We start from the raw sequence: 57,671 nt of genomic DNA, 5'->3' as shown, positions 1-57,671 counted from the left end.
GTTTTTTTTAGAGGATTCTTTAATGCTCGGAAGATTATTAAAGAGATTAATCCTGACCTATTGCATTGTATTACACTCAAACCTTGCCTGATTGGTGGGTTTAGCGCCAGGAGACGTAATAGTCCAGTTGTTATCAGCTTTGTCGGCCTTGGTCGAATCTTTTTATATAATACATTGCTAATGAGAACATTGCGTGTATTAACCGTTTTGGTTTATAAATACATTGCTGGTAATAAGCGTGGTGTTTTTATTTTTGAACATGACAGGGATCGGCGAAAAATATCGCGTTTAGTAGGTATTGATTATCATAAAACTATCGTTATCGAAGGCGCTGGAATTAACCCTAATATTTATAAATTCTCTATAGAGAAAAAATATAAGATACCGATAGTCCTTTTTGCAAGTCGAATGTTATGGAGTAAAGGTCTTGGTGATCTCATTGAGGCAAAAAAGATCCTCAGACAAAAGAATATTCATTTTATCTTGAATGTTGCAGGTATTTTGGCCGAGGGAGATAAAGATGCTATCCCTCTGGAACTCATTCATCACTGGCATAATGAGGGGCTGATTAACTGGCTGGGACGTTCTTCGAATGTATATGAGCTTATCCAGAAATCGAATATCGTTGCATTACCATCTGTTTATCCTGAAGGGATTCCACGGCTTTTATTAGAGGCATCATCTGTAGGACGCGCATGTATTGCTTATGATACCGGCGGATGTGATAGCTTAATTATTCATAACTATAACGGATTGATTGTGAAAAGTAATTCAGCTCAGGAGTTAGCGGTAGAGTTAGAGTATTTGTTAAAAAATCCACAGATTCGCTTAGAGATGGGGATGAATGGAAGAAAACGTGTAAAGGAATTATTTTCCAGCATATTAGTTATAAATAAGACATTGCAAATTTATAAAGACACTATTGGTTGCTAACGCCATAAAGTGCTTATAAAGCAGGTCAATGTATAGATAAATAGTATGTAAGTATTATAGAAAATAAATGATTTATATTTTCATATCGTTAAAGAATAAGTTCTTCAGGTAAAGGTGACACGGAAACAATGAATGATTTGAAAGAAGCTCTGGTCAGGCACCAACTTTGGATTTCTCTAGGTTGGAATGATGTCCTGGGACGATACCGGCGATCGGTATTAGGGCCTTTTTGGATAACGATTTCGATGGGGGTCACCATATCAGCGATGGGACCTCTTTACGGTTCGCTGTTCAGTTCTGGTTCCGAAAATTTTATCATGCATCTTACTTTAGGTATGATCTTTTGGGCCTTTCTATCAGCAACGATTAATGAGTCATGCGGAATATTTAATGAGTCCGCATCAATTATTAAGCAATCTGACCTTCCGTTATATTTATATATATTACGTGTTTTCTATCGGCAGTTTATGATTATGTTGCATAACTTTATCATAATACCTTTCGTGATTTTTTTTACCAATACATCGGTAAATCTTGATATTCTCCTTTTTATACCTGCAATTATAATAACATCCATCTCATTAATTTCTACAGGTATGATTCTCGCCATTTTTTGCACAAGATATCGTGATATGGGGCCGGTCGTTCAAAGTATAGTAACGTTGTGTTTTTTTATAACACCCATCATTTGGACATCGGAACAATTACCAGATGGAAGAAGGGAGTTTGTTGATTATAATATTTTTTATTACTTTATGGAGATGCTCAGGAAACCATTAATGGGAACTGTACCCGATGTAACCATATGGTTTTACACAATAATAACCTCTATTATTATGTTGATGGTCTCAGCCTTAGTGTTGACTAAATATCGTTCAAGAATCGTATACTGGTTATAATTAATGAAAATCTCTTGCAAAAATGTTGGCGTAATACTCCCCATATTTAACTCCAGCCACCGTTCATTTAAAAAAACTTTTCTACAGGCTGCTTCAGGTGGACGAATTGGCTCATCGAATACCGGGATTATTGAAGTAGAGGCATTAAAAAAAATTGATTTTACGCTTACTGAAGGTAATCGTCTTGCGCTTATCGGACACAATGGTTCGGGCAAAACAACTCTTCTGAGAGTACTTGCAGGGGCCTATAAACCAACTTCAGGGAAGTATGAATGTATCGGCCGGGTCACCAGCCTCATTGATCCCATGATGGGAATGGATGGTGAGCTTACCGGCCTGGAAAATATAAAGCTGAGGGGACTATTTCTCGGTCTGTCAAAAAATGAAATAAAAAATATTACAGAAGATGTTATCGAGTTCAGCGAGTTAGGTGATTTTATTAAAATCCCCGTTAGAACATATTCTAGTGGTATGATTCTGAGGCTTGGTTTTTCTATTTCCACTGCAATTAATCCTGAAATTTTACTGATGGATGAATGGATGAGCGTGGGTGATAGCGATTTTAAAAGAAAAGCAGAAATGAGATTAAATAGCTTTATTTCTAAAGCGGGCATTATGGTAATGGCCACTCACGATGATGAACTGGCTAAATCTGTATGTAATAAATTCATCAGGCTTGAGCACGGTGAGATAGTTAGCAAAGGTGGATTTTAATATTCTTATTATAGTATTTATATCGCTACGCGGTAAGTAATTTTACGATTTTATAATAGCGTTATCCCGGATAATTTAAATTTATAGGTTAGTTATGTATTTTTTACTTCAAAAAATAATTTTACCAAAAATTGATGTATGTGCGGAAGAAGAACTTTATTTTAGATGCTATGGTGGAAAATATAACTATACGTCATATGATTTGTTTGTTCCACGTCACAGGGTTGCGTGTTTTGATACATTTTATAATGCATTTTCGATTAAGAAATGGAAAAAATACACAACTTTAACCTCTCTTTTTTTGCGGGCCAGGATAACTGGATGCGGAACTATAACCGTAAAGCATAAAGAGAATGGTGTCATTAGAGTATTAAAGCAAGTTAATTTCAAATCATCATCTAATATCGGCGATGAAATTGAAATAGATATATCAAAAATAAATTTTGGGTATATCTATGTGGATTGGCAATCTGATGAAGACTCTATTTTAAATGGATTCGAATTTCTAACTAAAGACCGTGTTAGTAAATCATCTATGGCTTTAGTTATAACAACCTATAATAGAATAGAGGCTGTTACTAAAACAATCAATAGAATTGATAAAACACTCTTAACTCAGGATGAATTTAAAGACCGTTTTAAATTGATTGTGGTTAATAATGGAGAGGTGATTAATCACCCGTCAGGAAACGGTATTATGGTTATCAATAATGAAAATCTCGGTGGGTCAGGTGGGTTTATGAGAGGTTTGATAGAAGCAGAGAAAATAAAAGATGTCAAACATGTCATATTTATGGATGATGACGGCTCATGTGAAATTGAATCAATTTGTCGAACTCATGCTTTTTTACTGATGGCTAAAGATAAAAATACAGTTGTTACTGGCTGTATGCTTTTTGAGGATAACCCAGCAATCATACATGAATCTGGTGCTATATGGCATAAAGACTTTTTACATTATCCAGATAAACATTATTTGGATGCTCGCGAGATAAACGCTTTAGATTGTTTTGATAATGAAAATAAAATAGGGTACGGTGGATGGTGGTTTTTTGCCTTTAATATTAACGCCATTGAATATTATTCATTCCCTTTCTTTGTTCGTGGTGATGACTTGCTATTTGGATATATGCATAAAAAACATAATATTGTCACTCTTAATGGTGTGGCTTCGTGGCAAATGGATTTTGAAAGAAAAATATCGGTTCTAAATAGCTATTTGAACTTCAGGACTGTTGCTGTACCTGCATTAATTAGTAAAAGAAAGTTTGCTGCACTATTATTAAGTGTTTTCTTTATAAGGGAAGTCTTTCTTGCGAGTTTTTCATGTCGCTATGAAGTTGCCAGAGCAATGATTATGTCATATAAAGACTGTCTTTCTGGGCGGGATTTTTGGGAAGGTAATGCAGATCTTCTGGAAATAAGAAAAAGAATTAATGCGATAACTCATAATGAAAAGTTCAATTTAGAAAATATTGATATTGTTAATGGTAGTGTTGATTACCCATGTTCAGGCAAAGAAAAAATCATCCATAAAATTTTTAGATGCATAACTCTTAATGGACACTTAATTCCAGCTTTCTTTTTAATTAAAAAACCAATTGTGGTTGATTATCGTCATTATCACCCTACGAAGTATTCATTTCGAAGAACTACTATCTATCATCTAAATATTGAAAATGGCAAGTTGTTAAAACTTACTCACTCAAAAATTGAGTTTTTTAGTGTTGTTATAGATGGCTTGTTTACGGCAGTAAAAAACTTTTATCGGTTTAAATCTGCAAAAAAAGAGATGAAAAATAGTTTGCCCTATCTTACTTCAAAACTTTTCTGGTATAAAAAATTCAATAAAAAATATGAAGATAAATATTAATTGTGGTGTAAGTTATTCTGATGGGGATTATACCGATATTTTAAATTATATGATGATGAAAATAGTATTCTGAAGCATGGTTCCATTGTCAAGGTCTCATTTGTTATGAGTCCGCTAAAATATCATAATCCTTATCCAATTTCAGCATTCATTAATAAAGTGTTAATCTATATAAGCCGTGAGACGCGAAATTAGAATATGGAAAGCGTCTTTTGGTTATTGTCAGACATAAACTTGGTCATACTCGTCTATTAATTAGAGTTTTGAAATCCATTAATGACAAGGTGTTCAAAAAACAATCGTCATCTTCTGTATGAGGAAGGAGGTGTCTCGCCATATAGATGATTTTTTCTAAAAGAGTTAGCAAGTAAATACAATATTATTTACGACAAAAAGTGTATCTTTAATGCTATTAAGATGTCTAAATCTAATTATTTATGTTTTATAGATGATGACGACTCCTGGACCCCTGAATATGTGTCATGACTACTCAGTCTTTTGGTGAGTGTATTTCTTTTTTTGAGTATGTAAAACCGTTCATACAAAAAGGAAATTATGCAGCACTTAATAGCGTTGTATTGTCAGAGCCTTTTTTTGAATTGATAGCCAGACCCTCAAGCGCTCAACTGGACGCCTTATCTTCCCTCACGCATTCAGAGTCCGCAGGATCTAATGCAGAAAGAATTGTGCTAGCCAAAAAACTGCCTTTAAAGGATAAACTTTTTCCCGGAGAAAATTATATCAAAGAGTTGAATGCCAGTTATTGGAAAGAAGGCTTTAAAAGGATCAACAGGAAAAAATTTTGGGTAAAATATAACTAAGCGTCATTTAATTCCGGAAGATAGATAATGATTATTGGGCGCTCACCCGACAAGGGCAGAGTCGACTATCCCCCGGCGCGATCACGTTAACCCTGACGGGGAAGTGGTCTCGTGCCGTGATAATGTTATTATCACTGGATGCCGCCGCCTGTTTGTCCATCCGCTGTGGATGTTCATTATGGCGTTCGATGTGTATTCCAGACCGACAGAGGCAGCAATTGATTGTTATGTCTATGGTTGCGCAGAGGCGGTGTAGTCCATTAATTATCTGTTAACAAAGGATATTATCATGCCTGAAGGCCCGGAAATTCGTCGTGCGGCGGATAATCTGGAGGCGGCAATCAAAGGCAAAACCTTAACCGATGTCTGGTTTGCCTTTGCGCAGTTAAAACCGTATGAATCGCAGCTTACCGGTCAAATTGTTACCCGGATAGAAACGCGGGGAAAAGCGTTATTGACCCACTTTTCAAATGGCCTGACGCTCTACAGCCACAACCAACTCTATGGCGTATGGCGGGTGATCGACACCGGTGAAATACCGCAGACCACGCGTATATTACGCGTCAGGCTACAGACGGCGGATAAAACTATTCTGCTTTACAGCGCGTCTGATATCGAAATGCTGACAGCAGAGCAGCTCACGACGCCCCCTTTTTTACAGCGAGTCGGTCCGGATGTGCTGGACGCGCGTCTTACCCCGGAAGAGGTTAAAGCTCGATTGCTGTCGCCGCGTTTTCGCAACCGACAATTCTCCGGGCTGTTGCTGGATCAGGCCTTTCTGGCGGGACTGGGGAATTATCTGCGCGTTGAAATCCTCTGGCAGATAGGGTTAACCGGACAGCATAAAGCGAGAGATCTCAGCGAGGCGCAACTGAACGCGCTATCTCACGCGCTGTTGGATATTCCGCGTCTTTCCTACGCTACTCGCGGCCAGGCGGATGAAAACAAGCATCATGGCGCGCTGTTTCGCTTTAAGGTTTTCCACCGGGACGGCGAAGTGTGCGAGCGGTGCGGCGGCATTATCGAAAAGACAACGCTTTCCTCACGCCCGTTTTACTGGTGCCCACATTGCCAGAAATAGTCGGAACCGCCATCGGCGGGCGGCTATTGCCTGGTGGCGCTACGCTTATCGGGCCTACAAAGGTTGTTTTGGCGCATAGGTTGAAATAAAACGGGCCACTGCTGGTCCAGTTAACAGAATGCTGAACAGCCGTAGGATTTGCATTGCCATGATTAACGCCATATCGGCGCTGCTTCCGGCCGCGATCGCGGCAACTGTATCCAGACCACCGGGACTGGTGGCGAGATAAGCCGTCATAAAATCAATCTGCATGTAGTGAGCCATTCCCCACGCCATTGCGGCGCAAATCGCCATCAGCACGAAAATTGAAAATAAGATTTGCGGCAATGGCCGCAGCGCCATAAAAAATACCTGTCTGTCGAAGCCCAGCCCGATACGCCAGCCAATCGCCATATAGGCCACGGCCAGCAGCCATTCGGGTAATTCAATCTCAATGATGCCGTGCGAATGGAGAAGCGCGCCTGCCAGCATGGGGAGCAGCATCGTGCCGGAAGGGATACGCATCAGGCGACCGGCAATGCCCGCCACGATCGCTAACAGCAGCGTCGTCAATAAATTACCGCTAAGCGGCGGAAACCAGACCAACTGTTGGCTGACCGCTGCCGCGCTGTCGCCGAGTATCAGGCGTGTCACCAGCACCGCCGCGCCAGCGACAAACAGTACCCGCAGATACTGCATAAACGCCACCAGGCGGATATCCGCCCCGTAATCTTGCGCCATCGCTACCATTGCCGCCGCGCCGCCCGGCGAAGACCCCCATGCGCCGGTATTGCCGGGCAGCAAACTGTAACGTACCAGCAGCCAGCCGACTATCGCGCTGGAAAGCAGCGTCACCAGCAACACCAGAAGCACGACCGGCCAGTAGAGGGCGAGGGTGGTCAATATCGAACCGGTTAGATTTTGGGCGATCATACAGCCGAGAATCGCCTGCGCGGCAAGAAAAATACCGCGCGGAAGTTGTAGCGAACTACCTCGCAAACTCAACACGATACCCGCAATCATTGGACCGAGCAGCATCGCCGCTGGAAGGTGCAGCCAGAGAAAAATAAGGGAAATAAGCAGCGATAACAGGAACAACAAAAACCACTGCAAAATCGGCATTCCATGCTCCCTGAATGATATTTAGCGAAACCTTAATTAATCATAGAGAGTAACGGGATAAGAATAAAATAATGAGGATAAGAAAAAAGGAAAAATGTACCGGATGGCGATGGTTGTCGCCATCCGGTTGTCAATTAACGCTTCAGCACCGATTTAAAATCGCGTTTATCGTAGCCGGTGTAAAGCTGACGAGGACGAGCGATTTTCATGCCTTCGCTGTGCATTTCATTCCAGTGGGCTATCCAGCCGACGGTACGCGCCATCGCGAAGATCACGGTAAACATTGAAGATGGAATGCCCATCGCTTTGAGAATGATACCGGAGTAGAAGTCTACGTTCGGGTACAGTTTTTTCTCGATAAAGTATGGGTCATTCAGTGCAATGTGCTCAAGCTCCATGGCCACTTCCAGCAGATCGTCTTTCGTACCCAGTTCTTTCAGCACTTCGTGGCAGGTTTCACGCATCACGGTGGCGCGTGGATCGTAGTTTTTGTAAACACGATGACCGAAGCCCATCAGGCGGAAAGAATCATTTTTGTCTTTCGCACGACGAACAAATTCCGGAATGTGTTTAACAGAGCTGATTTCTTCCAGCATTTTCAGCGCAGCTTCGTTTGCGCCGCCGTGCGCGGGTCCCCACAGGGAGGCGATCCCGGCGGCAATACAGGCGAACGGGTTGGCGCCGCTTGAGCCTGCGGTACGTACTGTTGACGTAGAGGCATTCTGCTCATGGTCAGCGTGCAGGATCAGAATACGATCCATCGCGCGTTCCAGTACCGGATTCACTTCATAGGTTTCACACGGCGTGGAGAACATCATGTTCAGGAAGTTACCGGCGTAGGACAGGTCGTTGCGCGGATAAACAAACGGCTGACCGATTGAATATTTGTAACACATCGCCGCCATGGTCGGCATTTTGGACAGCAGGCGGAACGCCGCGATTTCACGGTGGCGCGGATTGTTCACATCCAGCGAGTCGTGGTAGAACGCCGCCAGCGCGCCAGTGATCCCACACATCACCGCCATCGGATGTGAGTCGCGACGGAAGGCGTGGAACAGGCGAGTGATTTGCTCATGGATCATCGTATGGCGTGTGACTGTCGTTCTGAACTCGTCATACTCCTCCTGCGTCGGTTTTTCGCCATACAGCAGGATGTAACAGACTTCCAGATAGTTGGAATCGGTAGCAAGCTGGTCAATCGGGAAACCGCGATGCAACAAAATGCCTTCGTCGCCGTCGATGAAGGTGATTTTAGATTCGCAGGATGCGGTAGAGGTGAAACCAGGGTCAAAAGTGAAAACTCCTTTTGAACCAAGACTACGAATATCAATAACATCTTGACCGAGTGTACCTTTTAGCACATCCAGTTCAATAGCAGTGTCACCCGTGAGGGTGATTTTTGCCTTTGTATCAGCCATTTACGGTCTCCTTAGCGCCTTATTGCTTAAGACTGCCGGAACTCAGACTTGCCTTCTCCACGTCATCTTCCTCGTCGTTAGTGCATGAAAGATTCTGTGTATGTATCAATCAACCGTTACCAGTTTGTTATTTGGCTCGCCGCTCTGTGAAAGAGGGGATGACCTGGGTACAGAGCAATGGGCGCTTGCAGGTAACGGCTTGATTAATATCGAATTAGCAGCAAATCAGGAACGTAGCAATCCGAGTAATGTAACCTGTCTATCACTAATAACTGTCCTGAAAGAATGGGTCAATATCATCACACTGTTGCATAACTTATTCGCAGGTGAAAGAGTGACCCCATAACTTTTACGCATTATATGCTTTTTCTGGTGTTGTTTGTAACAACTTTGTTTAATGTTTGTCAAATCAGATGATTGAAAATTAAAAAAATGTTGTTATCGTGACCTGCGTCACTGTTCAGGATAAAACCCGACAAACTATATGTAGGTTAATTGTAATGATTTTGTGAACGTCCTATACTGCCGCCAGGTCTCCGGAATACCCTGCAATCCCGAGCCACCCAGCGTTGTAACGTGTCGTTTTAGCTACTGGAAGCAGTGTTTTATATGACGCGCAGTTATAGAAAGGACGCTGTCTGACCCGCACGCAGACCGGAGGAAGGAAATCCCGTCGTCTTTCTGGCTACAGGTAGATTCACCTCTGTAACCGAAGTCTTAAGGGAATAATAAGAACAGCATGTGGGCGTTATTCATGATAAGAAATGTGAAAAAACAAAGACCTGTCAATCTGGATCTACAAACGATTCGGTTCCCCATCACAGCGATAGCGTCCATTCTCCATCGCGTATCCGGTGTGATTACTTTCATCGCCGTCGGCATATTACTGTGGCTACTGGGCACCAGCCTCTCTTCCCCGGAAGGATTCCAGCAGGCCGCCGACATCATGGACGGCTTCATCGTTAAATTTATCATGTGGGGCATCCTTACCGCGCTGGCGTATCACGTCATCGTTGGAATTCGTCACATGTTAATGGATTTTGGCTATCTGGAAGAAACATTCGAAGCGGGTCAACGCTCTGCCAAAATCTCTTTTGTTATCACTGTCGTGCTTTCACTTCTCGCAGGAGTCCTCGTATGGTAAGCAACGCCTCCGCATTAGGACGCAATGGCGTACATGACTTCATCCTGGTCCGTGCTACCGCTATCGTTCTGACGTTATACATCATCTACATGGTGGGTTTTTTCGCCACGAGCGGCGAGCTGACCTTTGAAGCCTGGACCGGTTTCTTCTCATCGGCCTTCACCAAAGTCTTCACCCTGCTGGCGCTTTTTTCCATCTTGATTCATGCCTGGATCGGCATGTGGCAGGTGTTGACCGACTACGTTAAACCACTGGCCGTGCGCCTGGTACTGCAACTCGTTATCGTTGTTGCTCTGGTGGTTTACGTCATCTATGGATTTGTTGTGGTGTGGGGTGTGTAATGAAACTGCCAGTCAGAGAATTTGATGCTGTTGTGATTGGTGCCGGTGGCGCAGGTATGCGCGCGGCGCTGCAAATTTCCCAAAGCGGCCAAACCTGTGCGCTGCTATCTAAAGTGTTCCCAACCCGATCGCATACCGTTTCCGCGCAGGGCGGCATCACCGTGGCGCTCGGTAATACCCATGAAGATAACTGGGAATGGCACATGTACGATACCGTAAAAGGGTCGGATTACATTGGTGACCAGGATGCCATCGAATATATGTGTAAGACCGGTCCGGAAGCGATTCTGGAACTGGAGCACATGGGGCTACCGTTCTCCCGTCTTGATGATGGACGTATCTATCAGCGCCCGTTCGGCGGCCAGTCGAAAAACTTTGGCGGCGAGCAGGCGGCACGTACCGCGGCGGCGGCTGACCGTACCGGTCACGCCTTGCTACATACGCTCTATCAGCAAAATTTGAAAAACCATACCACGATTTTCTCCGAATGGTATGCGCTGGATCTGGTGAAAAACCAGGATGGCGCGGTGGTAGGGTGTACCGCACTGTGCATCGAAACTGGTGAAGTGGTGTATTTCAAAGCCCGCGCGACGGTGCTGGCGACCGGCGGCGCAGGCCGTATCTACCAGTCCACCACGAACGCTCACATCAACACCGGTGACGGTGTCGGTATGGCGCTGCGTGCCGGTGTCCCGGTGCAGGACATGGAAATGTGGCAGTTCCACCCGACCGGTATCGCCGGGGCGGGCGTGTTGGTGACAGAAGGCTGCCGCGGCGAAGGCGGTTACCTGCTGAACAAACACGGCGAGCGCTTTATGGAACGTTATGCGCCGAACGCCAAAGACCTGGCGGGTCGTGACGTGGTGGCGCGTTCCATCATGATCGAAATCCGTGAAGGTCGCGGCTGCGACGGTCCGTGGGGGCCGCACGCTAAACTGAAACTGGATCACCTGGGTAAAGAGGTGCTGGAATCTCGCCTGCCGGGTATCCTGGAGCTGTCCCGTACTTTCGCCCACGTCGATCCGGTGAAAGAGCCGATTCCGGTTATCCCGACCTGCCACTACATGATGGGCGGTATTCCGACTAAAGTGACTGGTCAGGCGCTGACCGTGAACGAGCAGGGCGAAGACGTGGTTATTCCGGGGCTGTTCGCGGTGGGTGAAATCGCCTGTGTATCGGTTCACGGCGCCAACCGTCTGGGCGGTAATTCGCTGCTGGATCTGGTGGTCTTTGGCCGCGCGGCGGGGCTGCATTTACAGGAATCCATCGCCGAGCAGGGCGTGCTGCGCGATGCCAGCGAGTCTGACGTTGAAGGTTCTCTGGAGCGCCTGAATCGCTGGAACAACAACCGCAATGGCGAAGATCCGGTGGCTATCCGCAAAGCACTGCAGGAGTGTATGCAGCATAACTTCTCCGTATTCCGTGAAGGCGACGCGATGGCGAAAGGGCTTGAGCAGTTGAAAGTGATCCGCGAGCGTCTGAAAAACGCCCGTCTGGATGACACGTCCAGCGAGTTTAATACCCAGCGTGTTGAGTGCCTGGAGCTGGATAACCTGATGGAAACCGCCTACGCCACTGCCGTATCCGCCAACTTCCGGACGGAAAGCCGCGGCGCGCATAGCCGCTTCGATTTCCCGGAGCGTGATGATGCCAACTGGTTGTGTCATACCCTGTATCAACCGCAAACGGAATCCATGACGCGCCGAAGCGTCAATATGGAACCGAAACTGCGTCCGGCGTTCCCGCCGAAGATTCGTACTTATTAATTGCGGAGACAGGATGATGAAACTCGAATTTTCGATTTATCGTTATAACCCGGATGTCGATAACGCTCCGCGTATGCAGGATTACACCCTGGAAGGCGAAGAAGGGCGTGACATGATGCTGCTGGATGCGTTAATCCAGCTTAAAGAAAAAGATCCCAGCCTTTCTTTCCGCCGTTCCTGCCGCGAAGGTGTATGTGGTTCTGATGGTTTGAATATGAACGGTAAGAATGGGTTGGCCTGTATCACCCCCATTTCGGCGCTGAATCAGCCAGGTAAGAAGATTGTGATTCGCCCGCTACCCGGTTTGCCGGTGATCCGCGATTTGGTGGTAGACATGGGGCAATTCTACGCACAATATGAGAAGATTAAGCCTTACTTATTGAATAATGGGCAAAATCCACCGGCTCGTGAGCATTTACAGATGCCGGAGCAGCGTGAAAAACTCGATGGGCTGTATGAATGTATTCTTTGCGCCTGTTGCTCAACATCCTGCCCGTCATTCTGGTGGAATCCGGATAAGTTTATCGGTCCGGCGGGTCTGCTCGCGGCGTATCGATTCCTGATCGACAGCCGTGATACCGAGACCGACAGTCGTCTGGAAGGGATGAGCGATGCATTCAGCGTATTCCGCTGTCACAGCATTATGAACTGCGTCAGTGTATGTCCTAAGGGGCTGAACCCGACGCGCGCTATCGGTCATATTAAGTCGATGCTGTTGCAGCGTAGCGCATAAGTAGTTGTAGTTGCCGGGGAAGAGATTCCCCGGTCGTGCAGGAAATCTCTAAAAACTGCCATATTGATAACAATAATCGAGATGTTCAGCGCGAGACCAGGCGTGAACGGAACGAATCTTCGGGAGCATAGTTAACTATGTGACCGGCGTGAGTGAGGGGCGCAACGCAGTCGCAGCCTGAACGATGACGATTATTAGACAGTTTTTAAAGGTTCCTTAGCGGACGCAGATGACACGACAGTCCGCAACAAGTGAACCCCGGCACGCATACGGCGTATGCGTGGTTAGTATCCACGGCGAAGTAAGCATACGAATGCTTAAGGGATCACGATGCAGAACAGCGCTTTGAAAGCCTGGTTGGACTCTTCTTACCTCTCTGGTTCGAATCAGAGCTGGATAGAACAGCTCTATGAAGACTTCTTAACCGATCCTGACTCGGTAGACGCTAACTGGCGTTTGACGTTCCAGCAGTTACCTGGTACCGGAGTCAAACCGGATCAACTCCATTCAAAAACACGTGAATATTTCCGGCGGCAGGCGTTGGCTGGCTCACGTTACTCTTCTACGATTTCCGACCCTGACACCAATGTGAAGCAGGTTAAAGTCCTGCAGCTTATCAACGCTTATCGTTTCCGTGGCCATCAGCATGCAAACCTCGATCCGCTGGGACTGTGGAAACAAGAACGCGTGGCGGATCTGGACCCTTCTTTCCATGATTTGACCGAGGCCGATTTCCAGGAAACCTTCAATGTTGGCTCCTTTGCCAGCGGCAAAGAGACGATGAAGCTGGGCGAGCTGCTCGAAGCGCTCAAACAGACCTACTGCGGCCCGATTGGCGCTGAGTATATGCACATCACCAGCACCGAAGAGAAACGCTGGATCCAACAGCGCATTGAATCCGGTCGCGCGGCCTTTAGCGCTGACGAGAAAAAACGCTTCCTGAACGAACTGACCGCCGCTGAAGGACTGGAACGTTACCTGGGTGCCAAATTCCCCGGAGCGAAACGTTTCTCGCTGGAGGGGGGGGATGCTCTGGTACCCATGCTGAAAGAGATGGTTCGCCATGCGGGTAACAGCGGCACTCGCGAAGTGGTGCTGGGGATGGCGCACCGTGGTCGTCTGAACGTGCTAATCAACGTCTTGGGTAAAAAACCGCAGGATCTGTTCGACGAGTTTGCTGGTAAGCATAAAGAACATCTTGGTACCGGCGACGTGAAGTATCACATGGGCTTCTCGTCAGATATCGAAACCGAAGGCGGTCTGGTTCACCTGGCGCTGGCGTTTAACCCATCGCACCTGGAAATTGTTAGCCCGGTGGTGATGGGTTCCGTGCGTGCCCGTCTGGATAGACTGGACGAACCGAGCAGCAACAAAGTGTTGCCGATCACCATTCACGGCGACGCCGCGGTGACCGGCCAGGGTGTGGTTCAGGAAACTCTGAACATGTCGAAAGCGCGTGGTTACGAAGTGGGCGGTACGGTACGTATCGTTATCAACAACCAGGTTGGTTTTACCACCTCTAACCCGCTGGATGCGCGTTCAACGCCTTACTGCACCGATATCGGTAAAATGGTCCAGGCACCCATTTTCCACGTCAACGCGGACGATCCGGAAGCCGTCGCTTTTGTGACCCGTCTGGCGCTGGACTTCCGTAACACCTTTAAACGCGATGTCTTTATCGATCTGGTGTGCTACCGCCGTCACGGTCACAACGAAGCCGACGAGCCAAGCGCAACCCAGCCGCTGATGTACCAGAAAATCAAAAAGCATCCGACGCCGCGTAAAATCTACGCCGACAAACTGGAAGCTGATAAGGTCGCAACGCTCGAAGACGCCACCGAAATGGTCAACCTCTATCGCGATGCGCTGGATGCGGGCGAATGCGTGGTGAAAGAGTGGCGTCCGATGAATATGCACTCGTTCACCTGGTCGCCGTATCTAAACCACGAATGGGATGAAGTATACCCGAACAAGGTAGAAATGAAGCGCCTGCAGGAGCTGGCAAAACGTATCAGCACCGTGCCGGAAGCCATTGAAATGCAGTCCCGTGTGGCGAAAATTTATGGCGACCGTCAGGCAATGGCGGCAGGCGAGAAATTGTTTGACTGGGGCGGCGCGGAAAATCTGGCTTACGCCACTCTGGTAGATGAAGGCATTCCGGTACGCCTGTCCGGGGAAGATTCCGGTCGCGGCACCTTCTTCCATCGTCATGCGGTGATCCACAACCAGACGAATGGCTCAACGTATACGCCATTGCAGCATATTCACAGCGGTCAGGGACAGTTTAAAGTCTGGGACTCCGTGCTGTCTGAAGAAGCGGTGCTGGCCTTTGAATACGGTTATGCCACGGCGGAACCACGTACCCTGACTATCTGGGAAGCGCAGTTTGGCGATTTCGCCAACGGCGCGCAGGTGGTGATTGACCAGTTCATCTCCTCCGGCGAGCAGAAATGGGGCCGGATGTGCGGTCTGGTGATGCTGTTGCCGCACGGTTATGAAGGGCAGGGGCCGGAGCACTCCTCCGCGCGCCTGGAACGTTACCTGCAACTTTGCGCCGAGCAGAATATGCAGGTTTGCGTGCCATCCACCCCGGCGCAGGTCTACCATATGCTGCGTCGTCAGGCGCTGCGCGGGATGCGTCGTCCGCTGGTGGTGATGTCGCCGAAATCGCTGCTGCGCCACCCGCTGGCCGTCTCCACGCTTGATGAACTGGCGAACGGCTCCTTCCAGCCGGCCATTGGCGAAATTGACGAGCTGGACCCTAAAGCCGTAAAACGCGTGGTAATGTGTTCTGGTAAGGTTTATTACGACCTGCTGGAACAACGGCGTAAAAACGATCAAAAAGATGTCGCTATCGTGCGCATCGAACAGCTCTATCCGTTCCCGCATAAAGCGGTGCAGGAAGCGCTGCAACCATACGCTCACGTCCATGATTTTGTCTGGTGCCAGGAAGAGCCGCTCAACCAGGGCGCATGGTTCTGCAGTCAGCATCATTTCCGTGAAGTGATTCCGTTTGGGGCCGCTCTGCGTTATGCAGGCCGCCCGGCCTCCGCCTCTCCGGCGGTAGGGTATATGTCCGTTCACCAGAAACAGCAACAAGATCTGGTTAATGACGCGCTGAACGTCGATTAAATAAAGGATAAATAATGAGTAGCGTAGATATTCTTGTTCCCGACCTGCCTGAGTCCGTAGCGGACGCGACCGTCGCCACCTGGCATAAAAAACCGGGCGATGCGGTTGTTCGTGACGAAGTGCTGGTAGAAATCGAAACTGACAAAGTGGTACTGGAAGTACCGGCATCAGCGGACGGCATTCTGGATGCGGTTCTGGAAGAGGAGGGGACTACTGTCACCTCTCGCCAGATCCTCGGTCGCCTGCGTGAAGGCAACAGCGCGGGTAAAGAGACCAGCGCGAAATCTGAAGAGAAAGCGTCTACGCCGGCACAGCGTCAGCAGGCGTCGCTGGAAGAACAAAACAATGATGCGCTCAGCCCGGCGATCCGTCGCCTGCTGGCTGAACACAACCTGGAAGCCAGCGCTATCAAAGGGACCGGCGTCGGCGGCCGTATTACCCGTGAAGATGTGGAAAAACATCTGGCGAAAGACGAGTCTAAAGCGCCTGCTGTTGAACCTGCAGCACAACCCGCTCTGGGCGCGCGCGGCGAAAAACGCGTGCCGATGACCCGCCTGCGTAAGCGCGTGGCCGAGCGTCTGCTGGAAGCGAAAAACTCTACCGCCATGCTGACGACCTTCAATGAAGTCAACATGAAGCCGATTATGGATTTGCGTAAGCAGTACGGTGAAGTGTTTGAAAAACGTCACGGTATCCGCCTGGGCTTTATGTCCTTCTACGTGAAAGCGGTAGTTGAAGCGCTGAAGCGTTATCCGGAAGTGAACGCCTCTATCGACGGCGATGACGTGGTGTACCACAACTACTTTGATGTGAGCATGGCGGTGTCTACGCCGCGCGGCCTGGTCACGCCGGTACTGCGTGACGTGGATACGCTGGGCATGGCGGACATCGAGAAAAAAATTAAAGAACTGGCCGTCAAAGGCCGCGACGGCAAGTTGACCGTGGAAGATCTGACCGGCGGTAACTTTACCATTACCAACGGCGGCGTATTCGGTTCGCTGATGTCCACCCCGATCATCAACCCGCCGCAGAGCGCGATTCTGGGAATGCACGCCATTAAAGACAGGCCGATGGCGGTGGATGGCAAGGTGGAAATTCTGCCGATGATGTACCTGGCGCTCTCTTACGATCATCGCCTGATCGATGGTCGCGAATCCGTGGGTTTCCTGGTCACCATCAAAGAGTTGCTGGAAGATCCGACCCGTCTGCTGCTGGACGTGTAGTCAACAAGAGCATCACCTGCTACCTGTAGGCCGGATAAGGCGTTCACGCCGCCATCCGGCGACGGTTGCCTGATGGCGCGCAGCTTTCAGGCCTACAGGTCTAAAGATAACGATTACCTGAAGGATGGACAGAACACATGAACTTACATGAATATCAGGCAAAACAACTTTTTGCCCGCTATGGCTTACCGGCGCCGGTGGGTTATGCCTGTACTACTCCGCGTGAAGCCGAAGAAGCCGCGTCTAAAATCGGCGCCGGCCCGTGGGTAGTGAAATGTCAGGTTCACGCTGGCGGCCGCGGCAAAGCGGGCGGTGTGAAGGTGGTAAACAGCAAAGAGGACATTCGCGCCTTTGCGGAAAACTGGCTGGGCAAACGTCTGGTGACCTATCAAACAGACGCTAATGGCCAACCGGTAAACCAGATTCTGGTTGAAGCGGCGACCGATATCGGCAAAGAACTGTATCTCGGCGCGGTTGTTGACCGTAGTTCCCGTCGCGTGGTCTTTATGGCATCTACCGAAGGCGGCGTGGAGATCGAAAAAGTCGCGGAGGAAACCCCGCACCTGATCCACAAAGTTGCGCTCGATCCGCTAACCGGCCCGATGCCTTATCAGGGGCGTGAACTGGCGTTCAAACTGGGTCTGGAAGGTAAACTGGTGCAGCAGTTCACCAAAATCTTTATGGGCCTGGCAACCATTTTCCTTGAGCGCGACCTGGCGCTAATCGAAATCAATCCGCTGGTTATCACTAAGCAGGGCGATCTGATTTGCCTCGACGGCAAGCTGGGCGCTGACGGCAACGCGCTGTTCCGCCAGCCGGATCTGCGTGAAATGCGCGACCAGTCGCAGGAAGACCCGCGTGAAGCCCAGGCGGCGCAGTGGGAACTGAACTACGTCGCGCTGGACGGCAACATCGGTTGCATGGTTAACGGCGCGGGCCTGGCGATGGGCACCATGGACATCGTTAAGCTGCATGGCGGCGAACCGGCTAACTTCCTTGACGTTGGTGGCGGCGCGACCAAAGAGCGCGTAACCGAAGCGTTTAAAATCATCCTCTCGGATGACAACGTGAAAGCGGTTCTGGTTAACATCTTCGGCGGTATCGTCCGTTGTGACCTGATTGCCGACGGTATCATCGGTGCGGTGGAAGAAGTGGGCGTTAATGTTCCGGTGGTGGTGCGTCTGGAAGGCAATAACGCCGAACTCGGCGCGAAGAAACTGGCTGACAGCGGCCTGAATATTATTGCAGCGAAAAGTCTGACGGATGCAGCTCAGCAGGTTGTTGCCGCAGTGGAGGGGAAATAATGTCCGTTTTAATCGATAAAAACACCAGGGTTATCTGTCAGGGCTTTACCGGTAGCCAGGGGACGTTCCACTCCGAGCAGGCGATCGCTTACGGTACGCAGATGGTGGGCGGCGTGACGCCAGGTAAAGGCGGCACCACGCATTTGGGTCTGCCGGTGTTCAACACCGTCCGCGAAGCGGTAGAAGCGACCGGCGCAACCGCCACCGTTATCTACGTTCCGGCGCCGTTCTGCAAAGACTCCATTCTGGAAGCGATCGATGCGGGCATCAAACTGATTATCACCATCACCGAAGGTATCCCGACGCTGGATATGTTGACCGTGAAGGTGAAGCTGGATGAAGCTGGCGTACGCATGATCGGCCCGAACTGTCCAGGCGTTATCACCCCGGGCGAATGCAAAATCGGCATCATGCCGGGTCACATTCACCAGCCGGGTAAAGTGGGTATCGTTTCCCGTTCCGGTACGCTGACCTATGAAGCGGTTAAGCAGACCACCGATTACGGTTTCGGCCAGTCTACCTGTGTGGGTATCGGCGGCGACCCGATTCCGGGCTCTAACTTCATTGATATCCTGAAGCTGTTCCAGGAAGATCCGCAGACTGAAGCAATCGTGATGATCGGCGAGATCGGCGGTAGCGCGGAAGAAGAGGCGGCGGCGTACATTAAAGATCACGTCACCAAGCCGGTTGTCGGTTATATCGCGGGCGTCACCGCGCCGAAAGGCAAGCGTATGGGCCACGCGGGCGCCATCATTGCGGGTGGTAAAGGCACTGCGGATGAAAAATTCGCCGCGCTGGAAGCCGCAGGCGTGAAAACCGTTCGCAGCCTGGCCGATATCGGTGAAGCGCTGAAAGCAATTATAAAATAAAAACTCGCTGTTCCTGAGGGAACAGATAAATGTCCGTTTTCGACATGGTTGGCCACCTTTGCGGTGGCCTTTTTTATGGCGATGTCTTGCCTGCGACTCATGTTGTTTTGTTTAAAAGGTATTATTTTTTGCGAAAAGCATCATTTTTCCCTGAGAGACAATACGGCATATTATTGCCTTTAGTCGAGCCATTGCCGGGGAATACGTATGTCACTGCCATGTCGTCAGGAACGCTATTTACAACGTTTTTATACCCTCGCCAGGCTTTTTACTGCGGCGACTGACTTTACCACTTTCGTTGTTGATATTAACGGGAAAACGCAGGCCGAAAATATGGTCTGCAATCCGTTTTGCGCCCTGATGCGCGCTCATGATGATTACGCGCAATATTGCCAGCAATGCGACAGATATTGCGCCTGGCACGCTTTACATATGGCAAAACCGCAGATCCTGAACTGTTATGCCGGATTAAGCTTTTTCGCTGTTCCGTTAGTGGACAATCAGCAGGTTTGCGGTTTTATTCTTTGTGGTAAGGTGCGGGTAAAATATCAGGAGTACAGGGCTATTGATTTGATGAATATTGCTGACTGGGAGAATGACGCGCTCTTAAACCGTGTATGGCAGAATCTAAAGATCATTGATAATAATCGTTTGACGGCGGCGGTAAATTTACTCAGTTTTGTCATTAACTCTCTCTCGTCAAATAGTGATGCCGATGCTCAGGAAAATCTGATAGCGGTAACTGAGGCGGATCATTCTCTTTCCCGACATGAGAAAAAACGCGTTGCCGCATTGCGTTATATTGAAGATAACCTCTATAGCGAATTGACGCTTGAATCTGTGGCCGCGTATGTTTGTCTGAGTCCGAACTATTTTAGCCGTTTCTTTAAAAAACGGCAGGGTATAAACTTTAAAACCTGGGTTAATCAAAGACGAATGCAGCGCGCCGGTGAGTTACTTTGTCATACCGATCAGACCATCGATAATATCGCCAGAAAGCTGCAATACGCGCAAACCAGTTATTTTTGCCGTGTTTTTCATGCTACCTATCACATGTCTCCCCAGATGTACCGCCGGCGTAAATCGCTTGTTTAACGATGTAATAAAACATCTCTTTTTGCTAATAAGAACACAGGTATTATTTTCCTGAAGTATTAGAGAAAGTGTTTTATAAACTACATGAACTTTTTCAGGTTGAGACAGGTTAACTTGAGAAATTATTAAGAACTTATTGACACTATCCGTTCGCAATTAATCACGTTTAAATTGTGTTTATTGCTGTAGTTGCGTATTATTGGTTAATATTTGATCGCCACCAGTATGTCTGAAACATGGGATGGGTCAATGAAATTTATAGAGGAAATAAAATATAACTCTCAGTGGGAATCTGAGTGGCTATATTAATTTTATTATTTAAACTTTTTTTGTACGCTGCATATGGAAGACGTTATGAGAGGAAAAATACCCAAGACTGAATTGCTGGTAACCTTCGAAGTAGTCGCGCGTCACGAAAGTTATACCCGGGCAGCCGAGGAGCTGGCGCTAACGCAGAGTGCGGTGTTCAGACAAGTGAATGCGCTGGAAGAATTTTTGCATACCTCATTATTTAATCATGCCAAAAAAAGGATTTTTTTAAATGCTGCCGGAAAGCATTATCTGAGTATCGTTAAAGAAACGCTTAACAAACTGGAGCGAGATACAAACTCTATTATGACCTGGCAACCTACCGTTCAGGTTATCGAACTGGCGGTAAATCCCACTTTTAGTACCCACTGGCTAATCCCGAACTTACGTGAATTTAATAAATTAAATCCGGATATTATTGTCAATATCCATTCGCTGGCCAATATTGGCGATTTTCTTAACCGGGAGTACGACGCCGCCATTATGCGGGAGGACTTCTGTTCTCCGTGGTCAGAAAGAGAATACTTATTCGAAGAAGAGATTTTGCCGGTATGCAGCGGGAGCTTACTGTCTCAGCCGCGGCAAAAGCTGGCGGTTGATGAGCTACTGAACGAATTTACGCTTTTGCACCAAAGCACGCGCATCAATGGCTGGCAGGAGTGGTTCGCGCTTTCAGGCGTCAGCAGCCTACAGGTCAATAAAGGACCGCGTTTTGATCTCTTGTCGATGCTGATCGCGGCGGTGCGCTCTAACCTGGGTGTGGCGCTATTGCCCCGGTTTGCCATTCAGCACGATCTGGATAATGGCGATATGGTGATTCCGTGTGATGTCCCGATACGTACCGGGAATCGGTTTATCATGACCTGGCGCGAAGATAAAACGGAGTCCTGTCATCTTCAGGTCTTTCGCGAGTGGCTATTGAAAAAATCAGCGGTTTCCAGGGAGAACTAAGCTCAATAAGCCGGATAAGCGCACAAGCGCCATCCGGCATAAAATATGTTACCAGTCAATACCCGCCTGCGCCTGAATCCCACTGTCAAAAGCGTGTTTCACCGGGCGAAGCTCGCTAACCGTATCGGCGAGCTCCAGAAGCCGGGCGTGGCATCCGCGTCCGGTAACGATCACGCTTTGCGCCGGAGGACGGTTGCTAATCGCGTCGATCACCTCCTGGGTCTCCAGATAGTGATAAGACAGCATCCAGGTCAACTCATCCAGCACGACCAGATCGTAGCGCGGATCGGCCAGCATTCGCTTACTCTCCAGCCAGACCGCTTCTGCCGCCTCTTTGTCCGCTTCGCGATCCTGCGTCTCCCAGGTAAAGCCGGTTCCCATAATATGGAATTCCACGCCAAGCGGATGCAGCACGTTGTATTCGCCGTTATCCCACTGGCCTTTGATGAACTGCGCGACGCCAACCGTTTTGTGATGGCCGACGGCGCGTGTCACGGTGCCGAAGGCGGCGGTAGACTTACCTTTTCCATTGCCGGTAAAGACGATCAGCACCCCTTTTTTAACCGTCGCCGCCGCCACGCGGGTATCCACCTGCGTTTTTAGCCTCTGCTGCCGTTGGCGATGGCGTTCGGTATTGTCTCGCGTTTCCATTAAGATCTCCTTACTGGCCTGCCGGACAGGAGGCGCAGCGATGCTGTTGCTCAAACTGGCTGAAGAAATTATTGCCTTTGTCGTCCACCAGTACGAAGGCGGGCAGACCTTCGACTTCCATCATCCAGACCGCTTCCATTCCCAGTTCGGGGTATTCGAGGCAGCGCAGGTTTTTTACATACTGCTGCGCCAGTAGGGCCGCCGCGCCGCCGATACTGCCGAGGTTAAAGCCGCCATGCTTCCGGCACGCTTCGGTCACCTGTTGGCTGCGGTTGCCTTTCGAGAGCATGATTAAACTACCGCCCGCCGCCTGGAAGGCGTCCACATAGCCATCCATGCGCCCGCCGGTGGTTGGGCCAAGCGATCCGCAGGCAAGGTTGTCCGGTGTTTTGGCCGGGCCGGCATAGTAGACGATATGGTTTTTCATATAGTCCGGCATCGGTTCGCCGCTATCCAGCCGCGCTTTAATTTTGGCATGGGCAATGTCGCGGGCGACCACAATCGGGCCGCTTAATGAAAGACGCGTGCCGACCGGTAGCGCGGCGAGATCGCGCCGGATATCGCATAGCGGACGATTCAGGTCGAGCTGAATGCTTTGCGCGTTATTTTCCACGCGGCAGGATTCAGGAATAAATTTTCCCGGATGGTGCTCAAGTTTTTCCAGCCAGATACCGTGTTTATTGATTTTCGCTTTGATGTTACGGTCGGCGGAGCAGGAGAGCGCCATCGCGATGGGGCAGGAGCCACCGTGGCGAGGCAGGCGGATCACGCGGATGTCGTGGGCGAAATACTTACCGCCAAACTGTGCGCCAATGCCAAATTCGCGGCTGGCGTTGAGTAGAGCGGTCTCAAGCTCGGTATCGCGGAACGCCTGGCCCAGTTCATTCCCGTGGTCAGGCAGGTTATCGTAATATTTGGTTGAGGCCAGTTTCGCCGTTTTCAGCGCCTGGTCGGCGGATAAGCCGCCCACGACAAAAGCGATGTGGTACGGCGGGCAGGCGGCGGTTCCCAGCGTTTTCATTTTTTCTACCAGGAATGCGGTGAGTTTTTCCGGCTGCAGAATTGACTTTGTCTCCTGGAATAGCGCGGCTTTATTGGCCGAACCGCCGCCTTTATTGACGAACAGGAAACGGTATTCGCTGCCCGGCGTGGCGCTAATGTCTATCTGCGCGGGAAGGTTGGTTTGGGTATTCACCTCGGTATACATATCCAGCGGCGCATTTTGCGAATAACGCAGATTATTTTCCTGAAAGGTAAGATAGACGCCTTTACTTAACGCCTCGGCATCATCGCCGCCAGTCCAGATACGCTGCCCTTTGCTTGCGACAATCGTGGCGGTGCCGGTGTCCTGGCAGTTCGGCAGAACGCCTTTGGCCGACACTTCGGCGTTACGTAATAGTTGCAGGGCGACGTACTGGTCATTATGACTGGCCTGCGGGTCGTGCAGAATGTCGGCAATCTGTTGCAAGTGCGCGGCGCGCAAAAAGAAAGAGGCTTCGTAAAAGGCGTGTTGCGCCAACAGGGTCAGCGCTTCCGGCGCTACGCTAATTACCTCTTCGCCATCCAGCTCTCTCACCGTAACATACCGATCGCTGAGGAGTTGATATTCCGTATTATCTTCACTCTGAACAAAAAGTTCCTGCCAGACAAATGGTTTTGACATAGTTACTTCTCACCTTTAAGTTTTTTTGCCGGATAGCGGCGTACCGTGCTATCCGGCCTGGGAAAATGCGCGAGCCGACATTATTTAATGCGCTATAAAGAGATTGGCCTGTGTCGCATGGGCGATATACGCAATAGTTTGCTGGGCGCGAACGCTATTACCGGCCTCATCCAGCGGCGGAGAGTAGACAGCGATAGCGTATTGCCCCGGTACTACAGCAACCATCCCGCCGCCAACGCCGGATTTCGCCGGCATACCGACGGTGTACAGCCATTTGCCGCTGCCGTCATACAGCCCTGCTATCGCCATTTCCGCCAGTACCTGCGGCACGTAGCTTTCATTGAGCAACTGCTTGCCGTTGAAAGGCGATTTGCCTTTGTTAGCGAGTACCGCGCCCATTTTGGCGAGCTGCTCAACGGTGATATCTACGGAGCACTGGCGGGTATAAATTTCGACGGCTTCCTGAGTATTGCCATAAAAGCTGTTATAAGAATTCATCAGCATCGCCAGCGCCTGGTTGTGCTGATTAGTTTCCATTTCCGACTGGAATACGGGTTCGTTAACGGTGAGTAAGGCATCGGCCCATGCGTTCAGGTTATCGAGGATTTTGTTCCAGCGATCGGTTTTGTCTTTCGCCTCAATCAGGCTGACGGTGCTCATGGCGCCGGCATTGACCAGCGGATTTTCCGGCGCGCCTTTGGTGAGTTCAACGGCTAAACCCGAATTAAAAGGCAGACCGGTGGCGTTGGCGCCAAGTTTATCCAGCACTACCTGCGGCCCGTGTTGTTCCATCGCCAGCGCCAGCGTGAAGACTTTGCTCAGGGACTCCATCGGAAACGCTTTTTTCACGTCGCCAGCCTGATAAATTTTGCCGTCGACCGTGGCGAGCGTAATGGCGAAATTGTTGGGGCTATAGGTCGCCAGCGCGGGGATGTAGTCGGCGACTTTACCGTCATGATTGCTTTTAAACTTCTGGTGCGCCTGTTCGATAAGCGAGGCGTAGTCCGGCGTGGTTTGCGCCAGCGTATTTACGCTAAACAATAAGCTGAAGGTTAATATGCTCGCGCCAAAAAATTTTACGTTCATGGTGCAACCCTGTTGGTTTGATGATCATATTGCCGGATGGCGGTACAAGCCCCTTATCTGGCCTATAGCAGGCGCCATCCGGCAAGTGTTTCGTATCAGGACATCGCGACTTCAGACGGCTCGTTGGCAGGTTGTTCCCGCTCCGTCGCCTTCTCCGGGGCTTTACCCCGACAGCCTGCGCCGAAGTGTTCGCCTTCCCAACGGCTGACAATCGCCGCGCCCATTGCGTTACTCATCACGTTAGTGGCGGAACGGCCCATATCGAGGAATGGATCGACGCCCATCAGCAGAATCAGACCCGCTTCCGGAATATTGAACTGGTTAAGCGTGGCGGCGATAACCACCATAGACGCGCGCGGTACGCCCGCCATCCCTTTGGAGGTCAGCATCAGGATCAGCAGCATAGTGATCTGCTCGCCCATGCTGAGATGGACGTTACAGGCCTGGGCGATAAATACGGTGGCAAAGGAGCAGTAGGCCATCGAACCGGCCAGGTTAAAGGAGTAGCCAATCGGTAAGACAAAGCTGGCGATTTTTGACGAGACGCCAAATTTCTCCAGTTTATTCAGCGTGCCGGGAAACGCGGCTTCAGAGCTGGAAGTGGTGAAGGCCAGCAACGCGGGTTCGAAAATCGCTTTCGTCAAACGGCTGATGCAAGGGCCGACAATCATGGCTGACAGCCCAATCAGAATTGCCCAGAGCATACCCAGCGTCAGATAGAATTCACCCATAAAGATCCCGGCGCTGACCATTACCCCCAGCCCGCGTTCGGCAATCAGTCCGGAAATCGCGGCAAACACGGTTAACGGTGCGAACAACATTACGTAACCGGTCAGTTTCAGCATCACGTAGACCAGTGAGTCGAGCACCTTAACAATCGGTTCCGCCTTTTCGCCGATTGCCGCCAGGCTGCAGCCGAGGAAAATAGAGAACACGACAATTTGCAGAATTTCATTACGCGCCATCGCATCCACGATACTGGTCGGCACGGCATGAGAAATAAACACCTTCAGAGTGAAGGGTTCGGACTGAACGGCGGCAACGGCGCCCGCATCGTGCGGTACAAAGTTAATGCCCACGCCCGGCTGGAATAAGTTCATTATCACCAGACCGAGCGCAATGGATAACAGCGAGGCGCAAATAAACAGGAAAAAAGTTTTAGAGAAGATACGCCCCAGCGTTTTGGCATCGCCCATTTTCGCAATACCGACGACCAGAGTTGAAATAACCAACGGGGCGATAATCATTTTCACCAGGCGTAAGAAAATAGTGGTGAAAATAGAAATTTCCTGAGCATATGTTTTCGCGGCCCCTGCCGAGACCATATTATTAATGACCACTCCGGCAATCATACCGAGTATCAAACCTAAAATGATCATTTTTGTTAAGTTTATTTTCTTCATTATTGCTCCATCGGATAAAGGTTGGCGTATAAGTTGTAGGGCGGCGAACGCCTGAGCCGAAAGACCGCTCAAGCGTTAGTCTGTTGTGACCAACCGCATGAATAATCAGGAGTACGAAGTAACAGCAGAATCCTGTACCCCAATGGATGTTGTTATATTTATGCCTACAGCTCTAACTCAATAGCGAGTAAGGGTGCATGTTGTTGCGCGCCGTATACGTCGTTATCGCCGACGTTCCCGGAAATGATATCTCGGGGCATCACGATTTTTACGGCGTTAGCCGGATCAAACCAAATAATACGATGAATAAAATCAGGCTTCACATTATATAAACCGGCAATAAGCTGCGGCGTTAATTGTTCCGAAGCTTTGACGCGCTGATAATCCTCTCGGGTCTTAAATAAAATATCTAATACCAGTTCGTAGGGGCCAGCATTTTTGGATCGGATGACCTGCGCCAGTGAACAAATAGACTGTTTCATGCCTGGACTCCTTCTGGCGTTACCTGTTCGAGGCGGAAATCAAAGCGCAACGCATCGCTGGCTTCAATCAAATGGTAAATAGAAAACTCATACACCGGGCCGCTTTGAATATCAGACGGCGAGAACGGGAAGGCGAGGTTGCCCGCAGTGGCGATCCGGTTTTCATAGCCGTAATGCAGCAGGGTAGAGCGTACCAGCGAACAGACGCTATTAGCGATATCCTGCGTTGGGGCGACCACGTCCAGCAGAATCCCCAGTTCGTGTCCGGCGGTTTGCATCGGTTCATGGTTGCCCATGACGCCATTTTTCCCGTACAGATGGAAAGTCATGCGGATGCTGTCATCGGTTAGAGACAGATTACGCGCCACGCTGGCTTTCACCTCGTCAAGGATCGTGTCAATTCCGGCAATCATGATCGGGTCGCGCGTGCCGGCGATGGTCAGGCAGCGGAAGCCGACCTGACGCGCGCCTTCCAGTTTCAGCGCATATGGCGTCGCTTCATGACGGGAACCGCTGACGTACACTTCGCCATCGTTGACGGCTTTAAAGCTGCACCCTTTCAGATTCAGCACGCCACCCGGCCCCGGCAGGAAGTACGGATCGGATTTCTCATACAGGGTGTGCGCCGCGGCGGACGTTTCGGTGAACTTACGTTGCGGATTGAAGGTTTTCAGCGTAAAGCCGTTGTCGTCAATGATGCCCATTGCACAGTCGGAACCGGACCCCGGCGTGGCGGCAATCGCCGCGCACTCCAGGATCTTACCGCAGTGCAGCGCCAGTCCTTCATCAAAGCCCTGCATAATTGGCAACGCCGCGAAGCAGGCCGGATCATAGGCGCGGCCGCCCAGCACCACCTGCGCGCCGGCTTCCAGCGCCCGCTGGAAAGGCTCGATCCCCATTTGCGCGACGATATAAGTACTTTCTTCAATGGCCTCGTGGGTCAGTTCCGGCACGAACTCCAGCGCGGTAATTTTGCCGTTATCCAGCGCCTGATGGACGATCGCTTTATCCACATCGGAGGGGATAAGCGCCAGTGAGAAAGTGAGATTCTCTTCCTGCGCAATCTCAAGGATTATCTGGCGACACCACGCCAGGTGCGGCGCGGCGCCGGAACCGCCGGCAGTGCCGATCACCACCGGAATGTTATTTTTTACGCCAGCGGTAATCATATAGCGCAGATCGCGTTTCACTCCGGCCCGATCGGTAAAGGGCTTACCTGCCCCCAGATAGTGAGGGCCCGGATCGGAAGAACCTGCATCGACGGCAATCAGATCCGGCGATTCCTCCATCGCTTTGCGAAAACTTTCCTCCGGGAAGCCATATCCCAGAATAGCGGTCGGCGATAGAATTTTAAAGGTACGAGCCATCTCTCACTCCTTAGCCTGTAACAGCGCGATGGTGCGAGTCATTTCGTTAAATACGATGTCGAGACCTTCATCGAAACCCATCCCCGGTTTCACCAGCATCCGCATGGGGCGCGCGGCCAGCGCGACGTGGACGCAGGTGCGGGCGCTGATCTCGGTTTCGTTACAGGTTCCGCCCTGATAGGCCTCCATGGCGTGTTTGTTGCAGTACAACACCGCGTCAACGATGTTGTGAATGCCACCGAGATCCGGGGTTTTGATCTGCACCATGTGACAGCTACCGGCGTCGGTGAAATCCACGATATCCTGATAGGTGTTACACCACTCGTCGGCGACAATCTTCACGCCGGAGCCCTGGCGGGTCAGCTCTTTGGTAATCGCGGTCAGCAGGCGGATTTGATCCGGTTTATTGCCCGCGTCGACCGGGCCTTCAATGTACAGCGGCAGGCCCTGCGCCTCTTTTTCCAGGCTGGCGATATATTCAGCGCAGCGCAGCGGGTCCATATCGAAGATCAGACCGATCGTGCCGTAGACGTCGATATGCAGCGTCGGGTGATAGCGTGGGCTGGTACGCAGACTTAAAATACGGTCGGACAACCATCGCACATACTCACGCAGTTTTTCACCTTTCAGACCCAGCTTCTCTTCGACATTGTTGATCAGTGCGTGAGGCAGGACATCGACGCCTTTAAGGATCATTTTATCAACGGCGATGTAGCGATCGTCACCGCTCTGGCCAAATAACGGAATGGCTTCCGGTACGCACGGCAGTTGCCATTCGTCGCACACCACTTCTGTTTTCAGGCGGCCTGTCGCCAGCGCGGTAGCGTCGAGCAGCGCCTGAGAAAGGCCATAGCGAACGGCGGTATGCAGCAGGTTGCCGTCAATGCGCAGCTTGTCGAAGAAGCGGGCGTTCGGCAGGAATGTGTCGACATCGCGGCCTTCCAGCAGCGGCTTAATATGGGTGTTCAGGAACGGGATAAAGTGATCCGCGAGGAACAGCGGATCGCGGCCGCCCGCGCCGGAGTACTGGACGGCGGCGCAGTCACCAACCGCCACCGCGCCGTTTTCCAGAATCAGCTGAACGGAAACGCATTCGCCAGCCTGGCGCACGGAGGTAAAGCCAGGGGTGACCGGCGCACCGGTATAAATGAATCCATCATGACCCGCGCCGTTTTTAATCGCCTGCTGATCGTCAAAATAGAATGAAGAATAACCCGCGGTGAAAAGGGCTTGTTTAATTTTCATTATGGTCTTCCTATTAATTTACTGTGGGATACCGCGTTGATGTCATCAACAACCATCTGGAATGAGGGCTTGCGTCCTTCAAAATGCGCGCGCTCGGCGACGTAATCGTGGTGCAGAGCGAGAATGTCCTGCGGCAGCGGAACCGCGCCCGCTTCCAGCACGCGAATCGCGCCGGTGTTATCGCGTACGGGCAGGATTTTGCCGGCGTTGCAGGCGGCTGGCGCAAAAGGCACATCCAGTACGCCCGCTTCGAAGGCCAGCACCGTTCCGCGCGCTACATCGCCATTGCCTAACTCAAAGACTCTCTTCAGTACGGCGCGCACTTCGCTCTTAATCAGCTCGACTTCCTGGTCGACGGCGGGGCAGGGCGGGAATTTCTGATCGCTAACCATATTGAGCATCTGGCGTGAGGCTTTCAGCCCCTGCGCGTTAGCGGCAGCGGTTGGAATGCCGAACGCTTCGTGCGGGCTCTTGGTAATGACTTTGGTCGCGCCGGACATACCCGCTACCGCCGCGCCCCAGGAGATGACGGCAAACGCTTTGGATTCATCTTCCGGGAAACCGCCCATCCACTGATGGAATACGGTGCTCAGCTCATAATCGTCATAGCCGTAGTTCTGGAAATATTCGTGGGACAGTTCGCGCAGCGACTGAATTGCCGCGATGTCCTGGGTCAGACAACCCACCTGGCCGTAGCCGACGGTGATGGATTTCACACCCTGTTCCAGCGCCAGCAGGCCTTCGATAATCGCCACCGCGTGCGACATAAACGGCGGAATTAACGTCCCGGTCAACGGGCCGAACGGTTCGCGGTTAATACGAATGCCGTGCTCTTCGTACATGCCCATCAGGCGGTCGCAGTACTGCCAGTCGCGGATCGATTTTTCCAGCGTCACGCGTTTGGCATAAGGGATGTTGTAGGAGATGCCGCCGCCTTCGTAGCTGGTGAAGCCGCTGGCCATGGCAATTTCCGCCAGCAGGCGCGCATCCGGCGTACCGTGACGCACCTGAATCGGTTTTTCCAGCGCTTCGGTCATCCGGCGGCAGGCCGCCACGCCGTGGTTAACTACGGGCAAGCCGTTCAGTTTGGAGGTTCCCGCCTCGATCGATTTCTGAATACCGACCGCCGCTTCTTCGTAGCGGTTCAGACGGGTATAGGCATCAATCGTGCTGGGCAGCAGATCGCACTCTTCCTGCAGGGTTTTAAGCAGCGCAATGTGCTCATCCATCAGCGCCACGCCCGCGCGCGGCTGGCTCAGGGTTCTGCCTTCCCGATCGGCCTTCAGCAAGGCCTGCGAGAAACGTTTTTGCTCAGGAATGGTTTGTTGATACTTCACACCATCTTCAAAATTTTCAACCTCTTTACCGGTATGCCAGGTCTGCAACACCTGATGCCGTTCGGTCATGAATTCATCATGGGTTAACTTCTTATTCTGGAGTTCCATTCGTTGCTGCCTTAGTTTTTATCGGGTTAAACAGTGAATGCTGGTGCGAGCGGCGAGCTGCGGGTAGAGTCTGGCGACATTCGCCAGCAGAGGAAGCAGGCCTTTCGAATCACGGTAATAGTCAAACTGGTTTGGTAGGAGAATGCGTTTGCCGTCGTCATTAAGCTCCCGGTATTTCAACCAGCGATGAATATCAAACTGACCGGCGCGGGAGAGCCAGCCGCCGGAACCAATCACTTTGCGCACGGTGGTCAGATCGCGCCCCATCTGCAGATCGACATTGCCGACACAGGTGCAGACCTGCTTTTTCGTTCCTGCGTGACGCTCGCTGGCATAGCCGACGCACAAACCGGCGAGGAGGGTATCAAAGTACTGTTCTTCTTCGCTGCGCGGCAGATAATCCGGCTGCGCCGTCAGATGACGCAAATAGTGATAAAAAGCCTGCTGACGCTCCGGCTGTTGAGCGAACACCACTTTCACCAGTTCTTCAGTGCTTTCTCCCACCACGACGGCGGAGACGCGCATGCCCAGATCGCCTTCAACGGTACGTTTGACGAACGGTTCCGGCACGCCGTGCAACACCGTATCGGGCGAGAGCGTATTGGCGCAGGCGGAGTAAACGTCGGTGGTGGCGCCGCCCATGTCGATGAGCATGAACTCTTTCCATGCGTTATCGATGTCGCTTATCGCCTTCACCAGTTCGTAAACCGTCCACGGCGTCGGCATTGGCTCTTCCCCGGTTTCACTGACGATAACGTCCAGGCCTTTGCCTTTCACGATGCGCGACAGGAAGACATCGCAAATCGCTTTGCGCGCGGCGTAAGGATTGGGGTGATCGAGATCGGGCAGAATATTGTCCACCGTAATGAGATCTTTATGGCCCAGAATCGCCTGGACTTGGTCCTGAATGTCGCGGTTGCCGGCGTAAATAATGGCGCAGTCCAGCGCTGATTCCGCCAGCGCGTGGGCGTTAGCCAGACCGTAGCTCTCTTCGCCGCCGTCAGTACCGCCGGTGAAGAGCAGAATGTCCGGCGGCGAGGCCTCCAGCTCGGCGATATCATGCTGGTTGAGTTTATAGGCGTAATACTGGGCGATTTTCGCGCCAGCGGAGTGGGCGGTGACTTTCGCCGATTCCAGGGTGATTGATGGCACCAGCCCCATCGCGGCGACGGCCAGCCCGCCTTTTGCGGAAGAGGAGTATTTAAGCTGTATGTCGCCGTTTTTCAGCAGGGGGCGCGCGTCGGCGACATTTAACACCTGGTTCAGACTGGCAAAAAATCCGTCTGCCAGATGATGCGTCGTCGTCGGCGTCAGCGCGTGATTAACCAGCGTTAATGCGTCCCCTTCCTGGGCGAAGAGGGCGGCCTTCGTCCATGTTGAGCCGATATCGACAGAAACTATCTGCATCACAGAGCCTCTTCAAGACAATGCTGCTCCACGCCGTGGCGCTGGTTGATATCGTTCGCCATCAGCTGACAAACGTCTTCAAGATCGTGGCTTGGCGCGAAGACGCGGTTAAAGCCCATCTCTTTAAATTTTGCTTCCACCCCGGCAAAGTCATGCTTGCCGACCACCAGATTGCCGCCGACATACAACAGGATGTCGCCGATGCCGCGTTCGATGCAGCGCTCGCGTAGTCCGAGGCAGTCGATATCGCCATGCCCGTAAATCGATGAAACGACGATCGCATCGGCGCCGGTCTCGATGGCGGCGTCAATATATTCATCCTGATTCACCATTACTCCCAGATTGATTACGCGAAAATCATGGGCAGTAAAAACACGATCTAAAACTTTATTGCCTACGGCATGGCAGTCCGCGCCAATGACGCCAATAACAAGCGTTGATTTTTTCATGGGTAATCCTCTCCAGGGATTGTTGTAAAGTAGTGCTTCTTTTAATATTTAGAATGCGGGAAGTTGCACTCTGTTAATATTGAATGAGTGTCTTTATAAGCGATGGGTGAAGCAATTGATCTATTTTCAAAATAACCTTCTTAAAATGATTATTTTGGTTGTGAAAATATAAAATAGCTTAATTATCAAATGGTTGTTTTGTTTCTCCTGAGAGGGTTTTTGCTTTCTAAAAAAACTACAAAAATAACTATGTGTTATTTTTGTGATATAACTCCAGTTTTATTTTTCGGGGCAAATATCAGCCTTTAGCCTATTAGCGCTGTAGAAATTCAGGATAAACTTGTGAGGATAGTAACAGAATCTTCGATATATTTATTATATAGAGATGAACACTGTTTTGTTAAAATAAAGAAAAATTAGCTAATAAATTGTTTGTTTGACCTTGACGGGCTGGAAAGCCAGGCCGCAATAATTAAGGGGATAATCCGACGCGATGAGCGGCGCTGATAGCTGACAGAGGAGGGGAGGCCTGTGAAGGTTAACGTGGAGAGCCAGAGGGCGCGTGTGCAATGAGATAGTTTCTTTGCGGTGTTAATTATAAGTAAAATAAAAATAGACTAAATGTATAAAATAATAAGTGTTGATAACCAGCAGAAAAAATCTGTGAGCTATTTAGCAATAATTGAACATCAATGTGGAATGTTTTTTACTGGATGCGGGGCAGTAAAAAACGCACAAAATGTTTAGCCTTACCGAATAAGCCTCTTTTTGCAGAGGGTTGGAAATTACTCTTTGTAAAAACAAAAAGTTAACAAAAAATTCACCATGCATTCAATGAATAAACATTATTAACATTAACTTTAAAAATTGATTTTAATCAATATTTAAATGTTGGAAAAGAGCATCAAAACTGGTTAAATTGCCCGTGATCAAATTCCCTGAAAAGCGATAGGTTAGGCATAAATTGATCGCTGTCGAAAAAAGCAAATCTGACCCACTAAAAACCTGTTTATTGTAAGGGTTTTACGGCGTAATATATTTGCGGGATCAATTTGGGTTTTTTATTAACATGTTTGTAACCTTTCATCATTACTGTTTCCTTCCCGAGGGGATAGTACGATGAGAGGCGGCAAATAAATTTGTATTGGGGCATGCGTGTGACCCTTTCTAACGGGGTTCACTCTCGGAGTCTTCATGCGATGAGCAAGGAGTCATGATGTTAGATATAGTCGAACTGTCGCGCTTACAGTTTGCCTTGACCGCGATGTACCACTTTCTGTTTGTGCCGCTAACGCTCGGTATGGCGTTCCTGCTGGCCATTATGGAAACGGTATACGTCCTTTCCGGCAAACAGATTTATAAAGATATGACCAAGTTCTGGGGCAAGTTGTTTGGTATCAACTTTGCTCTGGGTGTGGCTACCGGTTTGACCATGGAGTTCCAGTTCGGGACAAACTGGTCATACTACTCCCACTATGTTGGGGATATCTTCGGTGCGCCGCTGGCAATCGAAGGTTTAATGGCCTTCTTCCTCGAATCCACCTTTGTAGGTCTGTTCTTCTTCGGCTGGGATCGTCTGAGTAAAGTTCAGCATATGTGCGTCACCTGGCTGGTGGCTCTGGGGTCCAACCTCTCCGCGTTGTGGATTCTGGTAGCGAACGGCTGGATGCAAAACCCAATCGCTGCGGATTTCAATTTCGAAACCATGCGTATGGAAATGGTGAGCTTCTCTGAGCTGGTGCTGAACCCGGTAGCACAGGTGAAATTTGTTCACACTGTGGCGTCCGGCTATGTTACCGGCGCGATGTTCATCCTCGGTATCAGCGCTTACTACATGTTGAAAGGCCGTGACTTCGCCTTTGCTAAACGTTCCTTTGCTATTGCCGCCAGCTTCGGAATGGCTGCCGTGCTGTCCGTTATCGTACTTGGCGACGAATCCGGTTACGAAATGGGCGACGTGCAGAAAACTAAGCTCGCTGCGATTGAAGCAGAATGGGAAACGCAACCTGCTCCGGCCTCCTTTACCCTGTTCGGTATTCCTGACCAGGACAAACAGGAAAACCATCTGGCGATTCAGATCCCTTATGCGCTCGGCATTATCGCTACGCGTTCCGTGGACACGCCGGTTATTGGCCTGAAAGACCTCATGGTGCAGCATGAAGAGCGTATCCGTAACGGGATGAAAGCCTATGAACTGCTGGAACAGCTGCGCGCCGGTTCTACCGACCAGGCTGTTCGCGACCAGTTCAACAGCATGAAGAAAGATCTCGGTTACGGTCTGTTGCTGAAACGCTATACGCCTAATGTGACTGACGCGACCGAAGCGCAGATTCAGCAAGCGACGAAAGATTCCATTCCTCGCGTTGCGCCGCTGTACTTCGCCTTCCGTATCATGGTGGCATGCGGCTTCCTGCTGCTGGCGATCATCGCGCTCTCCTTCTGGAGCGTGATTCGTAACCGCATCGGTGAGAAAAAATGGCTTCTGCGCGCGGCGCTGTACGGTATTCCACTGCCGTGGATTGCGGTTGAAGCAGGTTGGTTTGTCGCCGAGTATGGTCGTCAGCCGTGGGCGATCGGCGAAGTGTTGCCGACTGCCGTGGCGAACTCATCGCTGACCGTGGGCGATCTGCTGTTCTCCATGTTCCTGATTTGCGGCCTGTATACCCTGTTCCTGGTGGCAGAATTGTTCCTGATGTTCAAATTTGCACGCCTTGGCCCAAGCAGCCTGAAAACCGGTCGCTATCACTTTGAGCAGTCCACCGTGACTTCTCAGCCGGCACGCTAAGACAGGAGTCGTCAAATGATCGATTATGAAGTACTACGTTTTATCTGGTGGCTGCTGGTTGGCATTTTGCTAATTGGTTTCGCCGTCACCGATGGGTTCGACATGGGGGTGGGGATGCTCACCCGTTTCCTCGGTCGTAACGACACCGAGCGTCGAATTATGATTAACTCTATCGCCCCGCACTGGGACGGTAACCAGGTGTGGTTGATCACGGCGGGTGGCGCATTGTTTGCCGCCTGGCCGATGGTTTACGCCGCGGCGTTCTCCGGTTTCTATGTGGCGATGATCCTTGTGCTGGCGTCTTTGTTCTTCCGTCCAGTCGGTTTTGATTACCGCTCTAAGATTGAAGACCCGCGCTGGCGCAACATGTGGGACTGGGGCGTGTTCATCGGTAGTTTTGTGCCGCCGCTGGTGATTGGCGTGGCCTTTGGCAATCTGTTGCAGGGCGTACCGTTCCACGTAGATGAGTATCTGCGTCTGTACTACACCGGTAACTTCTTCCAGTTGCTGAACCCGTTTGGTCTGCTGGCGGGCATCGTAAGCGTAGGGATGATCATCACGCAGGGGGCGACTTACCTGCAAATGCGTACCGTTGGCGAACTGCACCTGCGCGCGCGCGCCACCTCGCAGATTGCGGCGCTGGTGACATTAGTGTGCTTTGCGCTGGCGGGCGTTTGGGTAATGTATGGTATTGATGGTTATGTCGTGACATCCGCGATTGACCATCATGCCGCCTCTAACCCGCTAACTAAAGAAGTGGCGCGTGAAGCCGGCGCCTGGCTGGTGAACTTTAATAATGCTCCGATCCTGTGGTTGATTCCGGCACTGGGCGTGGTTCTGCCGCTGCTGACTATCCTGACTTCCCGTATGGAGAAAGGCGCGTGGGCATTCCTGTTCTCTTCGCTGACTCTGGCCTGCATTATTCTGACGGCGGGTATCGCTATGTTCCCGTTTGTGATGCCGTCCAGCACGATGATGAATGCTAGCCTGACCATGTGGGATGCGACATCCAGCCAGATGACGCTGAACCTGATGACCTGGGTTGCGGCGGTGTTCGTACCGATCATTCTGATCTACACCAGTTGGTGTTACTGGAAAATGTTCGGTCGTATCACCAAAGAACATATTGAAAGCAATACCCACTCTTTGTACTAAGTAAGGAGCTTAAAATGTGGTATTTCGCATGGATTCTTGGAACGCTTCTTGCCTGTGCATTCGGGATCATTACCGCCCTGGCGCTTGAGCACGTTGAAGCGGGTAAAACCGGTCAAGAAGAAAGCTAATGACCCCTATTATCGCAAAACTGTATGCGGTAATGGACAAGCGCCCGTTAAGGGCGCTTTCCTTCGTGATGGCGATAGTGCTGGCAGGATGTATGTTCTGGGACCCGTCACGATTTGCTGCGAGGACCAGCACGCTTGAAATCTGGCACGGATTATTGCTGATGTGGGCGGTTTGCGCAGGCATAATCCACGGCGTGGGTTTTTGCCTTGAATCCGTACACTGGCAAGGGATTTTTTGTCCGCTGCTTGCGGATATCGTCCTCATCGTCGGCCTGATTTTCTTCTTCTTGTGAATAAGAAACCTCCTTAAAAATATAGGGGCTTGCATAAGCCCATATATTTTTACTCTCCCTTAACTTTCCCCCATTCCCAAGCCTCATTCCCACGCGTATAGTAGCAACGTTTAAAAGCTCTACTTTTGTTGCATTACCGGGATGTAAAGTGAATACAACGCGATATACAAGGGCATTCTTGAAGCATTGCGGCGGCGAGTGCGCGAACCACCAGGAACTTATAAGAATAAGTACCTGCGGTGAGCGGATGAAGCTAACAAAGAGGCAACAGGAATGAATAAGTATATGTTTCGATGGCCGATTCGGGTTTATTACGAAGACACGGACGCCGGCGGTGTAGTTTATCACGCCAGTTATGTCGCTTTTTATGAAAGAGCGCGCACGGAGATGCTGCGTCACCACCACTTCAGCCAACAGGTGCTGCTGGCGGAGCGGGTCGCCTTTGTGGTGCGCAGGATGACGCTGGAATACTATGCGCCTGCGCGGCTCGACGATATGCTTGAAGTTCAAACAGAAATTACGTCAATGCGTGGCACCGCTTTGGTTTTCACGCAACGCATTGTCAACGCAGAGAACACGCTGCTAAATGAAGCAGAGGTTCTGATTGTTTGCGTTGATCCACTCAAAATGAAGCCTCGTGCGCTTCCTAAGTCTATTGTCGCGGAGTTTAAGCAGTGACTGACATGAATATCCTTGATTTGTTCCTGAAGGCAAGCCTTCTGGTTAAACTTATCATGTTGATTTTGATTGGTTTTTCAATAGCATCTTGGGCCATCATTATCCAGCGAACGCGTATTCTGAACGCCGCTGCGCGTGAGGCGGAAGCGTTTGAAGATAAATTTTGGTCCGGAATCGAACTATCGCGCCTGTATCAGGAAAGCCAGGGGAGACGCGATAGTCTGTCGGGCTCGGAACAAATCTTTTATAGCGGTTTCAAAGAGTTTGTCCGGCTTCATCGCGCCAACAGCCATGCGCCGGAGGCAGTGGTAGAAGGGGCGTCGCGTGCGATGCGTATCTCCATGAATCGAGAGCTGGAAACGCTGGAAACTCATATTCCGTTTCTTGGCACGGTAGGCTCTATCAGTCCTTATATCGGTCTGTTTGGCACCGTATGGGGGATTATGCATGCGTTTATCGCCCTGGGGGCGGTGAAACAGGCGACTCTGCAAATGGTTGCGCCGGGTATTGCAGAAGCATTGATTGCCACGGCGATTGGTCTGTTTGCCGCCATTCCTGCGGTTATGGCTTACAACCGACTGAATCAGCGCGTGAACAAGCTGGAACTGAATTACGACAACTTTATGGAAGAGTTCACCGCGATTCTGCACCGCCAGGCGTTTACCGTAAGCGAAAGCAACAAGGGGTAAGCCATGGCCAGAACGCGTGGACGAGGTCGTCGCGAACTTAAGTCCGAAATCAATATTGTACCGCTGCTCGACGTACTGTTGGTGCTGCTGCTGATCTTTATGGCAACCGCGCCGATTATTACCCAGAGCGTGGAAGTCGATCTGCCGGAGGCGAATCAGTCGCAGGCGGTCAGTAGTAACGACGATCCACCGGTCATTATTGAGGTTTCCGGAGTAGGGCAATACAGCGTAGTGGTTGATAAAGAGCGAATGGATCAACTGCCGTCTGAACAGGTGATCGCAGAAGCAAAGCGTCACCTGCAGGCTAATCCGAAAACAGTCTTTTTAATCGGCGGCGCGAAAGAGGTGCCGTACGATGAAATAATTAAAGCGCTGAACTTGTTACACAGCGCGGGCGTAAAATCGGTTGGCTTAATGACGCAGCCAATCTGAAGTCTGCGTCCCGCTGGCTTGAAAGACGGCGAGTAACAGGCGAACAGTTTTTTGGGAACCGAGAGTGTCAAAGGCAACCGAACAAAACGACAAGCTCAAACGGGCGATAATGATTTCAGCCGTGCTGCATATCATCTTATTTGCAGTGCTGATCTGGAGTTCGTTTGATGAGCATATAGAGACTTCTGCCGGCGGCGGCGGTGGTTCCGCTATCGACGCGGTGATGGTCGATCCTGGCGCCGTTGTGCAGCAGTACAACCGTCAGCAGGATCAACAGGCCAGCGCCAGACGCGCGGAAGAAGAGCGTAAAAAGCTGCAACAGCAGCAGGCAGAGGAGCTTCAGCAGAAGCAGGCTGCCGAACAGGAGCGATTGAAACAACTTGAGAAGGAACGTTTAGCGGCTCAGGAGCAGCAAAAGCAGGCCGAAGAAGCGGCAAAACTGGCGCAACAGCAACAGAAACAGGCCGAAGAAGCGGCTCAGAAAGCAGCGGCGGACGCGAAGAAGAAAGCTGAGGCTGAAGCAGCGAAAGCGGTAGCCGATGCGAAGAAACAAGCCGAGGCTGAAGCGGCTCAGAAAGCAGCGGCGGACGCGAAGAAAAAAGCGGAGGCCGAGGCTCAGAAAGCAGCGGCGGATGCGAAGAAGAAAGCGGAAGCCGAGGCGGCGAAGCAGGCTCAGGCTGAGGCGGCGAAGAAAGCCGCCGCCGAAAAAGTTGCGGCTGACAAAAAGGCCGCTGCAGAGAAAGCCGCGGCGGATAAAAAGGCAGCAGAGAAGAAAGCCGCAGCGGATAAAGCAGCGGCTAAAAAAGCGGCTGCCGAAAAAGCGGCCGCCGCAGAGGGGGTCGATGATCTGCTTGGCGATCTCAGCTCGGGTAAGAATGCGCCGAAAACCGGTGGCGGCGCGAAAGGGAATGGTCAGCCATCTAAAGATAGCGGTACATCGGGCGCTAACGGTGGGGCGACAGGCGCTGATATCAGCGCCTACGCGAAACAGATTCAGGTCGCGATTCAGAGCCGTCTGTATGATGCGAGTCTGTACCAGGGCAAACAATGTGTCTTGCATATAAGCCTGGCGCCGGATGGCTCATTAAAAAGCATTACGTCTGAGGGCGGCGATCCGGCGCTTTGTCAGGCGGCGTTAATGGCGGCAAAAACCGCGAAAATTCCTAAACCGCCAAGCCAGGCTGTTTATGAGAAAATAAAGGATGCCAAACTAGACTTTAAACTGTAGATACTTTCCTCTATGGAAGTTGGAGCGGTTGAGTTGTTACTGGTCCTGGTGGTTTTGTGTATTTGAGTTTGTTAACATTCTGCTAAATTATCGTGGGCCACAGGTCCAGGTATGGGAGATATGATGAAGCAGGCATTACGAGTAGCATTTGGTTTTCTGATGCTGTGGGCGGCGGTGCTGCACGCAGAAGTCCGTATCGAGATCACCCAGGGGGTGGACTCGGCGCGCCCGATTGGCGTTGTGCCTTTTAAATGGGCCGGGCCGGGTGCTGCGCCTGAAGATATCGGCGGCATCGTGGCGGCAGATTTACGCAACAGCGGTAAATTTAATCCGTTAGACCGGTCCCGACTGCCGCAGCAGCCAGCCACCGCTCAGGAAGTTCAGCCTGCCGCATGGTCTGCGCTGGGTATTGACGCCGTCGTCGTTGGGCAGGTGACGCCGAATCCGGACGGTTCCTACAATGTCGCCTATCAACTGGTTGACACTGGTGGCGCGCCGGGTACTGTACTGGCGCAAAACTCTTATAAAGTGAACAAGCAGTGGCTGCGTTATGCAGGCCATACCGCCAGTGACGAAGTTTTTGAAAAACTGACGGGTATTAAGGGCGCGTTCCGTACCCGTATCGCCTACGTGGTGCAAACTAACGGCGGTCAGTTCCCGTATGAACTGCGCGTGTCAGATTACGATGGCTACAATCAGTTCGTGGTGCACCGTTCTCCGCAGCCGTTGATGTCTCCGGCGTGGTCTCCGGACGGCTCAAAACTGGCTTACGTGACTTTTGAAAGCGGCCGCTCCGCGCTGGTTATCCAGACGCTGGCAAACGGCGCAGTACGTCAGGTTGCGTCCTTCCCGCGTCACAACGGCGCGCCGGCCTTCTCGCCGGATGGGACGAAACTGGCGTTCGCGTTATCGAAAACCGGGAGTCTGAACCTGTATATCATGGATCTCGCCTCCGGCCAGATTCGTCAGATAACGGACGGGCGTAGCAACAATACGGAGCCGACCTGGTTCCCTGACAGCCAGACTTTGGCCTTTACCTCTGACCAGGCTGGACGTCCGCAAGTGTATAAAATGAACATTAACGGCGGTGCGGCGCAGCGTATTACCTGGGAAGGTTCGCAAAACCAGGATGCGGATGTCAGCAGCGACGGTAAATTTATGGTAATGGTAAGCTCAAATAACGGGCAGCAGTACATTGCCAAACAAGATCTGGTGACGGGTGGCGTACAGGTTCTGTCGTCAACGTTCCTGGATGAAACGCCAAGTCTGGCACCTAACGGCACGATGGTAATCTACAGCTCTTCTCAGGGGATGGGATCTGTGCTGAATTTGGTTTCTACAGATGGGCGTTTCAAAGCGCGTCTTCCGGCAACTGATGGTCAGGTGAAATCGCCTGCCTGGTCGCCGTATCTGTGATAATAATTAATTGATTACTAAAGGAATTAAAGAAATGCAACTGAACAAAGTGCTGAAGGGCCTGATGATTGCCCTGCCTGTTATGGCAATCGCGGCATGTTCTTCTAACAAGAACGCCAGCAATGACGGTAGCGAAGGCGGCATGCTGAACGGTGCCGGCACGGGTATGGACGCTAACGGTAACGGCAACATGTCATCTGAAGAGCAAGCGCGTCTGCAGATGCAGCAGCTGCAGCAGAACAATATCGTCTACTTTGATCTGGACAAGTATGATATCCGTTCTGACTTCGCGGCAATGCTGGACGCGCACGCTAATTTCCTGCGTAGCAATCCGTCTTACAAAGTCACCGTAGAAGGTCATGCGGACGAACGCGGTACGCCTGAGTACAACATCTCCCTGGGCGAACGTCGTGCTAACGCCGTTAAAATGTACCTGCAGGGTAAAGGCGTTTCAGCAGACCAGATCTCCATCGTTTCTTACGGTAAAGAAAAACCTGCAGTACTGGGCCACGACGAAGCGGCTTACGCTAAGAACCGTCGCGCTGTACTGGTTTACTAAGAGAATTGCATGAGCAGTAACTTCAGACATCATCTGTTGAGTCTGTCGTTACTGGTTGGCATAGCGGCCCCCTGGGCCGCTTTTGCTCAGGCGCCAATCAGTAGTGTCGGCTCAGGCTCGGTCGAAGACCGCGTCACTCAACTTGAGCGTATCTCTAACGCTCACAGCCAGCTTTTAACCCAACTTCAGCAACAGCTCTCCGATAATCAGTCCGATATCGATTCTTTGCGCGGTCAAATCCAGGAAAATCAGTATCAACTGAATCAGGTGATGGAGCGCCAGAAGCAAATCATGCTGCAGCTAGGGAACTTGAATAATGGCGGCGCAGCGCAGCCTGCGGCCGGCGACCAGAGCGGGGCGGCAACCGCTACGACCCCCGCCCCGGATGCCGGTACGGCAACCTCCGGGGTGCCGGTACAAAGTGGCGATGCGAATACCGATTACAATGCGGCAATTGCGCTGGTGCAGGATAAGTCCCGCCAGGATGATGCGATTGTGGCGTTTCAGAACTTCATCAAGAAATACCCTGATTCTACTTATCAGCCGAACGCCAATTATTGGCTGGGCCAGTTGAATTATAACAAGGGTAAAAAAGATGATGCTGCCTATTATTTCGCCTCGGTAGTGAAAAATTATCCTAAGTCGCCGAAGGCTGCGGATGCGATGTACAAAGTTGGCGTTATCATGCAGGACAAAGGTGATACGGCAAAAGCGAAAGCGGTTTATCAGCAGGTAATTAGCAAATATCCTGGCACTGATGGCGCGAAACAGGCGCAGAAGCGTCTTAACGCAATGTAATGCGTACCATGCGACCAGAAAACGCCTTTTTTCTGGTCGCGTCGTGCGATTCCTAAGCAGTTGAGCCCCTTGCGTCGAAATTTTTGTTGCGCTCAAATCTGAAATCAGTAATATATGCCGCCGTTGCCACGGGATATTAAACAACTCGAAAGCAACGTAAAAGTGGGTCGTTAGCTCAGTTGGTAGAGCAGTTGACTTTTAATCAATTGGTCGCAGGTTCGAATCCTGCACGACCCACCAATCGTTCGGTGGAAACGAGAATAAAACGTGAAGGATAACGTTGCGTCAGCAACGGCCCGTAGGGTGAGGCGAAGCCGAGTCATCCTGCACGACCCACCACTAATTTCGGTTAGTCAGTAATATCCAGCGTAGTATCGGGTGATTAGCTCAGCTGGGAGAGCACCTCCCTTACAAGGAGGGGGTCGGCGGTTCGATCCCGTCATCACCCACCACTCGGGTCGTTAGCTCAGTTGGTAGAGCAGTTGACTTTTAATCAATTGGTCGCAGGTTCGAATCCTGCACGACCCACCAATATACAAGGTGGTAACTGGTAGAGAACGTGAAGGATAACGTTGCTTTAGCAACGGCGCCGAAGGGCGAGGCGAAGCCGAATCATCCTGCACGACCCACCATCCTGAATGATTGAAGCAGTAACCCTTATCTAAGGGGTCGTTAGCTCAGTTGGTAGAGCAGTTGACTTTTAATCAATTGGTCGCAGGTTCGAATCCTGCACGACCCACCAATTTAACATCAAACTCAGATGTTGAGCGTGAAGGATAACGTTGCGTCAGCAACGGCCCGTAGGGCGAGGCGAAGCCGAGTCATCCTGCACGACCCACCAATGTAAAAAGGCGCCCTAAAGGCGCCTTTTTGCTATCTGCAATATGGAAGATTCGAACCTGCAGCAGGTTTGGGTCTTGCCTGATGCGCTGCGCTTATCAGGCCTACAGACGGTACCGCTCACGTAGGCCAGATAAGACGTTACGCCGCCATCAGACACGGGCTACGTAATTATTGTGACTTTCCTTATTTGATCGGCTATCTTGTTTAGCATATAAAACAAATTAACCGATTGTGGCGTTTATTGCGCTTTCATTCGGTTGTTTCGTTAAGCTAGTAAAACGAGAAGCTACGATGAGCGTAATGTTTGACCCGCAAACCGCAATCTATCCGTTTCCGCTAAAGCCAGCGCCGTTAAGCGTTGAGGAAAAGCAATTTTATCGTGAGAAAATCAAACGACTCCTCAGCGAACGGGATGCGGTGATGGTGGCGCATTATTATACCGATCCGGAAATTCAACAACTTGCTGAAGAAACAGGTGGGTGTGTTTCCGACTCGCTGGAAATGGCCCGTTTCGGCGCGAAGCACGCCGCATCCACGCTGCTGGTAGCAGGCGTACGGTTTATGGGGGAAACCGCCAAAATTCTCAGTCCGGAAAAAACTATTCTTATGCCTACCCTGGCGGCGGAATGTTCGCTGGATTTAGGCTGCCCAATAGACGAATTTAGCGCTTTTTGTGATGCCCATCCTGACAGAACCGTAGTGGTCTATGCTAACACCTCGGCTGCTGTTAAAGCGCGTGCGGACTGGGTTGTGACCTCCAGTATTGCCGTAGAACTGATTGAGTATCTGGATAGTTTGGGGGAAAAAATTATCTGGGCGCCGGACAGACACCTGGGGAATTATGTGCAAAAACAGACCGGGGCCGATGTACTGTGCTGGCAAGGGGCGTGTATTGTACATGATGAGTTTAAAACCCAGGCGTTGACCCGTTTAAAAAAAATCTATCCCGATGCCGCTATTCTGGTTCATCCTGAATCGCCGCAGTCCATTGTCGAGATGGCCGATGCGGTGGGCTCAACTAGTCAGCTCATTAAGGCGGCAAAAACGCTGCCGCACAGACAGCTTATTGTGGCGACCGATCGCGGCATTTTTTACAAAATGCATCAGACGGTGCCTGAAAAAGAGTTGCTTGAAGCACCTACGGCTGGCGAGGGGGCGACCTGCCGTAGTTGCGCGCACTGTCCGTGGATGGCGATGAATGGCCTGAAAGCCATCGCTGAAGGGCTGGAGCAGGGAGGCGTAGCGCATGAGATACAGGTTGATACGGTGCAACGCGAGGGCGCATTACTGCCCCTCAACCGGATGCTGGATTTTGCGGCTACACTTCGGGCATAAAAACGGAAATCTTGGGGGGGAGAGAATGGATTTTTTTAGTACGCACAACATACTGGTTCATATTCCGATCGGCACCGGCGGTTACGATCTTTCGTGGATCGAAGCGGTAGGAACCATCGCCGGCCTGCTCTGTATTTGGCTTGCCAGTCTGGAGAAGATCAGCAACTACTTTTTTGGGCTGGTTAACGTCACCCTGTTTGCGATTATTTTCTTTCAGATCCAGCTCTATGCCAGTCTGTTGCTGCAACTCTTTTTCTTTGCCGCCAATATTTATGGCTGGTATGCGTGGTCGCGGCAAACAAATGATAATGAAGCCGAGCTTAAAATCCGCTGGCTGCCGTTGTCAAAAGCAATGGCATGGCTGGCGATATGTGTGATAGCCATCGGTTTGATGACGCGATATATCGATCCCGTATTCGCCGTCCTGACGCGAGTGGCCGTCGCCATTATGCAGATGCTGGGGTTACAGGTGACAATGCCCGTACTGCAACCGGACGCCTTCCCGTTTTGGGACTCCTGCATGATGGTGCTGTCTATCGCGGCGATGATTCTGATGACACGCAAATATGTCGAAAACTGGCTACTGTGGGTGATAATCAACGTGATCAGCGTGGTGATTTTTGCTTTGCAGGGCGTCTATGCGATGTCGCTGGAGTATCTGATCCTGACATTTATCGCCGTGAACGGTAGCCGCATGTGGATAAACAGCGCGCGGGAGCGAGGGTCGCGCGCGCTTTCCCCTTAATGGTGATGAACATGCCCGGATGCCATCTGATTCAGATGGCAGTCCGGGCCGTGACACACTTGATACTCCATCTGAATTGTAGCGTGCGCAATATGGTATTCGTGCATCAGGAAATCCTGGATACGTTCCAGCAGCGCATCATGGTTGTGCGGCGGAATGACCTGAGCGTGCAATGTCATGACCGGTTTTTCGCCGACCATCCAGACATGCACGTGGTGTACGTTGCGAACTTCGGGGATTTCCCGGCTTAAATGGCGCTGTAAGGCATTAATATCCAGTGAAACCGGCGCGCCTTCCAGCAATTCGTTGACGCTATCTTTTAACAAACGCCAGGCGCTGCGTAGCACCAGTACCGAAACCAGAATAGAGAGAATCGGGTCCGCTGGCGTCCAGCCGGTCCAGATAATGATCAGCGCAGCGGCTATTGCGCCGACGGAGCCCAGCAAATCGCCCATCACATGTAGCGCGGCAGCGCGAACGTTCAGGTTTTTTTCATCGCTTCCCCGATGAAGAATCCAGAACGCAAACAGGTTCGCCAGCAGACCCGCGACCGCAATCACCATCATCAGACTGCCTGTCACCGGACGTGGCGTGTAAAAGCGCTCTATCGCTTCCCAGACAATAAGGAGGGTAATGACCACCAACGCAATGGCATTCACAAAGGCCGCCAGAGTGGTGAGTCTTAGCCAGCCAAAAGTGTGGCGAACCGTCGGGGGGCGACGGGAAAACTGAACCGCCAGCAGCGCAAAGAGAAGGGCCGCCGCGTCGGTGAGCATATGTCCCGCATCCGCCAACAACGCCAGCGAGCCGGAGAGTATCCCGCCCACCACCTCAATGAGCATAAATCCGGCGGTGACGATAAAGGCAAAAAGCAGGCGACGAGCATTATTATCTTTCGGCAGGTGTGAATCGGCATGAGAGTGTGAGTGCGCCATAACGTCATTCCTTTGTTATTCTCATCAATACTGTAGACATCATACTGATTTTTCGCTGACAAAATAAAAAGGAGAGCGAAAGCTCTCCCGTTATCAGACTTTTTTCTGAATTACTGTGTGGTACCGTCGGTTTTGGTATTCACGTCATTATTGACGCCATTACCGGTTTCCACTTTTTTATTAATATCCGGGCAGCGACCGTCTTTACACATGGTATTTTTATGCTCTTCTTCCTTGGTCATTCCGTCATGATTCATGGTTGAACCGTCAGGATGCTGCATCGTACTGTTAGTATTGCCGTTGGTATTGATGTCGTTGTTATTCACATCATTCGGCGCCACATTCTGGCGGGCGTCCGGGGCAACCTGGCCGGCATTTGCCGCCGAGTTCGCCTGGCCATTACTGGACTGCGCGTTAGATTCAGCAGCTAACGCTGCGCCGCTGGCAAGGCCGAGGGTAGCGGTGAGTAAAAGCGTAGTCAGTTTTGTCATTTTCATAAGATGCTCCTGTTATGGTGGATATGTCGGATAACCTCTTCCAACAGTGCACGTGTCAGTCAAATCCTCAAATAAGGGATAAAAAGCTTTCGCCGCCGCCTGGTAACGCAGCAGAGAATCTTGCAATAATTCATAAACAGAGTGGTTACAGTTAAAAATTGTAGGTTAGATCCCATTTTTCGCTACATTTGTGCGTTTTTTTCCTGAATTCCAGGATTATTCCGTTCAAAGTGTAAAAGCCCGTTTACACTATTTAATTGAAGAGATAGATTGGAGGGATTGCATTCATTGGGATAAGTACGGCAACACTGGAATAAACATGAATTATCAGAACGACGATTTACGCATTAAAGAAATCAACGAGTTATTACCTCCGGTCGCGCTGCTGGAAAAGTTTCCCGCAACGGAAAATGCAGCAAATACCGTTGCCCACGCGCGCAAAGCCATCCATAAAATACTCAAAGGCAATGACGATCGTCTGCTGGTGGTGATTGGTCCTTGTTCAATTCATGATCCGGCAGCGGCGAAAGAGTATGCCGCCCGTTTGCTGGCGCTACGCGATGAGCTTAAAGGCGAGCTTGAAATTGTCATGCGCGTCTATTTTGAGAAACCGCGTACCACCGTCGGCTGGAAAGGGCTGATTAACGATCCGCACATGGATAACAGCTTCCAGATTAACGACGGTCTGCGTATTGCGCGCAAACTGCTGCTGGATATTAATGACAGCGGTCTTCCTGCCGCCGGTGAATTCCTCGATATGATCACGCCGCAATATCTGGCCGATCTGATGAGCTGGGGCGCCATTGGCGCGCGGACTACTGAATCCCAGGTTCATCGAGAACTGGCGTCCGGCCTCTCTTGTCCGGTCGGCTTTAAAAATGGTACTGATGGCACGATTAAAGTCGCGATTGACGCGATCAACGCCGCCGGTGCGCCGCACTGCTTCCTCTCCGTCACTAAATGGGGTCATTCAGCGATTGTGAATACCAGCGGCAACGGCGACTGCCATATCATTCTGCGCGGCGGTAAAGCGCCAAACTATAGCGCGCAGCATGTTGCGGAGGTGAAAGAAGGCCTCACCAAAGCGGGACTGACGCCGCAGGTCATGATTGATTTCAGCCATGCCAACTCCTGTAAGCAATTTCAAAAACAGATGGAGGTTTGTGCCGATGTCTGCCAGCAGATAGCGGGCGGTGAAAAAGCGATTATTGGCGTGATGGTAGAAAGTCATCTGGTAGAAGGAAACCAGAGCCTGGAAAGCGGTCAGCCGCTGACCTACGGTAAAAGCATTACTGACGCCTGCATTGGCTGGGAAGATACCGATGCGCTGCTACGTCAGTTGTCGGCAGCGGTAAAAGCCCGCCGTGGTTAATCTTCATTACGTGTTAAACCGGCCTGCAAGGCCGGTTTTTTATCGGAGACAGATGAGATAGCCCACCGTGTCATTACTCGAAATATAAATAAATATATAACGAAATCATTCGGCGCTATAATTCTCCTCTGATTAATAACGTAGCCCGAACCATGACCTGTCAGGACAAATCACTTTTAGCGCCCAGTCTCGCTTCCACGCCAGTCATTCCGCGCTATCGCCAGATCATCCGCAAAAGGGCCGTGCTCATGTTAGCTATTGCGCTGGCGATGATGACTTCACTGATGGTAGATGTAACCTGCGGGTCTTCTGGTTTACCGTTCAGTGCGCTGTGGCAGGCGCTTTTCCAGCCGGAAAAGGTGAATGCAGGCGTACACGTTATTGTCTGGGATATTCGCTTACCCTACGCCCTGATGGCGCTGCTGGTGGGCATGGCGCTAGGGCTGGCGGGTGCCGAAATGCAAACCATTTTAAATAATCCGCTGGCAACGCCGTTTACCCTCGGCGTATCGTCCGCCGCGGCTTTTGGCGCTGCGCTGGCGATTGTGCTGGGGCTCGGTATTCCCGGTATTCCTGCCGCCTGGTTTATCCCGGCCAATGCGTTCATCTTTGCGCTTTTGTCCGCGTTACTCCTGGACGGTATTACCCGTTGGACAGGCGTCGCCGCATCCGGGGTAGTATTGTTCGGTATTGCGCTGGTATTCACCTTTAACGCATTGGTCGCCATTATGCAGTTTGTGGCTGATGAAGATACGCTGCAGGGGCTGGTATTCTGGACGATGGGGAGCCTGGTCCGTGCGTCGTGGGAAAAATTGGGCGTACTGGCCGTTGTGTTTATTGCTGTGCTTTTTGGGTCGTTACGAAGCGCCTGGCAACTAACGGCATTACGTCTGGGCGAAGAGAGGGCGCTGAGCTTTGGGATTCATGTCCGTCGTTTACGTCTGCTGTCATTGTTGCGTATCAGCTTGTTATCAGCGCTGGCGGTAGCTTTCGTCGGGCCGATTGGTTTTATTGGTCTCGTTGCGCCGCATATCGCGCGAATACTTTTGGGGGAAGATCACCGTTTCTACCTTCCGGGCAGCGCGCTGATCGGCGGGCTGGTGTTATCGCTGGCCTCTATTGTGGCGAAAAATAGTGTTCCGGGCGTAATGGTGCCGGTGGGGATTGTCACCTCGCTGGTCGGGGTTCCGTTCTTTTTAAGCATTGTATTGCGACATCGGGGGAGTCTCTGATGCGTGGGTTAATGCTCCGGTCATTTAGCGCCGGCTATTCCACTCAGCCGGTTATTGCAGATCTCAACGTTCCCTTACTGCCGCGCGGGAAAATTACCGTTTTGCTGGGGCCGAACGGCTGTGGTAAATCGACGTTACTACGTTCGCTGGCCGGGCTGAATAACGCCGACGGCGAGGCGCGACTTGATGGCGAGGATCTTATGTCGTTATCGTTTGCCGAGCGGGCGCAGAAGGTCGTGTTTTTGCCGCAGTCCTTACCGCAGGGTGTGCATCTGCATGTACTGGAGTCGATTATCGTGGCGCAGCGGGCATCAGGCGGCAGAGGCGATGCGCAGGACAGGGCGCAGATACTGGCTATCCTTGAGCAATTAGGCATAACGCACCTGGCGTTGCAGTATCTCGACCAGCTTTCCGGCGGTCAGCGGCAGTTAGTTGGTCTGGCACAATCGCTGATTCGTTGCCCTGAACTGCTGTTACTGGATGAGCCGCTCAGCGCGCTGGATTTAAACTATCAGTTTCACGTAATGGATCTCGTGCGTCGGGATACCCAGGCGCAAAATAGGGTGACGATAGTCGTGGTGCATGACATTAATATTGCACTGCGTCATGGTGAACATGTACTGATGCTAAAAGACGGCAGGCTTGTCGCCAGCGGCGCGCCGGAGACGGTGATTACCGCGGAACGTCTGGCTGAAGTGTACCGGGTACGAGGACGCGTGGAGCGCTGTTCGCAGGGCAGATTACAGGTGGTGCTTGACGGAGTGATCGATGTTTAAGACTGTTGCCTGATGACGTTGCGCTTATCCGACCTACCCATTGCTCGTAGGCCGGATACGGCAAACGTGATTATTTCGCTTTACCCTGATTCGCCACGGCAGCCGCTTTCGCTGCGATCTCGTCAGCATTGCCCAGATAGTAGCGTTTTATCGGCGTAAAGTTTTCGTCGAACTCATATACCAGCGGCACGCCGGTCGGGATGTTTAACTCAAGAATCTCATCTTCACTCATGTTATCCAGGTATTTCACCAGCGCACGCAATGAGTTACCGTGAGCTGCGATGATCACGCGCTCACCGCTCTTCATACGTGGCAGGATGGTGTCGTTCCAGTAAGGAATAACGCGGTCGATGGTCAGCGCCAGGCTTTCGGTCAGCGGCAGTTCTTTCTCGCTCAGTTTGGCATAACGTGGATCGTGACCCGGATAACGCTCATCATCTTTGGTCAGTTCCGGTGGCGTCACGGCAAAACCGCGGCGCCACTGCTTAACCTGCTCGTCACCATATTTTTCTGCCGTTTCCGCTTTATTCAGCCCCTGCAATGCGCCATAGTGACGTTCATTGAGTTTCCAGGATTTTTCCACCGGCAGCCACGCCTGATCCAGTTCATCCAGTACGTTCCACAGCGTATGGATAGCGCGTTTCAGTACGGAAGTGTAGGCAAAATCAAAGCTGAAACCTTCTTCTTTTAGCAGTTTACCTGCTGCTTTTGCTTCGCTTACGCCTTTTTCAGACAGGTCAACATCATACCAGCCGGTGAAACGGTTCTCTTTGTTCCATTGACTTTCACCGTGACGTACCAGAACCAGCTTAGTTACAGCCATACTCTCACTCCTATAAATCATATGTAATGATAATAATTCTCATTATATTGCCGTAATGCATCAGCGGCAACGCTTATCCTTATACAATAGCGAAAATTGGGCTTGAGTGTAAGGTATGTGTTAATGAGAGGTTGTGTTTAGGTACTAAGAGTGAGAATCCATCAGGTATAACCCAGGTCATCAGACCAAATTAAATCTTGCCGCTATTGGTGACTAAACAAGCTATTCGCGAAGATTCTCTCACCTTGCTCATTGGCTTAGCACTTCTACTTAATTCCCTGAAATGTGAAAATCGTCATGTCAAAAGGTCAATGAAAAAGAATTTATGGATCTGGCTCATTACTGCCTTTTAGGGGCCTCATGTATCCTGTTTGTCATTCAGAGAGAAATATTCAGTTTGTGATTTTATCCGTCAAAGAGATTTACATTTTTTCCATATCAAGTGTTCCATTTGAGGGTATTCATTATGTCTGGCGCAATAAGTTCCCTGGAAAGGGTGATTTTACCTGTTGCGGTAACGCTGGGTAAACAGATACATGTTAACGCTATTAAAAATGGTTTTATCAGGCTAATGCCATTAACGCTTGTTGGAGCGATATTTGTTCTGATAAATAATGTTTTGTTGAATTTTGGTGAAGGATCATTTTTCTGGTCTATGGGTATTCGCCTGGATGCGAATACTCTTGCATCACTGGAACAACTAAAAGTTATAGGCAGTAGCGTATATAATGGAACGTTGGGAATAATGTCATTGATGACGCCATTTTTTATTGGCATGGCGTTGGCTGAAGAGCGTAAAGTGGATGCGCTCGCTGCCGGCTTATTATCGATTGCCTCTTTTATGACGGTTACGCCGTTTACAGTAGGAGATGTTAGCGCTATTGGCGCAAACTGGCTTGGCGGCGCAAATATTATATCGGGTATTATTATTGGTCTGGTCGTTACTGAGATATTCACTTTTATTATCCGTCAGAACTGGGTTATCAAATTATCTGACAGCGTACCGGAATCGGTTTCGCGCTCATTTACGGCATTAATCCCAGGTTTTATTATTCTTTTCATGATGGGACTGATTGCATGGGGGCTGTCGTTGGCTGGCACCCATTTTCATCAGGTGATTATGAATTCGATTGCGACACCACTAGCGTCGCTCGGTAGCATCGTTGGATGGGCATATGTGATATTTAATGCCTTACTGTGGTTTTTTGGCGTACATGGAGGACTGGCATTAACTGCGCTCAATAGTGGAATTCTGGGCCCATGGGGAATGGAAAATATGGCGACCTATACTGAGTATGGTTCTATCGACGCAGCGCTGGCTGCGGGTAAAACCTTTCATTTCTGGACCGGGCCAATGTTGGAGTCTTACGTCTATCTCGGCGGGACTGGTGCAACGTTGAGTCTGATTTTCGCTATTTTTATCGCCTCACGCCGTGCTGACTATCGGCAGGTAGCTAAGATGGCATTACCCTCCGGACTGTTTAATATTAATGAGCCGATTCTGTTTGGCCTGCCCATTATCATGAATCCGGCGTTAATGATTCCCTTCGTACTCATTCAGCCTATTCTGGCTGGTATCACATTATTAGTCTATTCAGTAGGTATTATTCCACCCTCTACAAATTTTGCGCCGTGGACAATGCCAGTAGGGCTGGGGGCATTCTTCAATTCTAACGGCAGTATCGCTGCACTCATTATGGCATTAGTGAACCTTGCCATAGCGACCTTAATTTATCTCCCTTTTGTCATTATTGCCAATAAAGCACAAAACATTATTGATGAGGATGAGAGCGAAGAAGATATCGCCAATGCCTTAAAATTTTGATGAGGTGTGAACATGGAAATCAACACGGTACATGAAAGCCAGTTTTTAAAAGGTAAAGATTTTTATTTCTTTATTTTGGACAAAACGGAGAGTGTGAGTGGACTGCATCAGCATGACTACTATGAATTTACGCTAGTTCTGACAGGAAGCTGTAGTCAGGAGATAAATGGTAAACGTGTAATGCTGGAACGTGGTGATTTTGTCTTTATCCCGGTAGGGTCTTACCATCAAACGTTTTATGACTATGGAGTTACGCGAATATTAAATATGGGGGTAGGTAGACGCTATTTTGATGAACACTATCTGGCGATACTCCCGTCATGTTTTGTGGCGTCTCAGCCTTATGCAATGTCTAATGCTTTCTTAACTTTTATAGAGCAGACCTTATCAACAATGGATATTCATCAACGAGAATGTGATGAGTTCAATAAATTACTCACTTTTTATATCGTCAATCGTTTGCAGCATTATGAGGATAATTCACGGTCGGATGCAATACCCGGCTGGCTAAAACAACTCGTCAGCGACATGCACAAAAAATCAATGTTTTCCGATGATGCGTTGAATAATATGGTAAGGCTTTCCGGGAAAACGCAATCTTATCTTACACGGGCTACTAATCGTTATTATCACAAGACGCCTGGCCAGATAATAAATGCTATTCGGATCAACTATTGTAAAAAACAACTGGAGACCACTAATTTTTCGGTTGCTGATATTGCTTTTGAGGCCGGATTTAGTAGTCCTGGAATTTTTATCAATAACTTTAAGAAAATGACCTCATTCACCCCAGGCAATTACCGACGGAAATTGGCGAGCTCACAGCAGGAGTATATATGAAAAAATTAAAAGTAGTGACTATTGGAGGAGGAAGTAGTTACACTCCTGAACTTCTTGATGGATTTATTAAACGCTATGATGAGTTACCTGTCAGTGAGTTATGGCTGGTGGATATCGAAGAAGGTAGCGAAAAACTCGATATTATTTTTGCGCTTTGCCAACGTATGGTCGCACAGGCGGGAGTGCCGATAGCGATTTATAAAAGTTTAAATCGACAGGAAGCGTTAAAGGATGCGGATTTCGTCACAACACAATTCCGGGTTGGTCAGCTAAAGGCGCGCGAGCAGGATGAGCGTATCCCACTGTCACATGGTTATCTTGGGCAAGAGACTAATGGTGCGGGCGGGTTATTTAAAGGGTTACGCACCATTCCCGTTATTTTTGATATTGTGAAAGATGTCCAGCAGATTTGTCCTCAGGCGTGGATTATTAATTTCACCAACCCTGCCGGGATGGTAACAGAAGCCGTCTATCGACATACTCGTTTCAAACGTTTTATTGGCGTCTGCAACGTCCCGGTAGGGATGCGGATGCTCATTGAGGACCTTCTGTCATTAACAAAAGAAGACTCGCTTTCTATCGATCTGTTTGGCCTCAATCATTTAGTATTTATCGGCAATATTTGGGTAAACGGGCAGTCACGTTTTGCTGAGGTAATGAATCTGGTAACATCCGGTACTATAAGCGGCAGTTCGGTTAAAAACATATTTAGCCTGCCATTTAGTGGAGGGCTACTGCGTTCGCTCAATTTACTGCCATGCTCCTATCTACTTTATTATTTTAAATCTAAAGAAATGCTGGCAATAGAAATGGGAGAGTATTACAAAGGCAGTGTTCGTGCACAGGTTGTACAGAAATTGGAAAAACAGCTATTCGGAATTTATAAAAAGCCTGAACAGAATAGTAAGCCTGCGGAACTGGAATCTCGTGGTGGTTCTTATTATTCCGATGCGGCGTGTGAGGTTATCAATGCAATTTATAATGATAAACAAACGGAACATTATATTAACGTGCCTCATCATGGTCATATCAACAATATTCCTGTGGACTGGTCCGTAGAAATGACCTGCCTGTTAGGCAAGAATGGGGCTACACCGCATCCACGCATCACACATTTTGACGAGAAAGTTTTAGGATTAATTTACACGATAAAAATTTTTGAAATTGCAACCGCCAATGCGGCCTTGAGCGGACGAATGGATGATGTATTACTGGCGCTCAATCTCAATCCTTTAGTCGGTTCAGATCAGGGCGCTGAAATATTGGCGCGGGAGATGCTGCTTGCTAACCAGCCGTATTTGCCTCAATTTGCTGATGCGATCAACTTGCTTCGCCAGCGAGAGCATTAATAGAAGGTCAGAATAATGACGAAACTGTTAATTGTTAATGCCGATGATTTTGGTTTAAGTCCTGGCATAAATTACGGCATTATTGAAGCGCATCGTCACGGGTTGGTTACGTCAACAACGGCTATGATGAATGCCGATGGTATTGAACATGCGGCAGCAATTAGCGCCGATTTTCCTTTGCTTGGCGTGGGTCTGCATTTTGTTCTCAGTTTTGGCGCGCCATTGTCCAGTATGCCTTCGCTGGAAAGAGAAGGTATGCTGGGGAAATGGCTCTGGCAGGCCGCCGCACAAGGGAAAATTCAGGATGATGAACTAGTGACTGAATTACACAGGCAGTATGAAGGTTTTGTCCGGCTCTTTGGACGAGCGCCTACGCATATTGATAGCCATCACCATGCGCATTTTATTCCCCAGGTCTGGAAGCATGTTGTACGATTTGCGGGAGAAACCGGACTTCCGTTGCGTCTCGATCGACAGCACGCTATTTCTACGCAAGGCGTAAAAGGCGTTGATAACTTTATCAGCAATTTTTATGCAGAGAATGTCTCAGCCCATTTTATTCTTGCGGCTTTGACACGCGCAGCAGCAGGGAAAGAACAGTCCGTTGAGCTGATGTGCCACCCGGGATTTATCGATAAAATTGCTCTGCAAAGCAGCTATTGTTATCCGCGATTGGATGAGCTGGACGTGCTGACGTCAGCGACGTTGAAACAAGATATTCTGGCGCAAGGTTTCCGCCTGGGAACCTACAACGATCTGTAATAAATAGCCCGGCGGATTAGCGTCGCCGGGCATATCGTCAGGACGGAATAAACTGATACTCGGTCAGGCTGGCGTACTCCTCGCCGGGGCGAAGGATACAGTCAGGCTGCGGCCATTCAGGATGATTCGGGCTGTCCGGCAGCAGTTCGCTTTCCAGCGCCAGCCCTTGCCAGTCTGCATAAGGTTCTGGCCCGCGGGCAGGCGTACCCGCCAGATAATTGCCGGAATAAAACTGTAGCGCCGGGGCAGTGGTGTAAACCATCATTTGTAGCTTTCCATCCTGTGACCACAGACGGGCCGCCGGCTTTTTGCCATCACCCTGCGTCTGTAGCAGGAAAGCATGATCGTAGCCTTTAACCTTGCGCTGATCGTCATCGGCGAGAAACTCGCTGGCGATGACTTTTGGCATCCGGAAGTCAAATGAGGTGTTGGCCACCGATTTTAGCCCCTGACGTGGAATACCGTATTCATCTACTGGCAGATACTCATCCGCCAGAATTTGCAGCTTATGTTGACGCACGTCGGTCCGATCGCCGTCCAGATTAAAATAGACGTGGTTAGTCAAATTCACCGGACAGGGTTTATCGACCGTCGCACGGTAGGTGATGGAGATTCGATTGTCATCGGTCAGACGATATTGCGCCGTGGCGCAAAGATGGCCGGGAAAGCCCTGGTCGCCGTCATCAGAGGTGAGCGCGAATAATACCTGGCGATCGTTCTGATTCACAATTTGCCAGCGGCGCTTGTCAAAGCCTTCCGGTCCGCCGTGTAGCTGGTTTTCGCCCTGGCTTGGGCTTAACTGTACGGTTTCGCCGGCAAACGTATAGCAGCTATTGGCGATACGGTTCGCGTAACGGCCAATAGAGGCGCCGAGGAACGACGTCTGTTCAGAATAGTGTTCCGGGCTGGCACAGCCCAGCAATGCTTCCCGAACGCTGCCGTCAGACAGCGGAATACGGGCAGAAAGAAGAGTGGCTCCCCAGTCCATCAGCGTTACCACCATCCCTGCGCTGTTGCGCAGGGTTAACAGGCGGTACGGCTGACCATCGGGGGCTAGTGCGGGCGTTTCATTTAGCACTGTCCTGCTCCTTGCGACGGTTTGCATACATAAAAGGTTTCTTTGATACCGGTTTTCGCTTCGTACTGCTGCGCAACGGCCTGCTGAACGGCGGGAACCAGATCTTCCGGGATCAGCGCGACAACACATCCACCGAAGCCGCCGCCGGTCATGCGCACGCCGCCTTTATCGCCGATGGTCGCTTTGACGATGT

Annotated in this window: 53 protein-coding genes, 4 tRNA genes and 3 pseudogenes (2 of these 60 only partly in view); 43 read left to right on the top strand and 17 right to left on the bottom strand. The window is 50.4% G+C overall.

The genetic code is table 11. The annotated features are described in order from the left end of the window. The 8 genes and pseudogenes from ACE15A_RS15570 to nei all read left to right on the top strand — a co-directional run. On the top strand, positions 1 to 933 hold the 3' portion of the coding sequence (locus tag ACE15A_RS15570; protein WP_053510222.1) for a glycosyltransferase family 4 protein. Its footprint begins 201 nt before the window's first position; only the last 933 of its 1,134 coding nucleotides appear in the window; its start codon lies off the left edge, out of view; it ends in the stop codon at positions 931 to 933. 128 nt (positions 934 to 1,061) lie between these two features. Beyond that, a complete protein-coding gene (locus ACE15A_RS15565; protein WP_053510219.1) occupies positions 1,062 to 1,832 on the top strand; it encodes an ABC transporter permease in 771 nt (256 codons plus the stop codon). Positions 1,833 to 1,835: 3 nt separating this feature from the next. Next, complete coding sequence (locus tag ACE15A_RS15560; RefSeq protein WP_023262607.1) at positions 1,836 to 2,546, top strand: ABC transporter ATP-binding protein; 711 nt, start codon at positions 1,836 to 1,838, stop codon at positions 2,544 to 2,546. Positions 2,547 to 2,640: 94 nt separating this feature from the next. Further along, entirely contained in the window at positions 2,641 to 4,419 is a 1,779-nt protein-coding gene (locus tag ACE15A_RS15555; protein WP_053510218.1) for a glycosyltransferase, read from the top strand. Positions 4,420 to 4,682: 263 nt separating this feature from the next. Beyond that, positions 4,683 to 4,902: pseudogene (locus ACE15A_RS15550) on the top strand (glycosyltransferase family 2 protein); the annotation flags it as partial. A 26-nt stretch (positions 4,903 to 4,928) separates the two neighbouring features. Continuing rightward, positions 4,929 to 5,240, top strand: a pseudogene (locus ACE15A_RS15545) (glycosyl transferase); the annotation flags it as partial. A 67-nt stretch (positions 5,241 to 5,307) separates the two neighbouring features. Then, a pseudogene (locus ACE15A_RS15540) lies at positions 5,308 to 5,442 on the top strand (hypothetical protein); the annotation flags it as partial. An 87-nt stretch (positions 5,443 to 5,529) separates the two neighbouring features. After that, on the top strand, positions 5,530 to 6,321 hold the full coding sequence (gene nei / locus ACE15A_RS15535; RefSeq protein WP_053510216.1) for an endonuclease VIII: 792 nt from the start codon (positions 5,530 to 5,532) through the stop codon (positions 6,319 to 6,321). A 54-nt stretch (positions 6,322 to 6,375) separates the two neighbouring features. On the opposite strand, the gene ACE15A_RS15530 is transcribed toward nei, so the two are convergent. Together ACE15A_RS15530 and ACE15A_RS15525 are read right to left on the bottom strand one after the other, a co-directional pair. Next, complete coding sequence (locus ACE15A_RS15530; protein ID WP_023247163.1) at positions 6,376 to 7,422, bottom strand: AbrB family transcriptional regulator; 1,047 nt, start codon at positions 7,420 to 7,422, stop codon at positions 6,376 to 6,378. Between the two features lie 134 nt (positions 7,423 to 7,556). Continuing rightward, the gene (locus ACE15A_RS15525; protein WP_023247162.1) at positions 7,557 to 8,840 is read right to left on the bottom strand and encodes a citrate synthase; all 1,284 of its coding nucleotides are present in this window, start codon (positions 8,838 to 8,840) and stop codon (positions 7,557 to 7,559) included. A gap of 100 nt (positions 8,841 to 8,940) precedes the next feature. Here ACE15A_RS15525 and ACE15A_RS15520 point away from each other — a divergent pair, with 100 nt between their 5' ends. The 11 genes from ACE15A_RS15520 to ACE15A_RS15470 all read left to right on the top strand — a co-directional run bounded on the left by ACE15A_RS15520 (position 8,941) and on the right by ACE15A_RS15470 (position 21,707). Beyond that, a complete protein-coding gene (locus ACE15A_RS15520) occupies positions 8,941 to 9,186 on the top strand; it encodes a hypothetical protein (RefSeq protein ID WP_044136160.1) in 246 nt (81 codons plus the stop codon). A 393-nt stretch (positions 9,187 to 9,579) separates the two neighbouring features. After that, positions 9,580 to 9,984, top strand: a complete 405-nt coding sequence (gene sdhC, locus ACE15A_RS15515; protein ID WP_000263340.1) for a succinate dehydrogenase cytochrome b556 subunit — start codon at positions 9,580 to 9,582, stop codon at positions 9,982 to 9,984. After that, positions 9,978 to 10,325 (top strand): succinate dehydrogenase membrane anchor subunit, encoded by a 348-nt coding sequence (sdhD, locus tag ACE15A_RS15510; RefSeq protein ID WP_000254357.1) that lies wholly within the window; start codon positions 9,978 to 9,980, stop codon positions 10,323 to 10,325. The genes sdhC and sdhD overlap by 7 nt, the downstream gene beginning before the upstream one ends. After that, positions 10,325 to 12,091: a succinate dehydrogenase flavoprotein subunit gene (gene sdhA, locus ACE15A_RS15505; RefSeq protein WP_000775561.1), complete on the top strand. Its 1,767-nt coding sequence runs from the start codon at positions 10,325 to 10,327 to the stop codon at positions 12,089 to 12,091. The genes sdhD and sdhA overlap by 1 nt, the downstream gene beginning before the upstream one ends. 16 nt (positions 12,092 to 12,107) lie before the next feature. Then, positions 12,108 to 12,824: a succinate dehydrogenase iron-sulfur subunit SdhB gene (gene sdhB / locus ACE15A_RS15500; RefSeq protein ID WP_001727709.1), complete on the top strand. Its 717-nt coding sequence runs from the start codon at positions 12,108 to 12,110 to the stop codon at positions 12,822 to 12,824. A gap of 330 nt (positions 12,825 to 13,154) precedes the next feature. After that, positions 13,155 to 15,956, top strand: coding sequence for a 2-oxoglutarate dehydrogenase E1 component (sucA, locus tag ACE15A_RS15495; protein WP_053510213.1), 2,802 nt, complete (start codon positions 13,155 to 13,157; stop codon positions 15,954 to 15,956). A 14-nt stretch (positions 15,957 to 15,970) separates the two neighbouring features. After that, a complete protein-coding gene (gene odhB, locus ACE15A_RS15490; RefSeq protein ID WP_023247159.1) occupies positions 15,971 to 17,179 on the top strand; it encodes a 2-oxoglutarate dehydrogenase complex dihydrolipoyllysine-residue succinyltransferase in 1,209 nt (402 codons plus the stop codon). 137 nt (positions 17,180 to 17,316) lie between these two features. Then, the gene (gene sucC, locus ACE15A_RS15485; protein WP_001048614.1) at positions 17,317 to 18,483 is read left to right on the top strand and encodes an ADP-forming succinate--CoA ligase subunit beta; all 1,167 of its coding nucleotides are present in this window, start codon (positions 17,317 to 17,319) and stop codon (positions 18,481 to 18,483) included. Then, the gene (sucD, locus tag ACE15A_RS15480; protein ID WP_023247158.1) at positions 18,483 to 19,352 is read left to right on the top strand and encodes a succinate--CoA ligase subunit alpha; all 870 of its coding nucleotides are present in this window, start codon (positions 18,483 to 18,485) and stop codon (positions 19,350 to 19,352) included. Before sucC ends, sucD begins: the two co-directional genes overlap by 1 nt. 207 nt (positions 19,353 to 19,559) lie before the next feature. Further along, positions 19,560 to 20,447 (top strand): PocR ligand-binding domain-containing protein, encoded by an 888-nt coding sequence (locus ACE15A_RS15475; RefSeq protein WP_053510210.1) that lies wholly within the window; start codon positions 19,560 to 19,562, stop codon positions 20,445 to 20,447. 354 nt (positions 20,448 to 20,801) lie between these two features. Next, the gene (locus ACE15A_RS15470) at positions 20,802 to 21,707 is read left to right on the top strand and encodes a LysR substrate-binding domain-containing protein (protein ID WP_053510208.1); all 906 of its coding nucleotides are present in this window, start codon (positions 20,802 to 20,804) and stop codon (positions 21,705 to 21,707) included. A gap of 48 nt (positions 21,708 to 21,755) precedes the next feature. Here ACE15A_RS15470 and cobO read toward each other — a convergent pair whose 3' ends face one another. The 10 genes from cobO to glmS form a co-directional block, all read right to left on the bottom strand. Beyond that, a complete protein-coding gene (gene cobO, locus ACE15A_RS15465; protein WP_053510206.1) occupies positions 21,756 to 22,358 on the bottom strand; it encodes a cob(I)yrinic acid a,c-diamide adenosyltransferase in 603 nt (200 codons plus the stop codon). Between the two features lie 10 nt (positions 22,359 to 22,368). Continuing rightward, a complete protein-coding gene (locus ACE15A_RS15460; RefSeq protein ID WP_053510203.1) occupies positions 22,369 to 24,021 on the bottom strand; it encodes a class I fumarate hydratase in 1,653 nt (550 codons plus the stop codon). Positions 24,022 to 24,105: 84 nt separating this feature from the next. After that, complete coding sequence (gene glsA, locus ACE15A_RS15455; protein WP_053510200.1) at positions 24,106 to 25,107, bottom strand: glutaminase A; 1,002 nt, start codon at positions 25,105 to 25,107, stop codon at positions 24,106 to 24,108. 95 nt (positions 25,108 to 25,202) lie between these two features. Then, positions 25,203 to 26,510: a dicarboxylate/amino acid:cation symporter gene (locus ACE15A_RS15450; RefSeq protein ID WP_053510198.1), complete on the bottom strand. Its 1,308-nt coding sequence runs from the start codon at positions 26,508 to 26,510 to the stop codon at positions 25,203 to 25,205. A 164-nt stretch (positions 26,511 to 26,674) separates the two neighbouring features. Next, complete coding sequence (locus ACE15A_RS15445) at positions 26,675 to 26,992, bottom strand: DUF4387 domain-containing protein (protein WP_053510197.1); 318 nt, start codon at positions 26,990 to 26,992, stop codon at positions 26,675 to 26,677. Beyond that, positions 26,989 to 28,359 carry an acyclic terpene utilization AtuA family protein gene (locus ACE15A_RS15440; RefSeq protein WP_053510195.1) on the bottom strand — a complete coding sequence of 457 codons (1,371 nt, stop codon included), beginning with the start codon at positions 28,357 to 28,359 and terminating at the stop codon, positions 26,989 to 26,991. The genes ACE15A_RS15445 and ACE15A_RS15440 overlap by 4 nt, the downstream gene beginning before the upstream one ends. A gap of 3 nt (positions 28,360 to 28,362) precedes the next feature. Next, positions 28,363 to 29,604, bottom strand: coding sequence for a methylaspartate ammonia-lyase (locus ACE15A_RS15435; RefSeq protein ID WP_053510193.1), 1,242 nt, complete (start codon positions 29,602 to 29,604; stop codon positions 28,363 to 28,365). After that, complete coding sequence (locus ACE15A_RS15430; RefSeq protein ID WP_053510191.1) at positions 29,604 to 31,049, bottom strand: methylaspartate mutase subunit E; 1,446 nt, start codon at positions 31,047 to 31,049, stop codon at positions 29,604 to 29,606. The genes ACE15A_RS15435 and ACE15A_RS15430 overlap by 1 nt, the downstream gene beginning before the upstream one ends. An 18-nt stretch (positions 31,050 to 31,067) precedes the next feature. Beyond that, positions 31,068 to 32,456, bottom strand: coding sequence for a methylaspartate mutase accessory protein GlmL (gene glmL, locus ACE15A_RS15425; protein ID WP_053510189.1), 1,389 nt, complete (start codon positions 32,454 to 32,456; stop codon positions 31,068 to 31,070). Beyond that, on the bottom strand, positions 32,456 to 32,905 hold the full coding sequence (gene glmS / locus ACE15A_RS15420; RefSeq protein ID WP_053510187.1) for a methylaspartate mutase subunit S: 450 nt from the start codon (positions 32,903 to 32,905) through the stop codon (positions 32,456 to 32,458). Before glmS ends, glmL begins: the two co-directional genes overlap by 1 nt. Before the next feature lie 1,216 nt (positions 32,906 to 34,121). On the opposite strand from glmS, the gene cydA reads away from it, so the two are divergent. The 17 genes from cydA (at position 34,122) to pnuC (ending at position 45,989) form a co-directional block, all read left to right on the top strand. Then, positions 34,122 to 35,690 (top strand): cytochrome ubiquinol oxidase subunit I, encoded by a 1,569-nt coding sequence (gene cydA, locus ACE15A_RS15415; RefSeq protein WP_000884369.1) that lies wholly within the window; start codon positions 34,122 to 34,124, stop codon positions 35,688 to 35,690. A gap of 15 nt (positions 35,691 to 35,705) precedes the next feature. Beyond that, positions 35,706 to 36,845, top strand: a complete 1,140-nt coding sequence (gene cydB / locus ACE15A_RS15410) for a cytochrome d ubiquinol oxidase subunit II (protein WP_000568255.1) — start codon at positions 35,706 to 35,708, stop codon at positions 36,843 to 36,845. A 14-nt stretch (positions 36,846 to 36,859) separates the two neighbouring features. Beyond that, on the top strand, positions 36,860 to 36,973 hold the full coding sequence (gene cydX, locus ACE15A_RS15405) for a cytochrome bd-I oxidase subunit CydX (protein ID WP_000270278.1): 114 nt from the start codon (positions 36,860 to 36,862) through the stop codon (positions 36,971 to 36,973). Further along, positions 36,973 to 37,266, top strand: a complete 294-nt coding sequence (ybgE, locus tag ACE15A_RS15400; RefSeq protein WP_053510185.1) for a cyd operon protein YbgE — start codon at positions 36,973 to 36,975, stop codon at positions 37,264 to 37,266. Before cydX ends, ybgE begins: the two co-directional genes overlap by 1 nt. A gap of 273 nt (positions 37,267 to 37,539) precedes the next feature. Further along, entirely contained in the window at positions 37,540 to 37,944 is a 405-nt protein-coding gene (ybgC, locus tag ACE15A_RS15395; RefSeq protein WP_023247155.1) for a tol-pal system-associated acyl-CoA thioesterase, read from the top strand. Continuing rightward, the gene (tolQ, locus tag ACE15A_RS15390) at positions 37,941 to 38,633 is read left to right on the top strand and encodes a Tol-Pal system protein TolQ (protein ID WP_000131318.1); all 693 of its coding nucleotides are present in this window, start codon (positions 37,941 to 37,943) and stop codon (positions 38,631 to 38,633) included. The genes ybgC and tolQ overlap by 4 nt, the downstream gene beginning before the upstream one ends. A 3-nt stretch (positions 38,634 to 38,636) precedes the next feature. Next, on the top strand, positions 38,637 to 39,065 hold the full coding sequence (gene tolR / locus ACE15A_RS15385) for a colicin uptake protein TolR (protein WP_023247154.1): 429 nt from the start codon (positions 38,637 to 38,639) through the stop codon (positions 39,063 to 39,065). A 64-nt stretch (positions 39,066 to 39,129) separates the two neighbouring features. After that, entirely contained in the window at positions 39,130 to 40,293 is a 1,164-nt protein-coding gene (gene tolA, locus ACE15A_RS15380) for a cell envelope integrity protein TolA (RefSeq protein ID WP_053510183.1), read from the top strand. Between the two features lie 123 nt (positions 40,294 to 40,416). After that, positions 40,417 to 41,709 (top strand): Tol-Pal system beta propeller repeat protein TolB, encoded by a 1,293-nt coding sequence (tolB, locus tag ACE15A_RS15375; RefSeq protein WP_064055872.1) that lies wholly within the window; start codon positions 40,417 to 40,419, stop codon positions 41,707 to 41,709. A 34-nt stretch (positions 41,710 to 41,743) separates the two neighbouring features. Next, positions 41,744 to 42,268, top strand: coding sequence for a peptidoglycan-associated lipoprotein Pal (gene pal / locus ACE15A_RS15370; RefSeq protein ID WP_001176621.1), 525 nt, complete (start codon positions 41,744 to 41,746; stop codon positions 42,266 to 42,268). A 9-nt stretch (positions 42,269 to 42,277) separates the two neighbouring features. After that, on the top strand, positions 42,278 to 43,066 hold the full coding sequence (gene cpoB, locus ACE15A_RS15365; protein WP_023247151.1) for a cell division protein CpoB: 789 nt from the start codon (positions 42,278 to 42,280) through the stop codon (positions 43,064 to 43,066). Between the two features lie 164 nt (positions 43,067 to 43,230). Then, a tRNA-Lys gene (locus ACE15A_RS15360) sits at positions 43,231 to 43,306 on the top strand. Between the two features lie 136 nt (positions 43,307 to 43,442). Further along, positions 43,443 to 43,518, top strand: a tRNA-Val gene (locus ACE15A_RS15355). A 3-nt stretch (positions 43,519 to 43,521) separates the two neighbouring features. Continuing rightward, a tRNA-Lys gene (locus ACE15A_RS15350) sits at positions 43,522 to 43,597 on the top strand. Positions 43,598 to 43,732: 135 nt separating this feature from the next. Then, positions 43,733 to 43,808: transfer RNA gene (locus ACE15A_RS15345), tRNA-Lys, on the top strand. Between the two features lie 392 nt (positions 43,809 to 44,200). Continuing rightward, positions 44,201 to 45,244: a quinolinate synthase NadA gene (gene nadA / locus ACE15A_RS15340; protein WP_053510135.1), complete on the top strand. Its 1,044-nt coding sequence runs from the start codon at positions 44,201 to 44,203 to the stop codon at positions 45,242 to 45,244. Between the two features lie 25 nt (positions 45,245 to 45,269). Then, complete coding sequence (gene pnuC, locus ACE15A_RS15335; protein WP_023248209.1) at positions 45,270 to 45,989, top strand: nicotinamide riboside transporter PnuC; 720 nt, start codon at positions 45,270 to 45,272, stop codon at positions 45,987 to 45,989. On the opposite strand, the gene zitB is transcribed toward pnuC, so the two are convergent. Together zitB and ACE15A_RS15325 are read right to left on the bottom strand one after the other, a co-directional pair. Beyond that, positions 45,986 to 46,924, bottom strand: a complete 939-nt coding sequence (gene zitB, locus ACE15A_RS15330) for a CDF family zinc transporter ZitB (RefSeq protein WP_053510133.1) — start codon at positions 46,922 to 46,924, stop codon at positions 45,986 to 45,988. The genes pnuC and zitB overlap by 4 nt on opposite strands. A gap of 110 nt (positions 46,925 to 47,034) precedes the next feature. Beyond that, complete coding sequence (locus ACE15A_RS15325) at positions 47,035 to 47,421, bottom strand: YbgS-like family protein (protein ID WP_023248207.1); 387 nt, start codon at positions 47,419 to 47,421, stop codon at positions 47,035 to 47,037. 319 nt (positions 47,422 to 47,740) lie between these two features. Here ACE15A_RS15325 and aroG point away from each other — a divergent pair, with 319 nt between their 5' ends. The 3 genes from aroG (at position 47,741) to ACE15A_RS15310 (ending at position 50,801) form a co-directional block, all read left to right on the top strand. Further along, positions 47,741 to 48,793 carry a 3-deoxy-7-phosphoheptulonate synthase AroG gene (gene aroG, locus ACE15A_RS15320; protein WP_053510131.1) on the top strand — a complete coding sequence of 351 codons (1,053 nt, stop codon included), beginning with the start codon at positions 47,741 to 47,743 and terminating at the stop codon, positions 48,791 to 48,793. 152 nt (positions 48,794 to 48,945) lie between these two features. Next, a complete protein-coding gene (locus ACE15A_RS15315) occupies positions 48,946 to 50,025 on the top strand; it encodes an iron ABC transporter permease (RefSeq protein ID WP_053510129.1) in 1,080 nt (359 codons plus the stop codon). Continuing rightward, a complete protein-coding gene (locus ACE15A_RS15310; RefSeq protein ID WP_053510127.1) occupies positions 50,025 to 50,801 on the top strand; it encodes an ABC transporter ATP-binding protein in 777 nt (258 codons plus the stop codon). Before ACE15A_RS15315 ends, ACE15A_RS15310 begins: the two co-directional genes overlap by 1 nt. 70 nt (positions 50,802 to 50,871) lie before the next feature. Here the strand turns inward: ACE15A_RS15310 and gpmA are convergent, their stop codons facing one another. Further along, positions 50,872 to 51,624 carry a 2,3-diphosphoglycerate-dependent phosphoglycerate mutase gene (gene gpmA / locus ACE15A_RS15305; protein ID WP_023248204.1) on the bottom strand — a complete coding sequence of 251 codons (753 nt, stop codon included), beginning with the start codon at positions 51,622 to 51,624 and terminating at the stop codon, positions 50,872 to 50,874. Positions 51,625 to 52,090: 466 nt separating this feature from the next. Here gpmA and chbC point away from each other — a divergent pair, with 466 nt between their 5' ends. From chbC to chbG, 4 genes are read left to right on the top strand one after another with little or no spacing between them, the layout of a single operon-like run. Further along, the gene (chbC, locus tag ACE15A_RS15300) at positions 52,091 to 53,449 is read left to right on the top strand and encodes a PTS N,N'-diacetylchitobiose transporter subunit IIC (protein WP_053510125.1); all 1,359 of its coding nucleotides are present in this window, start codon (positions 52,091 to 52,093) and stop codon (positions 53,447 to 53,449) included. Positions 53,450 to 53,461: 12 nt separating this feature from the next. Then, positions 53,462 to 54,289, top strand: a complete 828-nt coding sequence (chbR, locus tag ACE15A_RS15295; RefSeq protein ID WP_023248202.1) for a transcriptional regulator ChbR — start codon at positions 53,462 to 53,464, stop codon at positions 54,287 to 54,289. Further along, complete coding sequence (locus tag ACE15A_RS15290) at positions 54,286 to 55,638, top strand: 6-phospho-beta-glucosidase (RefSeq protein ID WP_053510123.1); 1,353 nt, start codon at positions 54,286 to 54,288, stop codon at positions 55,636 to 55,638. The genes chbR and ACE15A_RS15290 overlap by 4 nt, the downstream gene beginning before the upstream one ends. 15 nt (positions 55,639 to 55,653) lie before the next feature. Then, entirely contained in the window at positions 55,654 to 56,400 is a 747-nt protein-coding gene (gene chbG / locus ACE15A_RS15285) for a chitin disaccharide deacetylase (protein ID WP_023248200.1), read from the top strand. A 37-nt stretch (positions 56,401 to 56,437) separates the two neighbouring features. Here the strand turns inward: chbG and galM are convergent, their stop codons facing one another. Together galM and galK are read right to left on the bottom strand one after the other, a co-directional pair. Continuing rightward, entirely contained in the window at positions 56,438 to 57,478 is a 1,041-nt protein-coding gene (gene galM / locus ACE15A_RS15280) for a galactose-1-epimerase (protein ID WP_023248199.1), read from the bottom strand. Further along, a protein-coding gene (gene galK / locus ACE15A_RS15275) for a galactokinase (protein ID WP_053510121.1) crosses the window boundary here: on the bottom strand, positions 57,472 to 57,671 show its final stretch. The gene runs 949 nt beyond the window's last position; 200 of the gene's 1,149 nt are visible here — the last part of the coding sequence; its start codon lies beyond the right edge, outside the window — the gene reads right to left on this strand; it ends in the stop codon at positions 57,472 to 57,474. Before galK ends, galM begins: the two co-directional genes overlap by 7 nt.

This window comes from Salmonella sp. HY31 (genome assembly GCF_042604575.1).
GTDB classification, from domain to species: Bacteria; Pseudomonadota; Gammaproteobacteria; order Enterobacterales; family Enterobacteriaceae; genus Salmonella; species Salmonella diarizonae.
The sequence above is the reverse complement of the archived record's forward strand: the minus strand, read 5'-3'. Positions and strand labels throughout refer to the sequence as shown.

Bases quoted from the DNA above. Each gene is read 5' to 3' on its own strand.
- ACE15A_RS15565 (WP_053510219.1), top strand. From the start codon at position 1,062: ATGAATGATTTGAAAGAAGCTCTGGTCAGGCACCAACTTTGGATTTCT.
- ACE15A_RS15560 (WP_023262607.1), top strand. From the start codon at position 1,836: ATGAAAATCTCTTGCAAAAATGTTGGCGTAATACTCCCCATATTTAAC.
- ACE15A_RS15555 (WP_053510218.1), top strand. From the start codon at position 2,641: ATGTATTTTTTACTTCAAAAAATAATTTTACCAAAAATTGATGTATGT.
- nei (WP_053510216.1), top strand. From the start codon at position 5,530: ATGCCTGAAGGCCCGGAAATTCGTCGTGCGGCGGATAATCTGGAGGCG.
- ACE15A_RS15530 (WP_023247163.1), bottom strand. From the start codon at position 7,422: ATGCCGATTTTGCAGTGGTTTTTGTTGTTCCTGTTATCGCTGCTTATT.
- ACE15A_RS15525 (WP_023247162.1), bottom strand. From the start codon at position 8,840: ATGGCTGATACAAAGGCAAAAATCACCCTCACGGGTGACACTGCTATT.
- ACE15A_RS15520 (WP_044136160.1), top strand. From the start codon at position 8,941: ATGTATCAATCAACCGTTACCAGTTTGTTATTTGGCTCGCCGCTCTGT.
- sdhC (WP_000263340.1), top strand. From the start codon at position 9,580: ATGTGGGCGTTATTCATGATAAGAAATGTGAAAAAACAAAGACCTGTC.
- sdhD (WP_000254357.1), top strand. From the start codon at position 9,978: ATGGTAAGCAACGCCTCCGCATTAGGACGCAATGGCGTACATGACTTC.
- sdhA (WP_000775561.1), top strand. From the start codon at position 10,325: ATGAAACTGCCAGTCAGAGAATTTGATGCTGTTGTGATTGGTGCCGGT.
- sdhB (WP_001727709.1), top strand. From the start codon at position 12,108: ATGAAACTCGAATTTTCGATTTATCGTTATAACCCGGATGTCGATAAC.
- sucA (WP_053510213.1), top strand. From the start codon at position 13,155: ATGCAGAACAGCGCTTTGAAAGCCTGGTTGGACTCTTCTTACCTCTCT.
- odhB (WP_023247159.1), top strand. From the start codon at position 15,971: ATGAGTAGCGTAGATATTCTTGTTCCCGACCTGCCTGAGTCCGTAGCG.
- sucC (WP_001048614.1), top strand. From the start codon at position 17,317: ATGAACTTACATGAATATCAGGCAAAACAACTTTTTGCCCGCTATGGC.
- sucD (WP_023247158.1), top strand. From the start codon at position 18,483: ATGTCCGTTTTAATCGATAAAAACACCAGGGTTATCTGTCAGGGCTTT.
- ACE15A_RS15475 (WP_053510210.1), top strand. From the start codon at position 19,560: ATGTCACTGCCATGTCGTCAGGAACGCTATTTACAACGTTTTTATACC.
- ACE15A_RS15470 (WP_053510208.1), top strand. From the start codon at position 20,802: ATGAGAGGAAAAATACCCAAGACTGAATTGCTGGTAACCTTCGAAGTA.
- cobO (WP_053510206.1), bottom strand. From the start codon at position 22,358: ATGGAAACGCGAGACAATACCGAACGCCATCGCCAACGGCAGCAGAGG.
- ACE15A_RS15460 (WP_053510203.1), bottom strand. From the start codon at position 24,021: ATGTCAAAACCATTTGTCTGGCAGGAACTTTTTGTTCAGAGTGAAGAT.
- glsA (WP_053510200.1), bottom strand. From the start codon at position 25,107: ATGAACGTAAAATTTTTTGGCGCGAGCATATTAACCTTCAGCTTATTG.
- ACE15A_RS15450 (WP_053510198.1), bottom strand. From the start codon at position 26,510: ATGAAGAAAATAAACTTAACAAAAATGATCATTTTAGGTTTGATACTC.
- ACE15A_RS15445 (WP_053510197.1), bottom strand. From the start codon at position 26,992: ATGAAACAGTCTATTTGTTCACTGGCGCAGGTCATCCGATCCAAAAAT.
- ACE15A_RS15440 (WP_053510195.1), bottom strand. From the start codon at position 28,359: ATGGCTCGTACCTTTAAAATTCTATCGCCGACCGCTATTCTGGGATAT.
- ACE15A_RS15435 (WP_053510193.1), bottom strand. From the start codon at position 29,604: ATGAAAATTAAACAAGCCCTTTTCACCGCGGGTTATTCTTCATTCTAT.
- ACE15A_RS15430 (WP_053510191.1), bottom strand. From the start codon at position 31,049: ATGGAACTCCAGAATAAGAAGTTAACCCATGATGAATTCATGACCGAA.
- glmL (WP_053510189.1), bottom strand. From the start codon at position 32,456: ATGCAGATAGTTTCTGTCGATATCGGCTCAACATGGACGAAGGCCGCC.
- glmS (WP_053510187.1), bottom strand. From the start codon at position 32,905: ATGAAAAAATCAACGCTTGTTATTGGCGTCATTGGCGCGGACTGCCAT.
- cydA (WP_000884369.1), top strand. From the start codon at position 34,122: ATGTTAGATATAGTCGAACTGTCGCGCTTACAGTTTGCCTTGACCGCG.
- cydB (WP_000568255.1), top strand. From the start codon at position 35,706: ATGATCGATTATGAAGTACTACGTTTTATCTGGTGGCTGCTGGTTGGC.
- cydX (WP_000270278.1), top strand. From the start codon at position 36,860: ATGTGGTATTTCGCATGGATTCTTGGAACGCTTCTTGCCTGTGCATTC.
- ybgE (WP_053510185.1), top strand. From the start codon at position 36,973: ATGACCCCTATTATCGCAAAACTGTATGCGGTAATGGACAAGCGCCCG.
- ybgC (WP_023247155.1), top strand. From the start codon at position 37,540: ATGAATAAGTATATGTTTCGATGGCCGATTCGGGTTTATTACGAAGAC.
- tolR (WP_023247154.1), top strand. From the start codon at position 38,637: ATGGCCAGAACGCGTGGACGAGGTCGTCGCGAACTTAAGTCCGAAATC.
- tolB (WP_064055872.1), top strand. From the start codon at position 40,417: ATGAAGCAGGCATTACGAGTAGCATTTGGTTTTCTGATGCTGTGGGCG.
- pal (WP_001176621.1), top strand. From the start codon at position 41,744: ATGCAACTGAACAAAGTGCTGAAGGGCCTGATGATTGCCCTGCCTGTT.
- cpoB (WP_023247151.1), top strand. From the start codon at position 42,278: ATGAGCAGTAACTTCAGACATCATCTGTTGAGTCTGTCGTTACTGGTT.
- nadA (WP_053510135.1), top strand. From the start codon at position 44,201: ATGAGCGTAATGTTTGACCCGCAAACCGCAATCTATCCGTTTCCGCTA.
- pnuC (WP_023248209.1), top strand. From the start codon at position 45,270: ATGGATTTTTTTAGTACGCACAACATACTGGTTCATATTCCGATCGGC.
- zitB (WP_053510133.1), bottom strand. From the start codon at position 46,924: ATGGCGCACTCACACTCTCATGCCGATTCACACCTGCCGAAAGATAAT.
- ACE15A_RS15325 (WP_023248207.1), bottom strand. From the start codon at position 47,421: ATGAAAATGACAAAACTGACTACGCTTTTACTCACCGCTACCCTCGGC.
- aroG (WP_053510131.1), top strand. From the start codon at position 47,741: ATGAATTATCAGAACGACGATTTACGCATTAAAGAAATCAACGAGTTA.
- ACE15A_RS15315 (WP_053510129.1), top strand. From the start codon at position 48,946: ATGACCTGTCAGGACAAATCACTTTTAGCGCCCAGTCTCGCTTCCACG.
- ACE15A_RS15310 (WP_053510127.1), top strand. From the start codon at position 50,025: ATGCGTGGGTTAATGCTCCGGTCATTTAGCGCCGGCTATTCCACTCAG.
- gpmA (WP_023248204.1), bottom strand. From the start codon at position 51,624: ATGGCTGTAACTAAGCTGGTTCTGGTACGTCACGGTGAAAGTCAATGG.
- chbC (WP_053510125.1), top strand. From the start codon at position 52,091: ATGTCTGGCGCAATAAGTTCCCTGGAAAGGGTGATTTTACCTGTTGCG.
- chbR (WP_023248202.1), top strand. From the start codon at position 53,462: ATGGAAATCAACACGGTACATGAAAGCCAGTTTTTAAAAGGTAAAGAT.
- ACE15A_RS15290 (WP_053510123.1), top strand. From the start codon at position 54,286: ATGAAAAAATTAAAAGTAGTGACTATTGGAGGAGGAAGTAGTTACACT.
- chbG (WP_023248200.1), top strand. From the start codon at position 55,654: ATGACGAAACTGTTAATTGTTAATGCCGATGATTTTGGTTTAAGTCCT.